Source organism: Streptomyces sp. AMJ-169, from assembly GCF_055597585.1.
Map to the genome: position 1 here is coordinate 574,080 of NZ_JBVLTJ010000001.1, position 57,478 is coordinate 631,557.

Sequence of the window (57,478 nt, forward strand, 5' to 3'; positions counted from 1 at the left end):
GTCCTCGCGCAGCCGGTCCTTCTGGTTCGGCCTGTCGCCGAGGACCTTGTCGAAGGACTCCAGGGCGATCGGGACGAGGTCGGGATGGGCGACCCAGGAGCCGTCGAAACCGTCGTTCGCCTCACGGTCCTTGTCCGCGCGGACCTTCTCGAAGGCGACCTTGTTGACCTCCGCGTCCCGGCGGGACGGGATGAACGCGGCCATGCCGCCGATCGCGTGCGCGCCGCGCTTGTGGCAGGTGCGCACGAGGAGTTCGGTGTAGGCGCGCATGAACGGGGCCGTCATGGTCACCGCGTTGCGGTCCGGCAGGACGAACTTGGCGCCGCCGTCACGGAAGTTCTTCACGATGGAGAACAGGTAGTCCCAGCGGCCCGCGTTCAGCCCCGAGGCGTGGTCGCGCAGTTCGTAGAGGATCTCCTCCATCTCGTACGCGGCCGTGATGGTCTCGATCAGGACGGTCGCGCGGATCGTGCCCTGGGGCACGCCCACGTAGTCCTGGGCGAACACGAACACGTCGTTCCACAGCCGCGCTTCGAGGTGCGACTCGGTCTTCGGGAGGTAGAAGTACGGCCCCTTGCCGAGGTCCAGCAGCCGCCGCGCGTTGTGGAAGAAGTACAGCCCGAAGTCGACGAAGGCGCCCGGGACCTGGCCGCCGTCCGCGTCGACCAGGTGCCGCTCGTCGAGGTGCCATCCGCGCGGGCGCATGACGACAGTGGCGAGCTGGGCGTCGTCCTTGAGGGCGTACGACTTGCCGGTGCGCTCGTCGGTGAAGTCGATGGTGCGCCTATAGGCGTCGATCAGGTTCAGCTGGCCCAGGACGACGTTCTCCCACGTCGGCGCGGAGGCGTCCTCGAAGTCCGCGAGCCAGATCCGCGCGCCGGAGTTGAGGGCGTTGACCGTCATCTTGCGGTCGGTGGGGCCGGTGATCTCCACCCGCCGGTCCTCCAGGGCGGCCGGGGAGGGGGCGACGCGCCAGGAGTCGTCCGCGCGGATCGCGGCGGTCTCCGGCAGGAAGTCCAGCGTGGAGGTGCGGGCGATCTCCGCGCGGCGCTCGGCGCGGCGGGCGAGCAGCTCGGCCCGGCGGGGCGTGAACCGCGCGTGCAGCTCGGCCACGAAGGCCAGCGCCGCGTCGGTCAGGACTTCCTCCTGCCGGGGCAGCGGTCCGGCGTCGACGATGGTCAGCGGGGGCGGCGCCGATGCGGACATGAGCGGTCACTTCCTTCGCGGAGGGGGCGCGGGGTGTGGGTTGCGTCGGGTGCGGGTGCGGGTGCGGGTGCGGGTGCGGGTGGGGCTTGGGCTGGGCTAAAAATGGATACTAGTTTCCTCATCGTGGAACTTCAATGGGCCGCCGGTGCCGGAAGCGGCAGGCCGGCGGCCGGGTTCCCTCACCCTGCCCCCTGAAGCCCCTCCAGGCGCCCCAGATCGGCCTCCGTGTCGATGTCGTAGGCCTCGGCCACATCCCCGCACTCCACGAGCCGTACGGCCCCCTCGTGGGCCTTCAGGTACCCCCGTGCCCCCCGGTCCCCGTCCGCCGCCTCCGCGACCCCCGCCCAGTGCGCCGCCCCGAACAGCACCGGATGCCCGCGCACCCCGTCGTAACAGGCCGCCGCCAGCGTCCCCGCGCCCTCGTACGCGGCGAGCACCCGGAGGGTCGCCTCGGCGCCGATGCCCGGCTGGTCCACCAGGGACACCAGCACGGCCCGCGCCCCCGTCCCGGCCAGCGACGCCAGCCCGGCTCGCAGTGACGACCCCATGCCCTCGGCCCACCCGGGGTTGTCCACCAGCACGCACCCGTCCAGCCGCGCGCGCTCGCGCACGGTGTCGGCGGCGGCGCCCAGGACGACGTGCACGCGCGCGAGGCCGGCCGTACGCAGCACCTGGACGGCGTGTTCGACGAGGGGGCGGCCCTGGTGGAGGAGCAGCGCCTTGGGACGGCCGCCCAGGCGGCGCCCGCCGCCCGCCGCGAGGACCAGGCCGGTGATCGGAACTTCCTTGTGTGTCATGGGTCCTGTGATACCTGACGCCCTGTGGGTGGCCGGTCGCACGGTGCTGATGTCAAAGGGCTGATTTTCTGTCTTTTATGTGGCGCCGCACCGTAAGGGTGGCGTTTACTGACCCGCGTCCTTCGGCGTCCGACCACGGCCGCAGGACACGCGCGACTCGCGCGCGCGGGTGCGCGAGGGGGGAGAGAACTGTGCTGCGAAGTGCGGGGCAAAGGCCGGTGACCGGCGGGGACGACGACCCCAGAGTGATCGGCTTACGGTCGGCCGTCGCCCGGCTGCGGCGTGAACTGGCCGCCCATCCGGCCGAGTTCACCGACCGCGCGATCGCCGAGGAGGAACTGGCCGCGCTCGCCGCCATGGTGGAGCACGGCACTCCCGAGATCCCCCGGCTGCGCAGCTCCTTATTGGCCGTCGCCGGCGCGATCGGCTCGGTGAGCGCCCTCGCGCGCGGGCTCGCGGACGTCCGCGCGGCGGTCGAGCTGTTCGGGGTGGCGCCGAAGCCGTAGGAGGCATCCGCGCGGGATGCCGCTCGGCGCCCCTGGTGGCGCGTCAGGCGTGGTTCTGGTTCGCCAGCGCCTGCGACAGCTCCCGCGCGACCTCCTGGAGCACCGGGACGATGTGCTGCGTCGCGGCCTCCGTGACGCGGCCCGCCGGACCGGAGATCGAGATCGCGGCGGCCGTCGGCGAGTCGGGGACCGGGACGGCCAGACAGCGCACGCCGATCTCCTGCTCGTTGTCGTCGACGGCGTACCCGAGGCCGCGTACGTCCGCCAGAGCGGCCAGGAAGGCGTCGGGCGAGGTGATGGTCCGGTCCGTCGCCGCGGGCATCCCAGTGCGACCCAGAAGGGCGCGTACGTCGTTTTCGGGGAAGCCCGCCAGGAGCGCCTTGCCGACGCCCGTGGAGTGCGGCAGGACGCGCCGGCCGACCTCGGTGAACATGCGCATGGAGTGCTTGGACGGCACCTGGGCGACGTAGACGATCTCGTCGCCGTCCAGGAGCGCCATGTTGGCCGTCTCCCCGGTCTCCTCGACCAGCCGCGCCAGGTGCGGGCGCGCCCAGGTGCCGAGCAGCCGGGACGCGGACTCGCCCAGGCGGATCAGGCGGGGGCCCAGCGCATAGCGGCGGTTGGGCTGCTGGCGGACGTAGCCGCAGACCACGAGGGTGCGCATCAGGCGGTGGATGGTCGGCAGGGGCAGCCCGCTGCTCGCCGACAGCTCGCTCAGCCCGACCTCGCCGCCCGCGTCGGCCATCCGTTCCAGCAGGTCGAAGGCGCGCTCAAGGGACTGGACGCCGCCGGCTGACCGGGCGGAGTCGGAGGTGCTGGCGCTGGACGTCGGCACGGCGCGTTCCTTTCGGACGACGTGAAGGGCAGAAGACTACCCGTCGGTCGGTTGACTCCCGGCTGGCGCATGACTACGTTCTGGCTGACGAAAGTGTACTTCCGCATTCCGGAAACGGCGAGGGTGGCAGGGGGGCTCTTGACGGTCCGAGGGGCCTGAGTGAAGACTCGTTCAACAGAACGTTGAATTCCATGACAGGCGTGTAAATCCTCGTTTCCGGCACGTGAAGCGGGGCCGCGCCGGCAGAGAGGGGCCCGGGTGTCCGACGTCGAACTGGTGCTGCGCTCCACGCGCGTGATCACCCCCGAGGGCACGCGCCCCGCCACCGTGACGGTCACCGCCGGCACGATCACCGCCGTCCTGCCCCACGACGCGCCGGTCCCCGCAGGCGCCCGCCTGGAGGACGTCGGCGACCATGTCGTCCTCCCGGGGCTCGTCGACACCCACGTGCACGTCAACGACCCGGGGCGCACCCACTGGGAAGGCTTCTGGACCGCCACGCGCGCGGCGGCGGCCGGCGGCGTCACCACCCTCGTCGACATGCCCCTGAACTCCCTGCCGCCGACCACGACCGTCGACCACCTGCGCGTCAAGCGGGAGGTCGCCGCCGACAAGGCGCACGTCGACGTCGGCTTCTGGGGCGGCGCCCTCCCGGACAACACCGCCGACCTGCGCCCCCTGCACGACGCCGGGGTCTTCGGCTTCAAGGCGTTCCTGTCGCCCTCAGGGGTCGACGAGTTCCCCCACCTCGGCCAGGACGAACTCGCCCGCGCGCTGGAGGAGATCGCCGCCTTCGACGGCCTGCTGATCGTCCACGCGGAGGACCCCCGCCACCTGGAGGCCGCCCCCCAGCAGGGCGGCCCCAAGTACGCCGACTTCCTCGCCTCCCGCCCGCGCGGAGCCGAGGACACGGCCATCGCGCACCTCATCGAGCACGCCAAGCGCCTGCACGCGCGCGTGCACGTCCTGCACCTGTCCTCCAGCGACGCTCTGCCCCTCATCGCGAAGGCCAAGGCCGACGGCGTGCGCATCACCGCCGAGACCTGCCCGCACTACCTCACCCTCACCGCCGAGGAAGTCCCCGACGGCGCCAGCGAGTTCAAGTGCTGCCCGCCCATCCGCGAGGCCGCCAACCAGGACCTGCTGTGGCAGGCCCTCGCCGACGGCACGATCGACTGCGTGGTCACCGACCACTCGCCGTCCACCGCCGACCTGAAGACCCCCGACTTCGCCACCGCCTGGGGCGGCATATCCGGCCTCCAGCTCAGCCTCGCCGCCGTCTGGACCGAAGCCCGCGCGCGCGGGTATGCGCTGGAGGACGTCGTGCGCTGGATGTCCGCGCGGACGGCGGCCCTCGTGGGCCTCGACGGCCGCAAAGGCGCGATCGCCCCCGGCCACGACGCCGACTTCGCGGTCCTCGCACCCGACGAGACCTTCACCGTCGACCCGCAGACCCTCCAGCACCGCAACCGCGTCACCGCGTACGCGGGCAAGACCCTGTACGGCGTCGTGCAGTCGACCTGGCTGCGCGGGACACGCATCCACGCGCGCGGGGAGTTCGGCGAGCCGGAAGGCCGTCTGCTGACCCGCACCCCCTGAGCAACCCGCACCCGAAAGGCACCCCCGTGACGGCGATCCCCCGTTTCACCGGCGACGCGCAGCCCTACCAGGGCGGTGACCCGTACGCGGACCACCGCACCGCCGACTTCCCGTTCACCCACCTCGCCGACCTCGCCGACCGGCAGCTCGGCGCCGGGGTGATCGCCGCCAACGACGAGTTCTTCGCCCACCGCGAGAACCTCCTGCTGCCCGGCCGCGCGGTCTTCGACCCCGAGCACTTCGGCCACAAGGGCAAGGTCATGGACGGCTGGGAGACCCGCCGCAGGCGCGGCGCGAGCGCCGAGCACCCCTGGCCGTCGGCCGACGACCATGACTGGGCGCTGATCCGCCTCGGCGCCCCGGGCGTCGTACGCGGCATCGTCGTCGACACCGCGCACTTCCGGGGCAACTACCCGAAGGCCGTCTCCGTAGAGGCCGCCTCCGTCCCGGGCACGCCCTCCCCGAAGGAGCTGCTCGGGGACGACGTCAAGTGGACGACGCTCGTCCCGCGCACGGAGGTCGGCGGGCACGCCGCGAACGGCTTCGAGGTCGCCGTGGAGCAGCGCTTCACCCACCTGCGCCTCAACCAGCACCCCGACGGCGGCATCGCGCGCCTGCGCGTGTACGGCGAGGTCGTGCCCGACCCGGCCTGGCTCGCCGCCCTCGGCACCTTCGACGTCGTCGCCCTGGAGCACGGTGGCCACGCCGAGGACGCCTCCAACCTGTTCTACTCCCCGGCCTCCAACACCATCCGCCCCGGCCGCTCCCGCCAGATGGACGACGGCTGGGAGACCCGCCGCCGCCGCGACCAGGGCAACGACTGGATCCGCTACCGCCTCGCCGCACAGGCCGAGATCCGCGCGGTGGCCATCGACACGGCCTACCTCAAGGGCAACAGCGCGGGCTGGGCGTCGGTGTCCGTGAAGGACGGCGAGGACGGCGAATGGCGCGAGGCCCTGCCCCGCACCCGCCTCCAGCCCGACACCGACCACCGCTTCGTCCTGCCCGCCCCCGTCGTCGCCACCCACGCGCGCGTGGACATCTTCCCCGACGGCGGCATCTCCCGGCTGCGGCTGTTCGGCTCGCTGACGGAAGCGGGGACGGCGGCACTCGTGGCGCGGCATCAGGAGCTGGGCGGCTGACCTTCGCCGGTGGCCGGAACTCGGCGGCCGGTTCGCGCGTTCCCCCGATGTGACCCTTCAGCAAGAGATCGTCGGCAACGCCATGCAGATGGCGGTCGTCAACCTGCGTCCCGGCCAGACCGTGTACTGCGAGGCCGGCAAGTTCCTGTTCAAGACGGCGAACGTGACCATGGAGACCCGGCTGGGCGGCCCCTCGGGCGGCGGGCAGCAGCAGGGCGGCGGGGGCTCCGGCGGCGGCGCGGGCGGCGGCATGGGCGGGATGCTGCGCCAGGCCATGGGGACGGCCATGCAGGTCGGCCAGCGCGTCCTCGCGGGCGAGTCGCTGGCGTTCCAGTACTTCACCGCCCAGGGCGGCGAGGGCACCGTCGGCTTCGCGGGCGTGCTGCCCGGCGAGATGCGGGCGCTGGAACTGACCGGCACGCGCGCGTGGTTCGCCGAGAAGGACGCCTTCGTGGCCGCCGAGTCCGGCGTCGAGTTCGGCATCGCCTTCCAGGGCGGCCGTACGGGCATGAGCGGCGGCGAGGGCTTCATCCTGGAGAAGTTCACCGGGCACGGCACGGTGATCATCGCGGGCGCGGGCAACTTCATCGACCTCAACCCGGCGGACTTCGGCGGCCGTATCGAGGTCGACACGGGCTGCGTCGTCGCCTTCGAGGAGGGCATCCGCTACGGCGTCCAGCGCGTGGGCGGCCTCAACCGCCAGGGGATGATGAACGCCGTCTTCGGCGGCGAGGGGCTCTCCCTGGCCACCCTGGAGGGCGACGGACAGGTCATCCTCCAGTCGCTCACCATCGAGAGCCTCGCCAACGCCCTGAAGAAGGCCCAGGGCGGCGACAAACAAGGGCCGACGGGCGGCCTGTTCTCCACCCACGCGGGCTGAACTCCGCACGGGACGACACCCACCGCGCGGGGACGCGCCGGCGGGCCTGAGCCCTCCGCGCGGGATCTTTCGTGCGGGGCTCGTACGGAGTTTCGGCCGTCAGGTGGCGCCAGGTTAACTTCCCGCAAACAGAACGGACTTGACGGGAAATTCTTCCCGCCTGTCGTTGACATGCCCGCGTCTACGCGCGTCATCATGAGGGCATGAGATTCCCCCCACGCATCACCCGCATCGGCGCCGCTGCCGCCGTCCTGTCCGCCCTCCTGGTCGGCGGCGCCGTCACCGCCACGCCGGCGTCCGCCGCGGTCGGCAGCATCTGCTACAGCCGGCTGCCCTCGCAGGCGCACGACACCCTGGACCTGATCGACCGGGGCGGCCCGTTCCCGTACTCGCAGGACGGCGTCGTCTTCCAGAACCGCGAAGGCGTCCTGCCCAGCCAGTCCTCGGGCTACTACCACGAGTACACGGTGATCACGCCCGGCTCCTCCACCCGCGGCGCCCGCCGCATCGTCACCGGGCAGCGCAACCAGGAGGACTACTACACCTCCGACCACTACGCCACGTTCAACCTGGTCAACTACAGCTGCTGAGAACGCTCTCGGCGGTCTGAGACCGATCAGGGATCCGGGGCCCCACACCCGGCCCGAGGAACGGCGCGACGGCGCCGGAGACCCGACCACGCGCTCAGTCGGGCCTCCGGCTCCGCGCGACGGCGAACAGGGCGCACGCGAGCGCCAGGAGCGCGACGCTCGCGTACACCTCGTGACCGTCGAGGAAACCGACCCGCTGCAAGAGCCCCACGTCCCAGTGGGCGAACTCGTGCAACAGGCCCAGCACGCCCTGCACCAGGGCGAGAAACCCCGCCACCTCCAGCACTTGCTTCATCTCCCGGGCACCTCCACCGAGTGGTCCATGCCCGAAACCCTCGCCCCGCGGCCCTGCCCAGCGCATCGGCCGCGGGGCTTCGCCTTCCCTACGGAAGACGCGTCCCCGCGCGCGCGGGCGGGCCGAAAGTCGATGCCGCCGTGACTTCGGTAGCCGATCGCCGCAGCCGTCCTCCGCACCCCGTCCGGGCTGCGTAGATTTGTCGACCGTGAAGACCGTGACGCATGACCGGGGGACACGGGCGTTCGAAGGCCGGAGATGGCTGTTGCCGTCGTCGGTCGTGGCCGACCTCGACCCGCACCAGCATCCCGACCGGACCGGACGACGGCCCCGGCGCACCGTCCGCGACTGGGCCGTGGACTTCTCCGCGTTCCTGCTGGCCGTGTTCGTGGGCCTGCTCGCCGCCCAGAGCCTGCGCCAGGAGACCGCCCTGCCGCACTCCCTCGTCGTCCTCGACCAGGTCCTCGGCGCCCTCTCCTGCGCCGCGGTCTGGCTGCGCCGCCGCTGGCCCCTCGGGTTCGCCGTCGCCATGCTGCCCATGAGCCTCCTCTCCAGCAGCGCGGGCGGCGCGGCGCTCGTCTCCCTGTTCACCCTCGTCGTCCACCGGCCCTTCAGACACGTCGCCTGGGTCACCGGCATCTCCCTCGGCCTGGTGCCGCTGTTCTACTGGCTGCGCCCCGACCCCGACCTGCCCTTCCTGGGCGCCGTCGTCCTGGTCACCACCTTCACCGCCGGGGTCGTCGGCTGGGGCATGTTCGTCCGCTCCAAGCGCCAGCTCATGCTCAGCCTGCGCGACCGCGCGCGGCGCGCCGAGACCGAGGCGCAGCTGCGCGGCGAACAGGCCCAGCGGCTCGCCCGCGAAGCCATCGCGCGCGAGATGCACGACGTCCTCGCCCACCGCCTCACCCTCCTCAGCGTCCACGCGGGCGCCCTGGAGTTCCGCCCCGACGCCCCGCCCGAGGAGATCGCCCGCGCGGCCGGCGTCATCCGCGAGAGCGCCCACGAGGCCCTCCAGGACCTCCGCGAGATCATCGGCGTCCTGCGCGCCGCCGAACCCGACGACCGGGGCCGCCCCCAGCCCACCCTCGGCGCCCTAGACGCGCTCGCCGCCGAGTCCCGCGAGGCTGGCATGAAGGTCACCCTCGACCAGCACGTCACCGACCCCACCGCCGTCCCCGCCTCCGTCGGCCGCACCGCCTACCGCATCGCCCAGGAAGCCCTCACCAACGCCCGCAAACACGCTCCTGGCGCCGAGGTCACCGTCACCGTCACCGGCGCCCCGGGCGACGGCCTCACCATCACCGTCCGTAACCCCGCCCCCGACGGCCCCGTCCCGCCCGTCCCCGGCTCCGGCCAGGGCCTCATCGGCCTCACCGAACGCGCCGCCCTCGCCGGGGGGACTCTCGTCCATGAGGTCACCGAGGACGGGGGGTTCGAGGTGCGGGGGTGGCTGCCTTGGCGGGGGGTGGGGGAGGGGCGTCGGGACGGTACCGGTTCGTCGTGATGGGGGCGTTGGGACGGTACTGGTTCGTCGTGACGGGGACGTCGGAACGGTACTGGTGCGTCGGCGCGACGGGACGGTAGCGTCGCGACGTCGGCAGGGTCAGCGGGACGAAACCGTACCGTCGCAACGCCTCCGCACCGACGAACCCGTATCGTCCCGACCCACCCCCGCCCCCACCCCGACCCCGACCCATGATTTCGTGACCCCATGACTACGACGATCAGACTGCTCCTCGTCGACGACGACCCCTTGGTGCGGGCCGGGCTGTCGCTGATGCTGGGCGGGGCCGACGACATCAGGATCGTCGGCGAGGCGGCCGACGGCGCGGAGGTCGAGGAGATCGTCGGCCGGACGCGGCCGGACGTCGTGCTGATGGACATCCGGATGCCGGCGATGGACGGCCTGACCGCGACGGAGCGGCTGCGCGCGCGTGAGGACGCCCCGCAGGTCGTGGTCCTCACCACCTTCCACGCCGACGAACAGGTGCTGCGGGCCCTGCGCGCGGGGGCGGCCGGATTCGTGCTCAAGGACACGCCGCCCGCCGAGATCCTGGCGGCGGTGCGGAAGGTCGCGGCCGGTGAACCGGTGCTGTCGCCGACGGTCACCCGGCAGCTGATGGCGCACGCGGTCGGGACGGCGGCCGACACCCGGCGCGCACGCGCGCGGGAACGTCTCGCCGCCCTGGGGGAACGCGAGCGCGAGGTGGCGGTCGCCGTCGGCCAGGGGCTCAGCAACGCCGAGATCGCGGCGGACCTCTTCATGAGCGTGGCCACGGTCAAGGCCCACGTCTCCCGGGTGCTCGCCAAGCTGGGCCTGAACAACCGGGTGCAGATCGCGCTGCTCGCGTACGACGCCGGCCTGCTGGACGAAGAAACCTGAGCGGCCGGGCACTTCGAGCGGGCGCCGTCCGTTGAAGGAGGTGACGAGAGGGGGCTCGGCATGGGGGACGTGATCGGCATGGGGGAGCGCGGCGGGCAGGGACCGGGAGTGGTCGACCTGCGGCGGGCGGGCGAGGAGTTCCGGCGCGACCCGTACGCGGTGTTCGCGCGGCTGCGCGAGCGCGGGCCGGTGCACCGGGTGTGGTTCGACGCGGAGAACGGCCTCGTGGAGGCATGGCTGGTCGTCGGGTACGACGAGGCGCGGGCGGCGCTCGCCGACCCCCGGCTGGCCAAGGACCCCTCGAGGGCCGGCGTCGCGGACCTGTACGACGACCCGATCGGGGCGCACATGCTGGACAGCGACCCGCCCCGGCACACCCGGCTGCGCGCTCTCGTCACCCGCGCGTTCACCCCGGGCCGGGTCCAGCGGCTCGCCCCCAGGGTGCGCGGCATCGCCGACGAACTGCTCGACGAGATGATCCCGCGCGGGCGCGCCGACCTCGTCGAGGCGTTCTCCTACCCCCTGCCGATCACCGTGATCTGCGAACTCCTGGGCGTCCCCGAACTGGACCGCGCGGCCTTCCGCGCGATGTCGAACGAGGTGGTAGCGCCCAGCGTCCCGGGCAACGCGTACAACGCCTACCTCCGGATCGGCGACTACCTGACCGAGCTGATCGAGGACAAACGCTGCGCGCGCCCGACCGGCGACCTCCTGAGCGACCTGATCCGTACGACGTCCCAGGACGGCGACCGCCTCTCGCCCGGCGAACTGCGCGGGATGGCCTTCCTGTTGCTGGTCGCGGGCCATGAGACGACGGTCAACCTCATCACCAACACGGTGCACGGCCTCCTCGCCGACCCCGCCGGGCTCGCCGCCCTGCGCGCCGACCCCGGGCTCCTGGACGGCGTCGTCGAGGAGACGCTGCGCTGGGAGGGTCCGGTGAAGAACGCCACCTTCCGGTACGCCGCCGAGCCCTTGGAGATCGCCGGGACCGCCATAAAGCAGGGCGAGTCGGTGATGGTCAGCCTGGCCGCCGCCGACCGCGCCCCCGCGCGGTTCGCCGACCCGGACCGCTTCGACGCCCGCCGCGACCCGCGCGGCCACCTCGCCTTCGGCCACGGCATCCACCACTGCCTCGGCGCACCCCTGGCCCGCCTGGAGGCCCGCGTCGCCCTGCGCGCCCTCCTCGACCGCGCCCCCGACCTCACCCTCGACGGCCCACCCGGGGAATGGCTCCCCGGGATGCTGATACGCGGCGTGCGCAGCCTCCCGGTGCGCTGGTAGACCGTCCCGAGGAGGAGCCCCAGAGCGCGCGCTCCAAGGGACCCAGGCTCTCCAAAGCACCCAGGCTCTCTGGCACCCGGGCTCCCTAGGACCCGGGCTTACAGATAGGCCCCGGCGATCTCCCCCAGGTACACCGGCCGCCGTTCGCGGCGGGAGATGTCGCAGGCCTCGGCGACCCGCAGCGCCTGAAGCGCCTCGCGGCCGTCGCAGGGGTTGGCGCGCTCGCCCCGGACGACCTCGACGAAGGCCAGCAGTTCGGCCTCGTAGGCGGGCGCGAAGCGCTCCAGGAAGCCCGTCCAGGGCTTGTCGGCGGCCGGCGGACCGGTCGGCTCGGTGGAGGCGATGGGCGTGCGGTCGTCCAGGCCGACGACGATCTGGTCCAGCTCCCCGGCGAGCTCCATGCGGACGTCGTACCCGGCGCCGTTCACGCGGGTCGCGGTCGCCGTCGCCAGGGTGCCGCCCTCCAGGGTGAGGACGGCGGCGGCCGTGTCGACGTCGCCGGCCGCGCGGAACATCGCCGGGCCCGTGTCCGACCCGGCGGCGTACACGTCGACGACCTCCCGGCCGGTCACCCAGCGCAGCGCGTCGAAGTCGTGCATCAGGGCGTCCCGGTAGATCCCGCCGGACACCGGCAGCCACGCGGCGGGCGGCGGGGACTGGTCGGAGGTCACCGCGCGGATGGTGTGCAGCCGCCCCAGACGGCCCGCGTGGACGGCGTCCCGGGCGCCCCGGTAGCCGGCGTCGAACCGCCGCTGGAAGCCCATCTGGAGGACCGTCCCGGCCGCCTCGACCTCGCCGATCGCCTGTAACGTCCCGGGCAGGTCCAGGGCGATCGGTTTCTCGCAGAACACCGGCAGCCCCGAGCGCGCCGCCCGGCCGATCAGCTCGGCGTGCGCGGACGTCGCCGTGGTGATGACCACGGCGTCCACGCCCCAGCGGAAGATCTCGTCCACCCCGGGGGCCGCCGTCTCGCCCAGGCGCAGCGCCAGATCCTGTGCCCGCGCGGGGTCCGCGTCCGTGAGGATCAGTGAACCGACCTCACGGTGCCGCCTCAGTGTGTTCGCATGAATGGTGCCGATGCGGCCCGTCCCGATGACCCCGATACGCATGAAGACAAACTGAGGTCGCAGGCCACACCCTGTCAATGAGCATGTCCGGACAATCTGACCGCACAACTTCCCGTCAACGTGCCTCACAGCTACGCTCGGCCCGTGCCGAAACCAGAAGTGGACCTGACCGTGCAACTGGAGCTCCGCGTGGACAGAAGTTCCCCGGTGCCGCTGTACTTCCAGTTGTCGCAGCAACTGGAGGCGGCCATCGAGCACGGTTCGCTCACCCCGGGCAGTCTCCTCGGCAACGAGATCGAGCTGGCCGCGCGCCTGGGGCTGTCGCGTCCGACGGTCCGCCAGGCCATCCAGTCGCTCGTCGACAAGGGCCTGCTGGTGCGCCGCAGGGGCGTCGGCACCCAGGTCGTCCACAGCCAGGTCAAGCGCCCCCTGGAGCTCAGCAGCCTCTACGACGACCTGGAGTCGGCCGGGCAGCGTCCCGCGACGACCGTCCTGGTCAACGACACGGTCCCGGCCACCGCCGAGGTCGCCGCCGCGCTCGGCGTCGCCGAGGGCAGCGAGGTGCAGCGCGTGGAGCGCCTCAGGCTGGCCCACGGCGAGCCGATGGCGTATCTGTGCAACCACCTGCCCAGCGGCCTCCTGGAGCTCGACACGGGCCAGCTGGAGGCCACCGGGCTCTACCGCCTGATGCGCGCGGCCGGCATCACCCTGCACAGCGCCCGCCAGTCCATCGGCGCCCGCGCGGCCACCGCCCCCGAGGCGGAACGTCTCGCCGAGCCCGAGGGCGCCCCCCTGCTGACCATGCAGCGCACCACCTTCGACGACACCGGCCGCGCCGTCGAGTTCGGCGACCACATCTACCGCCCCAGCCGCTACTCCTTCGAGTTCCAGCTCCTCGTACGACCCTGAGGACGCTGTGATCCCGCGCGCGTAGGCGTCCGCCCGTCGCCCGCTCTTCCCGCGCGCGCATGGCTCACTTTCTGCGTGTCGACCCCTCTGAGCTGCCCGAATGTCCGGACAATGCGACCGAGTCGCGGTCCCCGGTCGGGTGCCGCGTGACCCCTGTGTTCGATACTGGGGCGTTTGCGTCCGTTGAGCGATCGGCGGGCGTACGCGACAGAGCACGGCAAGACGGCAAGAAGGGCACGGCCTCGTGGCACGGTTTCGGACCTGGGCAGGGATCGCGGTGGCGGGGGTGCTGTGCGTGTCCCTCGCGGGATGCAGCAGCACCGGGGGCAAGCGCGCCGAGGACGCCCGCAAGGCCGCGGCGGCCGGGGGCAGGTCGGCGGTGGACACCCCCCGCTGGACGTTCGCGATGATCACCCACTCGGGTGACGGCGACACCTTCTGGGACATCGTCCAGAACGGCGCCAAGCAGGCCGCCGTCAAGGACAACATCAACTTCCTGTACTCGCACGACGACGAGGCCCAGCAGCAGGCCCAGCTGGTCGACGCGGCCGTCGACAAGAAGGTCGACGGGATCATCGTCACCCTGGCCAAGCCGGACGCCATGAAGGACGCCGTCGCCCGCGCGGAGAAGGCCGGCATCCCGGTGATCACCGTCAACTCCGGCTCCGCCGAGTCCAAGGCGTTCGGCGCGCTCACTCACATCGGCCAGGACGAGTCCGTCGCCGGTGAGGCCGTCGGCGAGGAGCTGAACAAGCGCGGCAGGAAGAAGGCGCTGTGCATCCTGCACGAGCAGGGCAACGTCGGCCATGAGCAGCGCTGCGCGGGCGTCGCCAAGACGTTCACCGGCAGCGTCCAGAACCTGTACGTCAACGGCACCAACATGCCCGACGTGCAGTCCGCGATCGAGGCCAAACTCCAGGCCGACCCGTCGGTCGACGCCGTCGTCACCCTGGGCGCCCCGTACGCCGACACCGCCGTCAAGGCCAAGCAGACCGCGGGCAGCAAGGCCGAGGTCGACACCTTCGACCTCAACGCCAAGGTCGCCGCCGGCCTCAAGGACGGCTCCCTGGGCTTCGCCGTCGACCAGCAGCCCTACCTCCAGGGCTACGAGGCCGTCGACCTGCTGTGGCTGTACAAGTACAACGACGACGTCCTGGGCGGCGGCCAGCCCGTTCTGACCGGCCCCCAGATCGTCACCAAGGACCAGGCGGCCCGGCTCCTCGACTACACCGAGCGGGGCACCCGATGAGCGCCGACGAGCGCCTTCTGGAGCGCTCCGCGCTGCGCAGGCTCCTGGGCCGGCCCGAACTCGGCTCGGTCGTCGGCGCCGTCGCGGTCTTCCTGTTCTTCGCGCTGACCGCGAGCAGCTTCCTGCGCCCGGAGAGCCTGTCGACCGTCCTGTACGCGTCGTCGACGATCGGCATCATGGCCGTCCCCGTCGCCCTGCTGATGATCGGCGGCGAGTTCGACCTGTCGGCCGGCGTCATGGTCACGTCGTCAGCATTGATCTCGTCCATGTTCAGCTACCAGATGACCGCGAACGTCTGGGTCGGCGTCGGGGTGTCCTTGCTGACGACCCTGGCGATCGGCGCTTTCAACGGCTTCGTGCTCACCCGTACAGGACTGCCGAGCTTCATCGTCACGCTCGGCACGTTTCTCATGTTGACCGGGTTGAATCTCGGCTTGACCAAGTTGATCGACGACACGGTCTCCACCAAGACGATCGCGGACATGCAGGGTTTCCCCAGCGCGCACGACCTGTTCGCCTCCACCCTCACGATCGGCGGCGTCGCCTTCAAGGTCACCATCCTGTGGTGGTTCGTCCTGGTCGCCCTCGCCTCCTGGATCCTGCTGCGCACCCGCGCGGGCAACTGGATCTTCGCCGTCGGCGGCAACGAGGACGCCGCGCGCGCGGTGGGCGTACCCGTCACGAGGACCAAGGTCGGCCTCTACATGGGCGTCGCCTTCGGCGCCTGGATCTCCGGCCAGCACCTGCTCTTCTCGTACGACGTCGTCCAGTCCGGCGAGGGCGTCGGCAACGAGCTGATCTACATCATCGCGGCCGTCATCGGCGGCTGTCTGATCACCGGCGGCTACGGCAGCGCCGTCGGCTCGGCGGTCGGCGCGCTCATCTTCGGCATGACCAGCAAGGGCATCGTCTTCGCCGAGTGGAACCCCGACTGGTTCAAGTTCTTCCTCGGGGCGATGCTGCTCCTCGCGACCCTGCTCAACACCTGGGTCCGCAAGCGCGCGGAGGCGAGCGCATGAGCGAGACGGACACCCGCACGGCCCTCGTGGAGCTGACCGACGTCAGCAAGCACTACGGCAACATCCGCGCGCTGGAGGGCGTCTCCCTGGCCGTCCACGCCGGGGAGATCACCTGCGTCCTCGGCGACAACGGCGCGGGCAAATCAACGTTGATCAAGATCATCGCCGGACTGCATCAACATGACGGCGGCACCGTCAACATTGACGGCGAATCAACCCGCCTCGCCTCCCCGCGCGACGCCCTGGACCGCGGCATCGCCACGGTCTACCAGGACCTCGCCGTCGTCGGCCTCATGCCGGTCTGGCGCAACTTCTTCCTCGGCTCCGAACCCCGCGTCGGCAAAGGCCCCTTCAAACGCCTCGACGTCGACCACATGCGCCGCACCACCCGCGCGGAACTCCTGCGCATGGGCATCGACCTGCGTGACGTCGATCAACCCATCGGCACACTGTCGGGCGGCGAGCGCCAGTGCGTCGCCATCGCCCGCGCGGTGCACTTCGGCGCCAAGGTCCTCGTCCTCGACGAACCGACGGCCGCCCTCGGCGTCAAACAGTCCGGCGTCGTCCTCAAGTACGTCGCCGCCGCCCGCGACGAAGGCCTGGGGGTGGTCCTCATCACACACAACCCCCACCACGCGTACCTGGTGGGCGACAGATTCGTCCTCCTGCGCCGGGGCGAACGCGTCGGCAACTACGAACGCCACGAGATCACCCTGGACGAACTGACCCGGCAGATGGCGGGCGGCAGCGACCTGGACGACCTGCGGCACGAACTCCAGAGGCGCTGAGGACGCCTAGAGTCGTACGCGCGCGGGGCCACCACCGGACCGCCACCCCGCGCGCGGGACCTCTCCCGCCCCGCTCGGCGCCCGGCGGACGCGTGCGGCAGAATCGAGCCCGATGAGCACCTACCGCGACTTCAGCGCCCCCATCGGCTCCCGCCGGGCCACCGTGCTGCGCACCGCAGGCACCCGAGAGCGTCGTTCCCACCTGACGGCGCCCCGGGTGCCGACGGTCGGCATCGACATCGGCGGCACCAAGGTGATGGCGGGCGTGGTCGACGCCGACGGCAACATCCTGGAGAAGGTCCGCACCGAGACCCCGGACAAGTCCAAGAGCCCCAAGGTCGTCGAGGACACCATCGTCGAACTGGTCCTGGACCTCTCCGACCGGCACGACGTGCACGCCGTCGGCATCGGCGCCGCCGGCTGGGTCGACGCCGACCGCAACCGCGTCCTGTTCGCCCCGCACCTGTCCTGGCGCAACGAACCCCTGCGCGACCGCCTCTCCGGCCGCCTCTCGGTGCCCGTCCTGGTCGACAACGACGCCAACACCGCCGCCTGGGCGGAGTGGCGCTTCGGCGCCGGACGCGGCGAGGACCACCTGGTCATGATCACCCTGGGCACCGGCATCGGCGGCGCGATCCTGGAGGACGGCCAGGTCAAGCGCGGCAAGTACGGCGTCGCCGGCGAGTTCGGGCACATGCAGGTCGTCCCCGGCGGCCACCGCTGCCCGTGCGGCAACCGCGGCTGCTGGGAGCAGTACAGCTCCGGCAACGCCCTGGTGCGCGAGGCCAGGGAGCTCGCCGCCGCCGACTCCCCGGTCGCGTACGGCATCCTGGAGCACGTCAAGGGGCAGATCGGCGACATCACCGGGCCGATGATCACCGAACTCGCGCGCGAGGGCGACGCGATGTGCATCGAGCTCCTCCAGGACATCGGCCAGTGGCTCGGCGTCGGCATCGCCAACCTGGCCGCCGCCCTCGACCCGTCGTGCTTCGTCATCGGCGGCGGCGTCTCGGCCGCCGACGACCTGCTCATCGCGCCCGCGCGGGACGCCTTCAAGCGCCAGCTCACCGGCCGCGGCTACCGCCCCGAGGCACGCATCGTGCGCGCGCAGCTCGGCCCCGAGGCCGGCATGGTCGGCGCCGCCGACCTCGCCCGCCTGGTCGCCCGCCGCTTCCGCCGCGCCAAGCGCCGCCGCGTGGAGCGCTACGAGCGCTACGAGCGGTCCGCCGAGGCCGCCCGCCGCATGCGGGACTCCGCATGACCGCCTCCCTGCCCCGCCAGGCCGCCCCGCCGGACGAGCCGCCCCGCCCGCCGGAGGACCGCCGCCACGTGGTCCGCCGCCGGGCGCTCACCCTGCTGATCATCGTCCTGCTCATCGGCGTCCCCGCCGGCTACCTGGTGATCTCCGCCGCGCAGAGCCGCGACAGCGGCAAGGACAAGGAAGCCAAGTACTCCGCGACCGGCCTCACCCTGGGCTGGCCCTCCCGCGTCCAGCGCCGCCTCTACCAGGTCCACATCCCGGACCCCTCGTACAAGGTCTCCTCCTACGAGACCAACAACTGGAGGACCAGCCGCCTCTACGTCCGCTTCCGCACCACCGCGGCCGGACTCGACACGTTCCTCAGGGACAGCGGCCTGACCCGCGCCGACCTGACCAAGGACCGCGTCACGATCAGCGCCCGCGACCAGAAGATCACCGGCTGGGACTTCACCGGCCCCTCCGCCGCGCACGGCGTCTGGTTCGGCCTCGTCAAGGAGCAGAAGAACCCCCAGCCGACCCTGGACGCCATGGTCAACACCGCGAACCCCGACGCACCCGTCGTGTACCTCGTCTCCCGCACCGCACCCTGAACGCCCGTACGACGCCCTCACAGCCCCGTACGACGCCCCGGGCACCCTCCCCGCCCGGACGGCCCGGACCGGCCCCGCAGCGGGCCACAGGCCCATTGTCAGACCCCGCCCGTAGAGTCGGAGACGACCGGAACGGACCGACAGGCGGGAGGTGAACGCAGCACATGACCACGGACCAGGTGCCCGCACGGCTCGCGGCCGTCTTCCTCCCCGCCTCCCCGCCCCGCCAGGGCCGCGTCGCCTTCTGGGACCCCACCGACGCCCCGCTCCCCGCCGCCGGCGACCCCACGGACCTGACCGTCGTACGACCCCACGGCGCGGCCTCCGTCCGCCGCCGGCCGACCCCGGCGATCACCCTGCCCGTCGACCGCGCGCTGCCCCTGCTCGTACAAGCCCGCCACGACCCCGCCGCCCACCCCGCGACCGCCTGCTGGGGCGCCGCCGCCCTGCACGCCCTGCGGCTCACCGCGCGCGGACGCCTGCTGCCCGGACTCACCCCGGCCGGCGAGGACGCCTGGCGCGCAGGCCCCCTCGACCCCGAAGACCTCACCCACCTCCGCGCCATCGCCGCCGCCCTGCCCTACGAAGGCCACGCCGTCCCGCTCCCCGGACCCGGACCACTGCGCCTGCCCGACCCCGAGACCCTGCTGCGGGCCTTCCTGGACGCCGTCGCCGACACCCTGCCCCGCACCCCGGCCGCACCCCACACCGTCGGCCGCCCCTTCGCCGCCCGCCCCCCGCAACGGCTGCCCGGCGCCCGCGACTGGGCCGCCGAGGTCGCCGCCGGACGCGACGCGGGCGTACGGATCTCCCTGCGCCTCGACCTGGCGGCGCACGACCTCTTCGACGACACCGAACAGGCCCACCGCGCGGGCGCCGCGATCGTCCAGGTGCACAGCCTCGCCGACCCCGCCCTCGTCACCGACGCGGCAGCCCTCTGGGCGGGCGCCGCCGACCCCGCCTTCGGACCCCGCGCGCGCGTGGACGCCGCCCTCGCCGTACGCCGCGCCGCCCGCGTCTGGCCCCCGCTGGCCCGCCTCGCCGACCAGGACGCGCCCGACGTCCTCGCCCTCACCGAGGAAGAGCTCGCCGACCTGCTGGGCCGGGCCGCGACCCGGCTCGCCGCCGCCGGGGTCGCCGTCCACTGGCCCCGCGACCTCGCCCAGGACCTCACCGCCACCGCCGTCGTCCGCCCCGCCCCCGGCTCCGCCACCGACGGCACCGGCTTCTTCGAGGGCGACGAACTCCTCACCTTCCGCTGGCAGCTGGCCCTCGGCGGCGACCCGCTCACCGAGGCCGAGATGGACGCCCTCGCCGAGGCCCACCGCCCCGTCGTACGCCTGCGCGACCAATGGGTCCTCGTCGACCCCGAACTGGTCCGCAAGGCCCGCAAGCGCGAACTCGGCCTGCTCGACCCGGTCGACGCGCTGTCCGCCGCCCTCACCGGCGCCGCCGAGGTCGACGGCGAGAGCGTCGAGGCCGTCCCCATGGGCGCCCTCGCGACCCTGCGCGACCGCCTCACGGCCGGACTGCGGCCCGCCGAACCCCCGCCAGGACTGCGCGCCACCCTGCGCGACTACCAGCTGCGCGGCCTCGCCTGGCTGGAGATGATGACCTCCCTGGGCCTCGGCGGCTGCCTCGCCGACGACATGGGCCTCGGCAAGACCGTCACCCTCATCGCCCTGCACCTGCGCCGCGCCCGCCCCGAACCCACCCTCGTGGTCTGCCCCGCCTCCCTCCTCGGCAACTGGCAGCGCGAGATCACCAAGTTCGCCCCCGGCGTCCCCGTCCGCCGCTTCCACGGCCCCGAACGCACCCTGGACGGCCTCACCGACGGCTTCGTCCTCACCACCTACGGCACCCTCCGCTCCGCCGTGCACACCCTCACCGAACGCCCCTGGGGCATGGTCGTCGCCGACGAGGCGCAGCACGTCAAGAACCCCTACTCCGCCACCGCCAAAGCCCTGCGCACCATCCCCGCGCCCGCGCGCGTGGCGCTCACCGGCACCCCCGTCGAGAACAACCTCTCCGAACTGTGGGCCCTCCTCGACTGGACCACCCCCGGACTCCTCGGCCCCCTCAAGGCCTTCCGCGCCCGCCACGCGCGCGCGGTGGAGAACGGCGAGGACCCCGAGGCCGCCGAACGCCTCGCCCGCCTCGTACGGCCCTTCCTGCTGCGCCGCAAGAAGTCCGACCCCGGGATCGTCCCCGAACTCCCGCCCAAGACCGAGACCGACCACCCCGTCCCGCTCACCCGCGAACAGGCAGCTCTGTACGAGGCCGTCGTACGTGAGTCGATGCTCGCCATCGAGACCTCCGACGGGATCGCGCGGCGCGGTCTCGTCCTCAAGCTGCTCGGGGCCCTCAAGCAGATCTGTGATCACCCCGCCCTCTACCTCAAGGAGGAGGCTGTCCTTAAGGGGGAGCCTGTTTCCTCGGTCCCCAAGGGGGAGGCCGCCGGCCCTGACCGTCTCACCGGCCGTTCCGGGAAACTCTCCCTCCTGGACGAGCTGTTGGACACCGTCCTAGCCGAGGACGGTTCCGCCCTCGTCTTCACCCAGTACGTCGGCATGGCCCGCCTGATCACCGCCCATCTCACCGCCCGCGCGGTCCCCGTCGACCTCCTGCACGGCGGCACACCCGTCCCCGAGCGCGAGCGCATGGTCGACCGCTTCCAGGCGGGTACGGTCCCCGTCCTCGTCCTCTCCCTCAAGGCGGCCGGCACCGGTCTGAACCTCACCCGCGCGGGGCACGTCATCCACGTCGACCGCTGGTGGAACCCGGCCGTCGAGGAGCAGGCCACCGACCGCGCCTACCGCATCGGCCAGACCCAGCCCGTCCAGGTCCACCGCCTCATCACCGAGGGCACCGTCGAGGACCGCATCAGCGACATGCTCGCCGGCAAGCGCGCCCTGGCCGACGCGATCCTCGGCGCCGGTGAGGCGTCCCTGACGGAACTCACCGACCGCGAGCTGTCGGACCTTGTGTCGCTGCGGAGGGAGGCGTGATGGGGGAGGAGACGTGCGGGGAGGGGTGCGTGGAGGGGCGTGCTGCGGAGGGCCGCGCGGAGGGGGGTTCCGCGCAGGCCGCGCGGGAGGCTCTGCGGGAGGCGTTGCGGGTGAAGGGCGGGAGGGCTGCGGGAGGGGGTCAGGCGTCCGGTGCGGGTGCGGGCACCGGTGCCGGTGTGGCGTGGGCGGAGGGCCGGGAGGCGGGTGCAGAGGGGGAGTGTGTGGGGGGTTGGGAGTCGGGTGCGGAGTGTGAGGCGGGTGCCGGGGACGGGGAGGCTCGGGAGACGGTCTGCGCGGACGAGGGTGGGGTGAGTCGGCCTGCGCGGCCCGGTGATGCCGCTCGTGCGGCTCTGCGGCAGGCGCTGGCCGCCCGGCGGGGGGTCGGGCAGGCGCAGTGGTCCGGGTCCGGGGAGCGGGACGGCGTGGCCTTCGTAGGGCAGGGCGGCGGCGATGGCGCGGAGGTGGGTGAGGTCTTCGGGGTCGAGGGGGCCTGCGCGCCAGGCGTCCTCGCCGGCCGGGGTGAGGTACGCGGGGTGGCCGGGGAGGCTTCTGGTGGGCGTCGGCGGGGCATGGGGGACCCGGCCCAGGGGGAGGGCCGTGCCGGGGGCGAGTCCGGAAGCGGCTCCGGAGGCGCGTCTGTGGGTGGTGACGGCGGCTCTGGGGGCGAGGGTGCTCGTACGGGCGGCGGGCCTGTCTCTGGATCGGGGCTCGGGTCCGGGCAGGGGGCTGTGTCCGAGTTGACGGCTGTCTCTGGGGCAGAGGCTGGATCAGGGTTGACGGCTGCCTCGGAGTCAACGGCTGATCCTGGGCCGACAGCCACCCTCGGGCCGACGGCTAATCCTGGGCTGACGGCCGCGTCTGGGCCGACGGCCATCCCTAGGGCGACGGCTGTGTCCGAGTTGACGGCTGTCCCTAGGGCGACGGTTGGATCAGGGGCGACGGCCGCCTCGGAGCTAACGGCTAACCCTGAGCCAACGGCTAACCCTGGGCCGACAGTCACCCCTGAGCCGACAGCCCCCCTTGGGACGACGGCTAACCCCGGGCTGACGGCCACCCTTGAGGCGACGGCCGCGTCCGGGCTGGCGGCCACCCCTGAGGTAACGCCTGTGTCCTGGCCGACGGTTGCCTCTGGTGAGACGGCTGTACCCGGGCCGACGGTCACCTCTGAGCCCAAGGGTGCGCCTGAGCTGACCGCTGCCTCTGAGGCAACAGCCACCTCCGGGGCCTCCGATGACGCCCCCCACCCCTCCCCCCGCCCCGCCGACCGCGCCCGCGAGGCCCTGCGTGCGGCCCGCGCCGAAGCGCGCAAGGAGGCCGAGGCGAAGGCGGCGCGCGGCACGCGGGGGAGGGCTCGCAGGGCACCGGCACCGGCACCGGCGGCGGTCGAGGGCGTGGCCGGGGAACGGGTACGGGACCTGAAGACATGGCTCGCCGGCGCTTTCCGGATGCCTCCGGAGGAGGAGCCCGAGGGAGTGCGCCTGGGGAACGAGGAGGGCGTTGCCGAAGAGGTGCGTTCCGGGCTGCCCGCCGACTGGCCGGAGGAGGCTCCGCGCGGGCCGGTCGTAGACAACTCCGGTACGGGGGAAGGTCGTTCGGACGCCGCCGACTCCGGTTCGCCGCGAGACACCCGGCCCAACCTGTCCACGCTGCCCGCCCGCGCGGGGAGCGTCGCGAATGCCCAAGAAGAGGGATCCGCCGACAACTCCGCCGCACCGCAAGAGATGTGGCCCACCCCGGCGACCCCGCCCACCAGGAAGGCACCCCGAGAGGACAGCGAGCCGTCCGCTGACAACTTCCCCGCGCGGGAGGGCCGTTCCCTCGGCCCCCTGGCGACTCCGCCTGCTCGAAACACCTTCCTCGGCGACACCCAGCAGCAGGTCGACAACCTCCCTGCGGGGGAAGGCCGTTCCCTTGAACGTCTGGCAACTCCGTCCGCCCGAACCGCTTTCCTTGGGGACGCTGAGCAGCCTGCTGACAACTTCCCCGCGCGGGAGGGCCGTTCCCTCGGCCCCCTGGCAACTCCACCCGCCCGAAACGCCTTCCTCAGTGACGCCGAGCAGCCCGCCGGCAACCTCCCCGCGCGGCAAGGCCGTTCCTCTGACGCCCAAGTGGCCCCCCTCGGCCAGAGCCCGCTCCCCGCAGCCGTCGAGCCGCCCACAAGCAACCCCCACCCGCAGGACGGCCGTCCCTCCAGCACTCCGGCGACCCAAAGCCCCCTCCCCGCACAAGACGCACCCCCAACCGGCGCCCCCAACCACCCCCCTGCCTACACCCCCCGCTCCATGGCCTCCCCCTCCCGGGACGGTGACCTCCGGCGTACCTTCCCCGCGTTCCCCGTCAAGGAAGCCCCGTTCGGGGGGACTTGGTGGGGGCGGGCCTGGGTGGAGGCTCTGGAGGGCGGGGCGCTGGACGGCAAGCGGCTGGCGCGTGGGCGCGGGTACGCGGAGGCCGGTCATGTCGACGCGATCACGGTGACCCCGGGGTCCGTGCTGGCGTACGTGCAGGGGAGCCGGCCGCGCCCGTACCGCGTGCAGGTGCGGCTGCGGACGTGGGGCGACGGGGACTGGGAGACGTTCCTCGCGGCGGCCGTCGAACGGCCGGGGCAGCTCGCCGCGCTGCTCGACAAGGAGATGCCGCGCACGCTGGCGGAGTGCGGGGTGCCGCTGCTGCCGGCCGCCGGTGAGCTGGAGCCGCAGTGCAGCTGCCCGGACCACGGCCGGCCCTGCAAGCACGCGGCGGCCCTCTGCTACCAGACCGCGCGCCTCCTCGACGCCGACCCCTTCGTGCTGCTCCTGCTGCGCGGCCGGGGCGAACGCGGCCTCCTGGACACGCTGGCCCGCCGCAGCGCCGCGCACGCGGCCCGCACCGCCCAGGACCGCGACCCGGCCGCGCTGCCGGGCGTACGGGCCGTCGACGTGCTCCGCGCGCAACGCCGCCTCCAGCCGCTGCCCCCGCCCGCACAGGCCCCGCGCCATCCCGAGCAGCCCCCGGCCTACCCGGCCGTCCCCGGCGGCCCGGACGCCTTCGCGCTGGACCAGCTCGCCACCGACGCCGCAGCCCGCGCGCACGCGTTGCTCGTCACCGGGGAGGACGAGATCGGCGCTCTCACGCTGTGGCAGGACGCCGTACGGCTCGCCGCCGCCCGCCCGGGCTCCGGCCTCACCGCCGCGACCCGCGCGCTGTACGCCTCCCTCGCCGCCGCGACCGGCAGCACCTCCGGCGACCTCGCGCGCGCGGTGGCCGCCTGGCGGCAGGGCGGACGTGAGGGCCTCGCCGCCCTGGAGGAGCCCTGGGACCCGCCGGCCGGCCGCTTCGACCGCGCCCGCCCGCTCCTCCTGGCCACCGGCCACCCCGCCTTCCGCCCCTGGCGCAACCACCTCACCCACCCCCAAGGCCACCTCCAGCTGCGCTACGGCCAGGACAACCTCTGGTACGCCTACGAGTCCGACCCGGGCGCCGACGACTGGTGGCCCCGGGGCACCCCGTCCTACGACCCGGTGGACGCCCTGGCCGCGACGACCCAGGCGTACGACCACTGATCCCGACGGGGGACGGAGAACCCGGGGTCGGACAACGTCCCTTAGGGGCAACCTCCCTTAGGGGCAACCTCTCTTAGGGGGGAGCGTCCCTTAAGGCAACCTCCCTTAGGGACGTTCCCCAGCTCCGGTAAGGGGCTCCCCCCATTCCCGGCGAGTACTACACCCCCCTACGCCGCCCCACCCACCCCCACCCCCCACATCGCCGTATGTCCGGTGAAGACCCTGTAGGGGTTCCCCGTACGTGTTGGGGTGATACGGCGGGGGAGCGCGAGGAGTTGGAGGGGGCCGTGGGCCGGGAGGCGCGTGGGGCGGTTAGCGTGGAGCGGTGAGTGAGACGAAGACCCCCACCCCCGTGACCGCCCTCCCCGCCGGGCCGATCCCGCAGGCCGCGCTCCCGGCCGGGCCCGCGAACGCGACCGCCACGTCGGCCGGCCCGATGACGCCGACCCCGACCATGCAGTACCGCTTCGACGGCCCCGAGGACGCTCCGGTGCTCATCCTGGGGCCCTCGCTCGGCACCACCTGGCACATGTGGGATCGGCAGATCCCCGAACTCACCAAGCAGTGGCGGGTGTTCCGCTTCGACCTGCCGGGGCACGGCGGCGCGCCCGCCTACCCGGCCGGGTCGGTCGCGGACCTGACCGGCCGGCTGCTGGCCACCCTGGACGCGCTCGGCGTCACCCGCTTCGGCTTCGCGGGCTGCGCGCTGGCCGGCGCGATCGGCATGGAACTGGCGCTGCGCCACCCGGAGCGGCTCGCGTCCCTCGCGCTGATCGCCTCCTCGCCGCGGTTCGGCACCGCCGACGAGTTCCGCCAGCGCGGCGTGATCGTCCGCACCAACGGCCTCGACCCGATCGCCCGCACCTCGCCCGACCGCTGGTTCACGGCCGGTTTCGCCGCCGCTCAGCCCGCGATCACCGACTGGGCGGTCCAGATGGTCAGGACGACCGATCCAGGCTGTTACATCGCCGCCTGCGAGGCTCTGGCGGCCTTCGACGTCCGGCCCGAGCTCGGCATGGTCGGCGTGCCCACGCTGGTCCTCGTCGGCTCCGACGACCAGGTCACCGGGCCCGCCGAGGCACGCACCCTGGTCGCGGGCATCCCGGACGCCCGCCTGGCCGTCGTACCCGGCGCCTCGCACCTGGTGCCGGTCGAGCAGCCCGCCGCCGTCACCGACCTCCTGGTGCGGCACTTCTCGACGGCCTGGCAGCCCGGTTACGACACCGGCCAGACCGCCGTCCCGGGTATCCCCGTGGTGCTCCCGCAGCAGGCCGCGCCGATCGCCGAGATCGCCACGGCCGCGCCCGTGGCCCCCGACCAGGTGATGGGCCGGCCCGACCCGTACGACGCGGGGCTGAAGGTCCGCCGCGAGGTGCTGGGGGACGCGCACGTCGACCGCGCGCTGTCCCAGGCCGACGAATTCTCCGGTGACTTCCAGGAGTTCATCACGCGCTACGCCTGGGGCGAGGTCTGGGACCGGCCCGGGCTCGACCGGCGCGCGCGCAGTTGCGTCACCCTCACCGCCCTGGTCGCGGGCGGCCACCTCGAAGAACTCGCCTTCCACACGCGCGCGGCCCTGCGCAACGGCCTCACCCCGGACGAGATCAAGGAGGTCCTCCTCCACGCCGCCGTCTACTGCGGGGTGCCCGCCGCCAACAGCGCCTTCCGCGTCGCCCAGCAGGTGATACGGGAGGAGACGACTCCCCAGGAGTGAGGGCCGGGGCCGGAGTCGGGGACCCTGCCCTTAGGGGTGGGGTTCGCCCTTAAGGGCAGGGATCAGGGCAGGGCTTGCCCCTAGCGGTGCCGGGGGCGGCATTTGCCCGGCTCTACGGAGCTGATCTGGTCGTTCATGCTGTACTGCGTGACGTTGCCTGTGAAGTTCCCGGCGATCTGTAGGCAGCGGCCCTTGAAGTCGACGTTGGTGTAGACCGCCCAGATCCGGCCCGTGTTGTTGCGCAGCGACGACGTGATGTTGTCGAAGTCCAGCGAGCCCAGCGCCAGCGAATCCTTCGGTCCGCGCACCCCGATCACGCGCCCGCCACCGTCGATGTTCTGGAACAGGCAGAAGTTGCGGCTCCCGCACCGGTCGTAGCCGGTCGCTCGGGGTGCCGCGGCGGCGGGCGGGGCCAGGGCGGTGAGGGCGAGCCCCGCCGCCATCGACAGACAGGCGGTCATGGTCCGCAGTTTCGACAGCTTCGACATGTCGTTCTCCCGTTGGATCGGTGCTGAGGCGCCGACCCTAGGCGTCCGCGTTCATTTGAATACGGAACATCGGGATCGTCCGGAAAAGAGCCAGTAAGGGCTTTCCCGTAGGGCCCCTAAGGGCTCCGGCCGCAACAGCGCCGCCACCCCGCCCCCACCCGCATCCCCCACAAGGGCTAGAGCCCGTACGGGTGCGCCCCCGATGCCGGACCGGAAACGTCCCCTCCGCCCCGGAGAGGCAGGATGGACCCATGACGAAGCTCACCAAGAAGTCGCACGCCTGCGTCCGCCTGGAGAAGGACGGCCGGACCCTCGTCCTGGACCCGGGTGTCTTCACCGAGCCGGACGCGGTGGACGGCGCCGACGCGATCCTGGTCACGCACGAGCACCCGGACCACTTCAGCGAGGCCCATCTGAGGACCGCCCTGGAGGCGAACCCCCAGGCGGAGATCTGGACGCTCCGCGCGGTCGCCGAACAGCTCACCGCGGCCTTCCCCGGGCGCGTGCACACCGTCGGCCTGGGCGACACGTTCACCGCCGCCGGGTTCGACGTCCAGGTCCACGGCGAACTGCACGCCGTCATCCACCCCGACCTCCCCCGCATCACCAACGTCGGCTACCTGATCGACGGCGGGCAGGTCTTCCACCCCGGGGACGCCCTCACCGTCCCCGACCACGCGGTGGACACCCTCCTGCTGCCGGTGATGGCCCCCTGGAGCAAGATCTCCGAAGTGATCGACTACGTCCGCGAGGTGAAGCCCGCGCGCGCGTACGACATCCACGACGCCCTCCTGACGGACCTCGCCCGGCCCGTCTACGACAACCAGATCGGCGCGCTGGGCGGTGCCCCGCACGAGCGGCTGGCGTCCGGGGAGAGCACCTCGCTGTGACTGTCAGTGGGGCCCGGTAGGTTGTGAGGCATGCGCATCGCGACCTGGAACGTGAACTCGATCACCGCCCGCCTGCCGAGGCTCCTGGCCTGGTTGGAGAGCAGCGGCACGGACGTGCTGTGTCTCCAGGAGGCCAAGCTGGCCGAGGACCAGTTCCCGTTCGAGGCCCTGCGCGAGGCCGGTTACGAGGCGGCGGTGAACGCCACGGGCCGGTGGAACGGCGTGGCGGTGCTCTCCCGCGTCGGCTTGGAGGACGTCGTCAAGGGCCTGCCCGGCGGGCCCGAGTACGACGGCGCCGAGGAGCCCCGCGCGGTGTCGGCGACCTGCGGTCCCGTGCGCGTGTGGTCGGTGTACGTGCCCAACGGCCGCGAGGTCGACCACGCGCACTACGCGTACAAGCTCCAGTGGTTCGAGGCCCTCAAGGCGGCCGTCGCGGGCGACGCCTCGGGTGCGCGCCCCTTCGCCGTCCTGGGCGACTACAACGTGGCCCCTACGGACGACGACGTCTACGACACGGCCGTCTTCGAGGGCCTCACGCACGTGACGCCCGCCGAGCGCGCCGCCCTCGCGGCCCTGCGCGAGACGGGCCTCACCGACGTCGTCCCCCGCCCCCTGAAGTACGACCACCCGTACACCTACTGGGACTACCGCCAGCTCGCCTTCCCCAAGAACCGGGGCATGCGCATCGACCTGGTCTACGGCAACGAGCCCTTCGCGCAGGCCGTCAAGGACGCCTACGTCGACCGCGAGGAGCGCAAGGGCAAGGGCGCCTCCGACCACGCCCCGGTCGTCGTCGACCTGGAGGTGTAGCCCCCAGCCCCCCCCAGCCCCCTCGGCCCCCGACCTCCTCCCCCTAGGTGACCGCCCCCTGCGCGCCTGTGGTGCGCACACCGGTGCGAATGTCACGCTGGGCGTATGAACATCCCGTTTCTGGGCAACAGGCGCAAGAACACGGAAGGGGCCGTGCGCGACGCCGACCCCGAGGGGGTGGCGGCGCTGCTCTCCGAGTGCGAACTGCTGCGCTCCCAGGCCCGGGAGGCGGGGGTCGGGCTCGACGACACCCCGGCCTCGCTGGAGGCGCTGGACCAGCTGCTGCCGCGCTGGCGCGACGACGAGGAGACGCTGCCCTGGCTCGGCAACGACGCCGGGCTCTACCTCGGCACGGTCATCGTCCGCACCCTCCCCGACGCCGTCTGGGCGCTGCACGGGGGCGGCGGGCCCGTCGTACGGCTCGCCTCCGGGCGGGAGTTCGACGTGGTGGCGGCGGGGCGGGAGTGGGCGGTCAGCGGTGTGCCGGAGCTGTCGCAGCTGTACGGGGAGGTCGCGGAGGGGTCCGAGGGGGTCAGGGGCGCTCGGGGGGCGACCCGTACGGGAGGTTAAATACGGCTTATGCCCGAAAAGTGCGTGTCGCGCCTTAACTCCCTCCCGGTGTGGATAGTTTGCGGCAACCACGACACAGCTGAGGAGCAGGGCTGCGTATGGCCGTCCATCCGTTGACCGGACCGCGAGACGTCGACACCCACGGCGGGCCGACCCGGCCCACGAGAGCCGGGCCCGCCGGGCACAGGTGGGGGGCGACCGAGCCATGATCGGTCTCGACTACGATGGATGGTTCGCCCCCAGGGCTCCTGGGCCTTAGGGGGCAGCAGTGCACCAGAGCCATACCCGGCCGGCCGCGTGGCCGGAGATCACTGCTCGCCCTGGCAGGGCCACCCGTGCGACCCGCGTACGACGGCCGTCCCTGCCGGCGAGGAGAAGGTCAGCCGCGCGCCGGGCGGGTTGTGCTCGATGCGGAGCGGGTCGAGCGGGTGTGCGGCGCATCGCCGACCGGCTTGCCGAGAGCGAGCGGGCCCTTGTCGTGCCAGACGCGGCAGGGGCGCCGCTCGTCTTGGCCGGTGCCAGGACAACTCACCTGAGAACTTCAGGACAACTCACTTGAGAGACACGGCGGTTCACTGCGCCCGAGGTGTTGTGCGGGGCGCGCTCGCGGGGTCCGGGTCGGCGAGCGGGGTACGCGCCGCGCGGGTCACGTCGGCGACGAGTTCGACCACATCAGGGCCGTACGCATGGGAGTTGACCACCTTCAGCAGCAGGGCGAAGGAGCCCTCGCCGTGTTTGCGGGCCAGGCGTTCGTGGTGGCGGGCGAGGTAGCGGGTGGCGGCCTGGTTGTCGATCGCGCGCTGGCCGCAGAAGAGGAACACCGGCCGGGTGCCGTGCCGTTCACCGGTCGTGAGCCGGGCCAGCAGGACGTACTCGGTGATGCCCGGGTCGAGGCGGTAGCGCTCGGCGCCGATCTGGAACGCCCCCCGGTCCGGGCCGGGTTCGGGGTCGACGTTCACCCGGAACCCCGGCAGCAGCGCCGACATATGGGCCAGCATCCGCCGATTTGACCCCGGCCCTCCGACGCAGAACTCGGTGCGCTCGCCGAACCCCTGCTGCACGGCGTCCTGCGTGACCACCTGGACGTTCGCCCCGCATTCCTTGATCAGCGCGGCCAGTTCGAGCAGCGCGAACACGTCGAAGCGGTGCACCGCGGGCTCGGCCGCCGCCGGGTCGCGGTTGACGACGAGCAGTGACTCGGAGTTCTCCGGCAGCCCGAAGAACGCCTGCTTGCGCCGCAGCCGGCGCCTCCACAGATACGTCCGCGCGAGCCACCCCAGGGCCGCGCTGATCCCGGCGGCCACCACGCCCAGGACGATGTTGCGCACGTCGTCGTTCATGGGCGCGCATGCTAGCGGCCGGACCGGGCGCGGGCGTACCCATGTTCGAGATGTGGCGGTCGTATGACGGTGCCCTGAATGCCCCTGTCGGCGCGGGGGCAATGTGGTTACAGTCGCGGACGGTCCTGATCTGGAGGTACTTGCGGATGCGGTTGCGTCGCCCTGTCGCGCGGAAACTGTCGGTGCTGGCGGTTTCCGCCACTGTGGTCTCGGTGGGGGCCGCGGCGCCACCCGCCGCACAGAGAACGGAAGTTCACAAATCCCCGGTCGCCGTGGGCTACGGCGGCGCCGTCTCCAGCGTCGACGCCGACGCCTCGGCCGCCGGCATCGAGGTGCTGAGGAAGGGCGGCAACGCGGTCGACGCGGCCGTCGCCACCGCCGCCGCGCTCGGCGTCACCGAGCCCTACTCGGCGGGCGTCGGCGGGGGCGGCTACTTCGTCTACTACGACGCCAAGTCCCGTACGGTGCACACGATCGACGGCCGCGAGACCGCGCCGCTCAGCGCCGACTCGGGGCTCTTCCTGGAGAACGGCAAGCCGCTCGCCTTCGCCGACGCCGTCAGCAGCGGCCTCAGCGTCGGCACCCCGGGCACCCCCGCCACCTGGGCCACCGCCCTGTCCAACTGGGGCTCGCAGCGCCTGAGTTCGGTGCTCAAGCCGGCCGAGCGGCTGGCCCGCGACGGGTTCACCGTCGACGACACCTTCCGCTCCCAGACGGCCGCCAACGAGACCCGCTTCCGCTACTTCCCGGCCACGGCCAAGCTGTTCCTGCCCGGCGGACAGCTCCCGGTGGTCGGCTCGACCTTCAAGAACCCCGATCTGGCCCGCACTTACCAGGAACTGGCCCGCAAGGGCGTCGGCGCGATCTATCAGGGCGACCTCGGCAAGGACATCGTCCGGACGGTCAACCACCCGCCCGTGGACCCGAGTTCGGGCTGGAACGCCCGTCCCGGAAAGCTCTCCGCCGCCGACCTCAAGGCCTACGGCGCCAAGCTCCAGGCGCCCACGAGGACGACGTACCGAGGGCTGAACGTCTACTCCATCGCGCCCTCCTCCTCCGGCGGCACCACCGTCGGCGAAGCCCTCAACATCCTTGAGAACACGGACCTTTCGAAGGCCGGCGAGGTGCAGTACCTGCACCGCTACATCGAGGCCAGCCGGATCGCGTTCGCCGACCGGGGCCGCTGGGTCGGCGACCCGGCCTTCGAGGACGTCCCCACCAAGCAGTTGCTTTCTCAGAAGTACGCGGACTCGCGGGCCTGCCTCATCAAGGACGACGCCGTCCTCACCAGCCCCGTCCCGCCCGGCGACCCGCGCCACCCGGCGGCCTGCGACGCCTCCGGCACGGCCGCGCCGACCACCTACGAGGGCGACAGCACCACGCACCTCACGGTCGCCGACAAGTGGGGCAACGTCGTGGCCTACACGCTCACCATCGAGCAGACCGGCGGCAGCGCCATCACCGTCCCCGGCCGCGGCTTCATCCTCAACAACGAGCTGACGGACTTCTCCTTCGCCCCGGCCAGCCCGGCCGTCCACGACCCGAACCTGCCCGGTCCCGGCAAGCGGCCCCGCTCGTCGATCTCGCCGACGATCGTGCTCGACAAGGCCAACAAGCCGGTGGTGGCGCTCGGTTCACCTGGCGGCGCGACCATCATCACCACCGTGCTCCAGGTCCTGACCGAGTTCCTCGACCGCGGGCTGCCGCTCGTCGACGCGATCGCCGCGCCACGCGCCAGCCAGCGCAACCAGGCCACCACCGAACTCGAACCGGGCCTGTACAACAGCGCGCTGAAGGGTCAACTCGAAGCGATCGGGCACAAGTTCACCCTGAACCCCGAGATCGGCGCCGCGACCGGCGTGCAGCGGCTGCCGGGCGGCAAGTGGCTCGCCGCCGCCGAGACCGTCCGCAGGGGCGGCGGTTCGGCGCAGGTGGTGAACCCGGCGCCTTAGTCCGACTCAGGCCGCTCGTACCGCACTTCGCTAGTCCAACTCAGGCCGCCCGCACCGCACTTCGCTCCGTCAGGACGCGCGGCCCCGCCGCGGTGATCGCCACCGTGTGTTCGGCGTGGGCCGCGCGGGAGCCGTCGTTCGTGCGCAGGGTCCAGCCGTCGGGGGCCTCGTGGTAGCCGTCCTCGCCGCTCGCGATCAGCATGGGCTCGATGGCGAGGACCATGCCGGGGCGCAGCAGCAGACCGCGGTGCGGGCGGCCCTCGTTGGGGACCGGCGGGTCCTCGTGCATCCGGCGGCCGATGCCGTGGCCGCCGAAGCCCTCGGGGATGCCGTAGCCGGCCTCGCGGCAGACCCGGCCGATCGCGTGCGCGATGTCGCCGACGCGGTTGCCTGCGGTCGCCGCCGCGATGCCGGCGGCCAGGGCACGTTCCGCCGTCCCGATCAGCCGGGTGTCGGCCGGGCGTGGGGTGCCGACGGTGAAGCTGAGCGCCGAGTCGCCCGCCCAGCCGCCCAGTTGGGCCCCGCAGTCGACGGAGAGCAGGTCGCCGTCGCGCAGCCGGTAGCCGGTCGGGATGCCGTGCACGATCGCGTCGTTCACGGACGCGCAGATCACCGCGGGGAACGGGGTCGGCGCGAAGGAGGGGCGGTAGCCGAGGAACGGTGAGCCCGCGCCCGCCGCGCGCAGCACCCCGCGCGCCACCTCGTCCAGCTCCAGCAGGGAGACGCCCACGTCGGCGGCGTCCCGCACGGCCGTCAGGGCGCGGGCGACCACCTGGCCCGCCGTGTACATCTTGTCGATCGACGCGTCCGTCTTCAGTTCCACCATGCCAATTACTATACCGGTATTAGAATGGGCGGCATGGTGCGCACCCCCTTGACCCCCGAAGAGCGCGAGCGCGGCGAGCGGCTCGGCAGACTGCTGCGCGAGGCCCGCGGCGGGCGGAGCATGACCGACGTCGCGGCGAGCGCCGGCGTCTCCGCCGAGACGCTCCGCAAGATCGAGACCGGCCGGGCGCCGACCCCGGCGTTCTTCACCGTCGCCGCGCTGGCCGGCGCGCTCGGCCTGTCCATGGACGAGCTGGCCGCGCGGTGCGCGCTCGCGGGGGTCGCCCTGTAGGAAGCTGTGCGGCCCCTGTGCGCTTCCCTCGCGTACGGCCCGCCCCGCGCTCTTCGCGTCCCCTTCGCAAACTCTTCGTAGCCGGTCCGTAACACGGCTGGTGTTTGCTGAGCCGCCGGAGTGTTGCGGCCGGCGGGAGTTGGGCGATGACTGTGGATCAGCTCCCGGAGCGGGTGCGGGAGTTCGTGGCCTACCTGGACGCCCTCATGGGGCGCTTGGACCAGGGCGCCGGCTGGTGCGGCGTGTTCTGGCAGCGCGACCCCGACGGGCTGCGCGCCTGCCTCGACGGCAGCGAACTGCCGCCCTGGGACGTGCTGGAGGCGCTGCTGCACGACGTGGCGACCGCATACGGCCCGGCCGCCGCCCGGCGCGAGGCCGAGCGGGCCCGCCCGCTGCACACCGCCGCCCTGCGCGCCCACGACGCCCGCCCCGGTGGCCGCGACGCCCTCGCCGACCGGCTCGACGTCATGCTCCGCGAACAGCGCTACGCGGCCGACCGGCAGGCCGAGTTGGGCCGCGCGCTCACCGCCGCGAGCGGCGCCGAGGAGGCCGAGGCGCTCCGCCTCGACCTCGCCTGGGCCCGCGACGACCACGAGCGCGCCACCGCCCGGTGCGCCGAACTCCGGCGCCGCATCGACGAGTTGGAGCGGTCCGCGCCGGAGCCCGCGAGCGGGCCGGCGCCGCCCGAGCCCGAGCCGGAACCCCAACTCCCCAAGCAGCGCAAGAAACGCCGGGGCGGTGCCCGGTTCGCCGGAGCCGCCGAGGAGGAGGACGCCGCCGCCGTCGCCGTACCCGAGACGGCTCCGCTGCCCGAGGCGCCGGCCGGGGGGCGGGGGGCGCGGTTCGGCGGGGCCGGGGGGCGCAAGGCGGCGGCGCGGGAGGCCGCGGCCGTGCCCGAGCGGGCGGCGGACGCGGGGGCTGTGCCGGAGACGGCCGAGGCGGTGCGGCGGCTGGTCGCGCTGCGCGCCGGGGGGCGCAGCGGGGAGGCGCACGCGCTCCTCGTCGAGCTGGCCGGCTGGCCCGCCGCGCGCATCCCGCTGCTCGCCGACGGGCTGCGGCGGGCCGGGCTCGGCGCCGACTGGACGACCCTGCTCTGGGAGACCGCCTCGCTCCCCGCCGACCGGCTCGTCGCCGCCGCCGACGCCCTGACCGGCGCGGGCCGCGCCGCCGACGGCGAGCAGATCCTGCGCCAGGGCGTCGCCCGGCCCGCAGGGGAGATCGGGGAGGCCGTACGGGACCTGGTCGGGGCCGGGCGGCGGCGCGAGGCACAGGCGCTGCTCGACGCGTACGTCCGGGTACGCACCCCCGAGGAGGCCGCCCGCAGCGCCGCCCCGGACCCGCAGACCCTCGTCCCCCTGCTGCTGCGCGCCGCGCAGGGCGTCTCCGACGAACGCCACTGGGACCTCGTCCACGCGCTGCGGGTGGCGGGGTTCGGGGGCTGAGGGAGGGGGCTGAGGGAGGGGCTACGCCATATGCCCCCCTTCGCCCCACCGGAGTGTGAAACGCGATCGACTCGGCGGGTTAACGGCGCCGGTCTTGGCAAGGGCGTCCCGGAGGCTTACGTTCGTGCCTCTACGGCCCGCTTTCTACGGGCGTAGAAGGCTCTGACGTCCCGTCGAAGGAGCAGCTCATGGCCAATGTCGTACGTGCCGCACTGGTCCAGGCCACCTGGACCGGTGACACCGCGTCCATGGTGGCGAAACACGAGGAGCACGCCAGGGAGGCGGCCAGACGGGGCGCCAAGATCATCGGTTTCCAGGAGGTCTTCAACGCGCCGTACTTCTGCCAGGTCCAGGAGCCCGAGCACTACCGCTGGGCCGAGCCGGTGCCGGACGGGCCGACGGTGAACCGGATGCGGGAGCTGGCGCGCGAGACCGGCATGGTGATCGTCGTCCCCGTCTTCGAGGTCGAGCAGAGCGGTTTCTACTACAACACCGCCGCCGTCATCGACGCCGACGGCAGCTACCTCGGCAAATATCGGAAACATCACATCCCGCAGGTCAAGGGGTTCTGGGAGAAGTACTACTTCAAGCCCGGCAACCTCGGCTGGCCCGTCTTCGACACAGCCGTCGGAAAGGTCGGCGTATACATCTGCTACGACCGCCACTTCCCCGAAGGCTGGCGCCAACTCGGGCTGAACGGCGCCCAGTTGGTCTACAACCCGTCGGCCACCTCACGCGGCCTCTCCGCCCACCTCTGGCAGCTGGAACAGCCCGCGGCGGCCGTCGCGAACGAGTACTTCGTGGCCGCCATCAACCGGGTCGGCCGCGAGGAGTACGGGGACGACGACTTCTACGGCACGTCTTACTTCGTCGATCCACGGGGACAGTTCGTGGGAGAGACCGCCGGCGACAAGGACGAGGAACTCGTCGTGCGCGACCTCGACTTCGACCTGATCGAGGACGTACGGCAGCAGTGGGCCTTCTACCGCGACCGCCGTCCCGACGCCTACGAAGGACTGGTGAAGCCGTGAGCGACCTGTACGCCCGCCACCGGGCCGTCCTGCCGGACTGGCTCGCGCTGTACTACGAGGAGCCGCTCGAGCTCACCCACGGGGAGGGCCGGCACGTCTGGGGCGCCGACGGCACCCGCTACCTCGACTTCTTCGGCGGCATCCTCACCACCATGACCGCGCACGCCCTGCCCGAGGTCACCAAGGCGGTCGCCGAACAGGCCGGCCGACTCATCCACTCCTCCACCCTGTACCTCAACCGCCCGATGGTCGAACTCGCCGAGCGCATCGCCCAGTTGAGCGGCATCCCGGACGCCCGCGTCTTCTTCACCAGCTCCGGCACCGAGGCCAACGACACCGCCCTGCTGCTCGCCACCGCCTACCGCCGCAGCAACACGGTCCTCGCGATGCGCAACAGCTACCACGGCCGCTCCTTCAGCACCGTCGGCATCACCGGCAACCGGGGCTGGTCCCCGACCTCCCTCTCCCCGCTCCAGACCCTGTACGTCCACGGCGGCGTCCGCACCCGGGGCCCCTACGCCCACCTCGACGACGACGCCTTCACCGCCGCCTGCGTCGACGACCTCAAAGACCTCCTCGGCCACACCCGCCCGCCCGCCGCGCTGATCGCCGAGCCGATCCAGGGCGTCGGCGGCTTCACCTCCCCGCCCGACGGCCTGTACGCCGCCTTCCGCGAGGTCCTGCGCGAGCGCGGCGTCCTGTGGATCGCCGACGAGGTGCAGACCGGCTGGGGCCGCACCGGCGACCACTTCTGGGGCTGGCAGGCACACGCCCGCAGCGGCCCGCCCGACCTCGTCACCTTCGCCAAGGGCATCGGCAACGGCATGTCCATCGGCGGCGTCATCGCCCGCGCCGAGATCATGAACTGCCTGGACTCCAACAGCATCTCGACGTTCGGCGGCACCCAGGTCACCATGGCCGCCGGGCTCGCCAACCTCACCTACCTGCTGGAACACGACCTCCAGGGCAACGCCCGGCGCGTCGGCGGACTGCTCACCGAACGGCTGCGGGCCGTCGGCGAACAGGACCCCGGAGTGCGGGAGGTGCGCGGGCGGGGCCTGATGATCGGGATCGAGCTGGTCAGGCCCGGCACCGACGAGGCCGACCCCGACCGGGCGGCGGCCGTCCTGGAGGCGGCGCGCGCGGGCGGGCTGCTGATCGGCAAGGGCGGCGGACACGCCACCAGCGCGCTGCGGATCGCACCGCCGCTGTCGCTGACCGTCGCGGAGGCCGAGGAAGGCGCCGCGATCTTGGAGAGCGCGCTCAGGAGTACGCGGTCACCGGAAACGGACGGCTCAGGAGCACGCGGTCACGCACGCTTCGGAGCACGCGGTAACGAACGCTAGGTAAGAGGTACGTCACATGACCACCACCTTGGAGCCCCTGGGCGGAATCGAGCCCCTGGAACCCGCTCTGTCGGTCCGTCAGGTCCTGTGCCTGGAACGGGTGTTGGCGGGCGAGCCCGAGGTGGTGGCCGGCGCCGGCGCGCTCGACCGGCCGGTGCGCTGGGTGCACGTCGCCGAGGCACCGGACGTCGGCGTCATGCTCACCGGCGGCGAAATGGTCCTCACCACCGGGGTGTTGCTCGCCGGCGACGACGACGCACAGGCCGAGTACATCCACTCCCTGTACCGCGCGGAGGCGGCGGCCGTCGTCCTCGGCCTCGGCCGCGCCTTCCCCGCCCCGCCGGACGCGATGCGCCGCGCCGCCGAACGCTGCGGACTGCCCCTCGTCGTCCTCCACCGCCCCTTCCCCTTCGCCGAGTTGACCGAAGAGGTGCAATCCCGCCTGGTCCGGCGCAAGTTCGCCGCCGTCAGCCTCTCGGAGTCGGTGCGCACCGCCCTCACCGCGCTCATCACCTCCGGCGCCCCCCTCGGCCGGCTCCTCGACAAGATCGCCCAGTACAGCGGCTGCCCGGTCGTCGTCACCAACCTCGCCCACCGCGTCCTCGCCACCGCGGGCGAGCGCTCCGCCGTCGACGACGTGCTGCGCGACTGGGAGCGCATCGCCCGGCAGGCCGGTGGCAGAGAGGGCGACGGCTGGGTCCGCGCCGAACTCGGCGGCCGGGGCGAACGCTGGGGCCAGATCGTGCTGTGCGGCTACCGGGGCAGCACCGCGGGCGGACGGCTCCTCGCCGACCGGGCCGCCGAGGCCCTCGTCCTGCACCGCATGCTCGGCACCGGCGCCACCTGGGAGGAGCAGTCCGCGCAGAGCCTGCTCACCGACCTCGTCTCCGGCGTCGTACCCGCCCGCCAGCTGCTGCCCCGGGCGCGGGCCGCCGGGCTGCCCGTCAACCGGCGGACCTTCGTGCCGCTCGCCGTGCGCGGCCGCGGGCCCGGTGAACTGGAGCGCACGCTACGGCTGTTGGGGCTGCCCGGGCTGGTCGCCGAACTCGCCGACGGGGTCACCGCCGTCCTCCTCAGCCTCGCCCGCGACCAGGACGCCGACGCCCTCGCCGAACACTTCGCCGCCCGCCTCGAAGCGGCGGTCGTCGCCTGCGCCGGACCCCGCACCGACTGGGACGACGTCCCCGCCGGACTGCGCGAGGCACGGCACGTCGCCGACGCCGTCGCCGACTCCGCCGGCGCCCTCGACCTCCCGGCCGTCGTCCGGCTGCGCGACGTCCATCTGCGGGGTCTCGTACGGCTGTTGCGCGACGACCCGCACGTACAGGCCTTCGCCGAACGGGAATTGGACGGGCTGCTCGGCGCCGGGGACGACGACCTGCTCGCCGTGCTGCGCACCTACCTCGCCACCGGGCGCAACAAGTCCCGCACCGCCCAGCTCCACCACGTCTCCCGGCCCGCCCTCTACCGCCGCCTCGAAGCGATACAGGCCCGCCTCGGCGTCGACCTCGACGACTTCGAACAGGCCGCCTCCGTGCACATCGCGCTCCTCGCGCACGACACACAGCAGCACTGACGCCACAAGGCGCGCGCAACAGCTCCGAAACACGGCACTACCTGGGAAAACGGCGGTGAAACATGGGCCGACGGACGCGTGACAGCGTGGCACGCGGCGCGCCCGCAGGCGTGACACGCTGCATCTCAAACCCGGCCGCGCGGCTTCCTAAGCTCCTGGGGCGGGCGTCAGAAGTTCCGTCTGCCCCGCGCCCGCCCTCCGGGCGGACGACGGCACTTCTGACGCCCGCCCCAGCACACCGAGCGACCGGAGGTCCCGATGAGCAGAGTGATCCGTGCCGCGATCTTCCAGACCGCCTGGACAGGCGACAAGGAGTCGATGATCCAGGTGCACGAGCAGGCGGTACGCGACGCCGCCGCCCAGGGCGCCCAAGTCCTGTGCTTCCAGGAGCTGTTCTACGGGCCGTACTTCTGCCAGGTCCAGGACCCGGCGTTCTACGAGTACGCCGAGAGCATCCCCGACGGACCGATCGTCAAGCGCTTCCAGGCACTTGCCAAGGAACACGGCATCGTCCTCGTCCTGCCGATGTACGAGGAGGAACAGCCCGGCGTCCTCTACAACACCGCCGCCGTCATCGACGCCGACGGCTCCTACCTGGGCAAGTACCGCAAGCACCACATCCCCCAAGTCAAGGGATTCTGGGAGAAGTTCTACTTCCGCCCCGGCAACGCGGGCTGGCCGATCTTCGACACCAAGGCCGGCAAGATCGGCGTCTACATCTGCTACGACCGCCACTTCCCCGAAGGCTGGCGGGCGTTGGGCCTCGCGGGCGCCGAGATCGTCTTCAACCCCTCGGCCACCTCCCGCGGACTCTCCTCCTACCTCTGGCAGTTGGAGCAGCCCGCGGCAGCCGCCGCCAACGAGTACTTCGTCGGCGCGATCAACCGCGTCGGCGTGGAGGAGCTCGGCGACAACGACTTCTACGGCACGTCGTACTTCGTCGACCCCGAGGCCCAGTTCGTCGGCGAGGTCGCCAGCGACAAGGAGAGCGAACTCGTCGTACGCGACCTCGACCTCGCCAAGCTGCGCGAGGTGCGCGACCGCTGGCAGTTCTACCGCGACCGGCGCACCGACGCGTACGGGCCGCTGACGGCTCCCTGAGGCGGGGCCCGCGCGGGTCCGGCGCCGAGGAGTCCGGGCCCGTGCGGGTGAATCCCGGCACCGGGTGAACTCCGGTAACCCCCTTCATTGTTGACAGGAGTCAGGGAGCAATGAGCAGTCGTACCGTCATCCGCGGCGGACTCGTCGTCACCGCGTCCGACGAGATCCACGCCGACGTCCTGATCGAGGACGGCCGCATCGCCGCCCTCGCCGCCTCCGGCACCGCCACCGCCGAGAGCTTCAGCGCGGACCGCGTCCTCGACGCCACCGGGAAGTACGTCATCCCCGGCGGCGTCGACGGCCACACGCACATGGAGATGCCGTTCGGCGGCACCACCGCTGCCGACACCTTCGAGACCGGCACCCGGGCCGCCGCCTGGGGCGGTACGACCACCATCGTCGACTTCGCCATCCAGAACGTCGGTGGCACCCTGCGCGAAGGGCTCGACGCCTGGCACGCCAAGGCCGAGGGCAAGTGCGCCATCGACTACGCCTTCCACATGATCGTCTCCGACGTCAACGACGGGACGCTCAAGGAGATGGACCTCCTCGTCGAGGAAGGCGTCACCTCCTTCAAGCAGTTCATGGCCTACCCCGGCGTCTTCTACAGCGACGACGGCCAGATCCTGCGCGCCATGCAGCGCTCCGCCGACAACGGCGGACTCATCATGATGCACGCCGAGAACGGCATCGCCATCGACGTACTCGTCGAACAGGCCCTCGCCCGCGGCGAACGCGACCCCCGCTACCACGGCGAGGTCCGCAAGGCCCTCCTGGAGGCCGAGGCCACCCACCGCGCGATCCGGCTCGCACAGGTCGCGGGCGCGCCCCTGTACGTCGTGCACGTCTCGGCCATGGAGGCAGTGGCCGAGCTGGCACGCGCCCGCGACGAAGGGCTCAACGTCTTCGGCGAGACCTGCCCGCAGTACCTGTTCCTGTCCACGGACAACCTCGCCGAACCGGACTTCGAGGGCGCAAAGTACGTGTGCAGCACGCCACTTCGGCCGCGAGAGCACCAGGCGAAGCTGTGGCAGGGGCTGCGCACCAACGACCTCCAGGTCGTCTCCACCGACCACTGCCCCTTCTGCTTCACGGGTCAAAAGGAGCTGGGGCGCGGGGACTTCTCCAAGATCCCCAACGGGCTTCCCGGCGTCGAGAACCGAATGGACCTCCTCCACCAGGGAGTTGTCGAGGGCCGCATCTCCCGCCGCCGCTGGATCGAGATCGCCTGCGCCACCCCGGCCCGCATGTTCGGCCTCTACCCGAAGAAGGGCACCATCGCCCCCGGCGCCGACGCCGACGTCGTCATCTACGACCCGCACGCCGAACAGACCATCTCCGCCGGCACCCACCACATGAACGTCGACTACTCGGCCTACGAAGGAAAGCGGATCACCGGACGCGTCGAGACGGTGCTCTCGCGCGGCGAACTCGTCATCACCGAGCGGGAGTACACCGGAAACGCCGGACACGGCGTCTACACCCCGCGCTCCACCTGTCAGTACCTCATCTAGGAGTGGCGCCCATGGACTTCGGACTTGTCCTCCAGACCGACCCGCCCGCCTCCAAGGTCATCGACCTGATGAAGCGGGCCGAAGCGAACGGCTTCACCTACGGCTGGACCTTCGACTCCGCCGTACTGTGGCAGGAACCGTTCGTGATCTACAGTCAGATCCTGTCCCAGACCAGCAAGTTGACGGTCGGCCCGATGGTCACCAACCCCGGCACCCGCACCTGGGAGGTCACCGCCTCCACCTTCGCCACCCTCAACGACATGTTCGGCAACCGCACCGTCTGCGGCATCGGCCGCGGCGACTCCGCGATGCGCGTCGCGGGCCGCACCCCCAACACCCTCGCCCGGATCAGCGAGGCCATGAAGGTCATCCGCGCCCTCGGCTCGGGCCACGAGGCCGACCTCGGCGGCGGCGCCGTCGTCAAGTTCCCCTGGATCAAGGACGACGCCCAACTCCCCGTCTGGATGGCCGCGTACGGGCCCAAGGCGCTGAAGATGACCGGCGAGGAAGCCGACGGATTCATCCTCCAGCTCGCCGACCTCTACCTCACCGAATACATGGTGAAAGCCGTCAAGGACGCCGCCGTCGCCGCCGGCCGCGACCCCGACGACGTCAAGATCTGCGTCGCCGCCCCCGCCTACGTCACCGCCGACGACTCACCCGAAGCCCTCGCCCACGCCCGCGAACAGTGCCGCTGGTTCGGCGGCATGGTCGGCAACCACGTCGCCGACCTCGTCGCCAAGTACGGCGAACACTCCGCCCAAGTCCCCGAAGAACTCACCGAATACATCAAGTCCCGCCAGAGCTACGACTATTCGCACCACGGCCGCAGCGGCAACCCCGACACCCAGTTCGTCCCCGACGAGATCGTCGACCGCTTCTGCCTCATCGGCCCCGTCGAACGGCATATCGAAAAGCTCAACGCCCTCCGGGCGCTGGGCGTCGACCAGTTCGCCGTCTACGACATGCACGACGCCCGGGAAACCGTCATCGACGCCTACGGCACCCAGGTCATCCCCGCCGTCAACGGCTAGCGGAACCTGGCCAGTTGGTCCATTGGTCGCCCCCTCCCGAGCCCGGTCCGGGAGGGGGTCAGGGCGCACCCCACGCGCGTCCCCCCGCACGCGCCGCCCGCACGGCCCTTCCCCGCCCCGCCTCCCCGAACGGCCTCGCCCATGACCGACACCGCCTCCACGGCCCCCGCCGGACCCCCGCCCCACCAAGTCACCCTCCCCGACGGCCGGGTCGAACTCGACCCCGCCGCACCCCCGCCCAGCGGCCCCTACGCCAACGAGGACCTGCTCCCCGTCCCCATCGCCAAACGCACCTGGACCACCTACAACTTCTCCGCCCTCTGGGTCGGCATGGCCCACAACACCGCCTCCTGGACGCTCGCCTCAGGACTCATCGCCGTCGGCATGGACTGGAAGCAGGCGGTGTTCACCATCGCCCTCGCCAACGTCATCGTCCTCGTACCCATGCTCCTCACCGGCCACGCCGGACCCAAGTACGGCATCCCCTTCCCCGTCTTCGCCCGCGCCTCCTTCGGCGTCCGCGGCGCCAACCTCCCCGCCGTCGTACGGGCGTTGGTCGCCTGCGGCTGGTTCGGCATCCAGACCTGGATCGGCGGCGAGGCCATCTTCTTCCTCGCCGGGAAACTCATCGGCAGCGGCTGGGCCGACGCAGGGAAGATCGGCGGCTACGCCTGGACCATGTGGCTGTCGTTCGCCATCTTCTGGGCCATCCAAGTCGCCATCATCTACCGGGGGATGGAGACCATCCGCCGGTTCGAGAACTGGGCCGCGCCCTTCGTCATCGTTGGCGCCGTCGTTATGCTCATCTGGATGAGCAACAAGGCAGGCGGATTCGGCCCGTTGCTCGACCAGCCCTCCAAACTCGGCTGGGGCGGCGACTTCTGGAAACTCTTCTGGCCCTCCCTCATGGGCATGATCGGCTTCTGGTCCACCCTCTCCCTGAACATCCCCGACTTCACCCGCTACGGCAGATCCCAGAAGGCCCAGACCCGCGGCCAGGCCTTCGGACTGCCCACCACCATGACCCTCTTCGCCCTGCTGTCCGTCCTCGTCACCTCCGGCTCGCAGGCCGTCTACGGCGAGACCATCTGGGACCCGGTCCAGCTCGCCGCCAAGACCGACAACGTCGTAGGACTCCTCTTCGCCCTCGTCACCGTCCTCGTCGCGACCCTCTCCGTCAACATCGCCGCCAACCTCGTCTCCCCGGCGTTCGACTTCTCCAACATCGCCCCCCGCAAGATCAGCTTCCGCGCCGGCGCCCTCGCGACCTGCGTCCTCGGCGTCCTGATCTTCCCCTGGAAGCTCTACTCCGACCCCCAGGGCTACATCTTCACCTGGCTCGGCCTCGTCGGCGGCCTCCTCGGCACCGTCGCCGGCATCCTCATCGCCGACTACTGGATCCTGCGCCGCGGCCGCCTCGACCTCACCGACCTCTACCGCCGCGAAGGCCGCTACTGGTACGACCGCGGCTGGAACTGGCGCGCCGTCGTCGCCTTCCTCGCGGGCGGCGTCCTCGCCGTCGGCGGCGCCAGCTTCAAACCGATCATCGACGGCCGCCCCATCCCCGCCCTGCAATCCCTCGCCGACTACGGCTGGGCGGTCGGACTCGGCACCTCGATGCTGCTCTACCTCGCCCTGATGACCCTCGCGAAGCCGAAGGAAGCACCCCAGGAGGCCTGACGACGGGAGCGGGGCCGGCGGTTCATCCCCGCCGGCCCCGCTGTCCTGCGTACGACGGCCTCAGCCCGCCGCGGAGTCCGAACTCGGGCTCGCCGCAGCGGAGTTGTCGGATCCACCGCCTTGCAGCGCGGCCATCGCCTCTTTCGCCGCCTTGATCGCGCCCTTGTTGATCGTGTCCGTGTCCGGCGCCTTCTTCGTCTCGAAGTCGCTGCCGTTGTACGTGATCACGACCAGCGCGTTCCCGGCCCGCGCGAACACCACGCCCTCACGTGTCTGCTGCTTGTCCTCCGTGGTCAGATTGACGACCGAATACCCCTCGTCCCCCAGCCCCGGCACCGCCCCGCCCCCACTCTTGTCCGCCACCCGCGCCTTGTACGACGTCCGCGCCGCCTCGTCGGAGTCCATGATCTCGAACGACACGTCGAGCCAGCGGTAGTCGTACCCCTTCAGCGCGTTCCACGAGCAGGTACGGCGGATCTTCGTGTCCGTCGACGGAATCTCCTTGCCGGCCGCCTTCGCCCCCGGCACCAGCGAGCCCAGCGTCCCCGCGGACACACTCCCGCACGGCGCCGGCGCCGCCGAATACTCCTTCGCCGCAGCCGCCGCACTCGGCGACGTGCCGTCCGCCGACTCGGATCTGGTCTGCTGGGTGTCCTTCGCCGCGGAATCCTCCGGAGTGGCAGGGGAGGAGGTCAGCATCCAGCCCGCACAGGCGAGCACGGCCACCGGGGAGATACGGGCGGTGAGAGCGAGCGGCAGGGGAAGAGAACGCACAGGCGCACTTCTTTTGGGGGGAAGGGTGCGGAGAGGAGTCCGCACTGCGGACAACGGGACGCCAGTTTCACACGACTCCCTGTGGGGCGGAAGTGTGAACTCGCTGAGTGGCTGTGTGGTGACGGGGGATGGGGTTTGGCGGGGGTGGGGCGGGTGGGGTGACTGCGCAGTCATGTCAGCGCAGTCATGACTACGTAGACATGGCAGCGTAGTCATGTCAGCGCAGTCATGTCAGCGCAGTCATGTTTACGCAGTCATGTCTGCGCAGTCACACCGCCCCCCACCCCCCGCCTACTGCGTCGGCAGTACCACCGACGCCGTCCGAAGGGCTGACGACGATGTCGGTGCCGGGGTCTAGGGTGCGGGCATGGACGGGCGACGAGTCTTGCGCAGGGAACTCGCCGACGCTGCCTTCGCGGTCGCGCGGGCAGGGTGTCCGGGGTTTGTGGCGGTCGGGGTCGCGGTGTTCCTGGCCGGGTGGGCGACGGGCCGTCCCGGTACGGCGCTGCTGCTGGCGGGCTGGTTCCTGGGGGCGCTGGCAGCAGGGATCGCCGTCCGTGAGCGGCGGGAGTGTGTGCGGCAGGCGGAGCGGCGGGTGCTGGCGGAGGAACGGGCGCGCGAGGAGGCGTCGTTGCGCCGGGCGGGTGAGGAACGGCTGCGGGTCGCGCGGGAGTTGCACGAGTCACTGACCCACAGCGTCTCCGTCGTCCGGCTCCAGGCGGGTGTCGCGGCGCATCTCGCCCGCAAGCGGGGCGAGGAGGTGCCGCCCGCCCTGTTGGCCATCGAGGAGGCCGGCGGTGACGCCCTGCGCGCGTTGCGCGCCACGCTGGGGGAGCTGCGGGCCGACGAGCCCGCGAGCCCGCCCACGCTGCTCCTCGAACGCGCCCGCGCGGCCGGGCTCGCCGCCAGCCTGACCGTCACCGGCGAGGAACGCCCCCTCGCCCCGGCCGTCGAGCGCGCCGTCCGCCGCATCGTCCAGGAGGCCCTCGCCAACGCCGCCCGGCACGCGGCGGGCGCCAGGGTGGACGTACGGCTGGACTACGGCGCCGACGCACTGGCGATCCGTGTGGACGACGACGGTCTCGCCGACCCCGCGCGCCCGCCCCGGCCGGGCGGCGGGCTCACCGGGATGCGTGAGCGGGCGGCGGCCCTGTGCGGCACTTTGCACGCGGCCCCGCGCGCGGGAGGCGGCTTCTCGGTGTGGGCCGAACTTCCCTTGGAGGAGGGGGCGTTCGCCCGCGCGGAGTCGGCTCGACCTGTGTGCCCCTGGCCCGCCGCACCCCGGTCATATGATGATCGGCGGACCATGAGGCGCGCGAACTAGCGAGGTGCGAGATGCAGTTCACCACCCGTCCGACGCTCCAAGGCACCTTCGGCATGGTGTCCTCCACGCACTGGCTGGCCTCCCAATCGGCGATGGCCGTCCTGGAGGACGGCGGCAACGCCTACGACGCGGCCGTGGCGGGCGCCTTCGTGCTGCACGTCGTCGAACCGCACCTCAACGGGCCCGCGGGCGAGGTCCCCGTCCTGCTGGCCCCGGCCGGCGGCGAGGTGCGGGTCCTGTGCGGCCAGGGTGTGGCCCCGGCGGGCGCCACGGTCGCGCACTACAAGGAGCTCGGCCTGAGCCTCGTCCCCGGAACGGGCCCCCTCGCGGCGGCCGTCCCGGGCGCGTTCGACGCCTGGATGCTCCTCCTCAAGGACTACGGCACCAAGTCCCTGGCGGACGTCCTGAAGTACGCCATCGGGTACGCCGAGGACGGGCACGCGCCTGTGGAGAACGTCGGTAACGCCGTCGAGTCCGTGCGGGAGCTCTTCGAGACGGAGTGGACGTCCTCGGCGGACGTCTACCTCCCCGGCGGCCACCCGCCCCGCCCCGGCGAGCTGCTGCGCAACCCCGCCCTGGCCGCGACCTGGCGCCGCCTCCTGGACGAGGTCGCGTCGACAGTCGGCCGGGAGGCCCAGATCGACGCCGCGCGCGAGGTGTGGCGCTCCGGCTTCATCGCCGAGGCCCTCGTACGGCAGTCCGCCCGCCCCACCATGGACACCAGCGGCGAGCGCCACACCGGCACCCTCACGGCCGCCGACCTGGCCTCCTGGTCGGCGACCTACGAGGCCCCGGTGTCGTACGACTGGAACGGCTGGACCGTCTGCAAGGCGGGCCCCTGGAGCCAGGGTCCCGCCTTCCTCCAGCAGCTCGCCCTGCTGCCGCCGGAGCTGCCCGAGTACGGGTCCGCCGAGTACGTCCATCTGCTGGTCGAGGGCTGCAAGCTCGCCATGGCCGACCGTGAGGCCTGGTACGGCGACGCGGCCGACGTGCCCCTGGGGGAGCTGCTGTCGGACGCGTACAACGCCGAGCGACGCGCCCTGGTGGGCGACAAGGCGTCGTACGACCTCAGGCCGGGCGCCCCTGGCGGGCGGGAGCCGCGGATCAGTGAGCACGCGCGCGTGGTCGTCGACGAGGACCCTTCGTTCAACCCTCTGGGTGTGGGGGAGCCGACGGTCGGCTCGGACGGGTTCACCCGGGGTGACACCTGCCATCTGGACGTCGTCGACCGCTGGGGCAACATGATCGCGGCCACCCCCAGTGGCGGCTGGCTCCAGTCGAACCCGGTCGTGCCCGAGCTGGGCTTCCCCCTGGGCACCCGGCTCCAGATGGCCTGGCTGGAGGAGGGCCTGCCGAACTCGCTGACGCCCGGGCGCCGCCCCCGTACGACCCTCACCCCGTCGATCGCCCTCAAGGACGGCGTCCCTGTGCTGGCCTTCGGCACCCCGGGAGGCGACCAGCAGGACCAGTGGCAGGTGCACTTCTTCCTCGCCGTCGCCCTGCGCGCGCACGCGCGGGGCGGACTCGACCTCCAGGGCGCCGTCGACGCGCCCAACTGGCACAACGACTCCTTCCCCAGCTCGTTCTACCCGCGCGGGACGCGGCCCGGCAGTGTCACCGTCGAGTCCCGGATGCCCGCCGAGGCCGTCGAGGAGCTGCGCCGGCGCGGCCATGACGTCACCCTCGGCGGCCCCTGGTCGGAGGGGCGGCTGTGCGCGGTCGCGCGCGACCCGAGGACCGGGGTGCTGTCGGCGGCGGCCAACCCGCGCGGGATGCAGGGCTACGCCGTCGGACGCTGATCCAGGTCACGGCGGCCCCGGCTCTTCATCCGCATTCCACCCGTGATGCACCGGCCGGGCGTGGATTGTCAGTGGGGCGTGCTCTCATGGACACATGATCGAAGACATGGAAACCATCGAGGAGTTTCTCGCCGGGCACGCGTCCGACGTCGAGGAAGCGGTCCGCAAGGCCGCCGCGACCGAGATCATGCCCCGCTTCCGCAGCCTCGGGGCCGACGACGTGGACCAGAAGGCGGGGCCGCACGACCTGGTGACGGACGCCGACCGCCTCGCCGAGCGCTACCTCACCGAGACCCTGGGCGCGCTGCTGCCCGGCTCGGTCGTCGTCGGCGAGGAAGCGGTCCACGCCGACCCGGCGGTGTACGACGCGATACAGGGCGACGCCTTCGTGTGGATCGTCGACCCGGTCGACGGCACCCGCCAGTTCGTCCACGGCGACGACGGCTTCTGCACGCTGGTGGCGCTCGCCCGGCGCGGCACCCTCCTCGCGTCCTGGACCTACGCCCCCGCCCGCGACCAGCTCGCCACGGCCGTACGCGGGCGCGGGGCCCACCTGAACGGCGTGCCGCTGCGCGCGGGCAGCCCGGCGCCCGGCAGCGACCTCAGGGTGGCCTGCTCCCACCCCGACTACACGACCGACGAGCAGAAGGCCGCCCTGCGCGCCCTGTGGACCGACGGCGTCGCCCCGCGCGCGTGTGGTTCCGCGGGCCTGGAGTACCTCGCCCTCGCGCGCGGGGAGTCCGACGCCACCGCCTTCTCCTGGGAGGCCGCCTGGGACCACGCGGCGGGCATCCTCCTCGTCGAGGAGGCGGGCGGCGCCCACCTGACCCTCACCGGCGAGCCCTTCCGTATCACCGGGGGCAACGCACTGCCGTTCACGGCCGCGCGGGACGCGGAGACGGCCCGGCGGGTGATCGGGTACCTGACAGGGGAAGGCGCGTAGCACCTCCCGACGCCCGGCCCCCGGTCCCGAGCCCCCGCCTCACCCCGCCCCCACGGCACTGTCACACCCCCGTCATATCCTGGCCTCAGGTGGCCGTCCGGCTGACGATAGGGGTCCGAAGTGGCGTCGATGTTCGATGCGGTGGTGGTGGGGGCAGGGCCCAACGGGCTGACCGCCGCTGTGGAGTTGGCGCGCCGGGGGTTCTCCGTCGGGCTGTTCGAGGCTAAGAGCGCGGTGGGGGGCGGCGCGCGCACGGAGGAGCTGACGCTGCCGGGGTTCCTGCACGACCCGTGCTCGGCCGCCCACCCCCTCGGCGTCAACTCGCCCGCCTTCCGCGCCCTCCCGCTGGACCGCTACGGCCTGGAGTGGCTGCACTCCGAGCTCCCCATGGCGCACCCCTTCCCGGACGGCTCGGCGGCCGTCCTCGCGCGCTCGGTGGCCGAGACGGCCGCCTCCTTCGGCCCGCGCGACGCGGGCGCCTACCGCCGCCTCGTGGAGCCGTTCCTGCCCCGCTGGGACGCCCTGGTGCGCGACTTCATGTCCCTGCCGCTGACCGCGCTGCCCCGCGACCCGGTCACCCTGGCCCGCTTCGGCCTGGCCGGACTGCCCCCGTCGGCCTGGCTGACCCGCCGCTTCCGCGACGAACCCGCGAAGACCCTCTTCGCCGGCCTCGTGGCCCACGTCATGGCCCCGCTGACCGGCTTCGCCACCGGTGCGATCGGCCTGGTCTTCGCGCTCGCCGCGCACGCGCGCGGGTGGCCCGTCGCACGCGGCGGCTCCCAGGCGATCTCCGACGCCCTCGCCGCCTACCTCAAGGACCTCGGCGGCGAGATCCACACCGACTACGAGGTCAAGCGGCTCGACGACCTCCCGCCCGCGCGCGCGTACGTCTTCGACACCTCCCCGACCGCCCTCGCGCGGATCGCCGGATTCGGCGGCTACTACGACAACTACCGTTACGGCCCCGGGGTGTTCAAGGTCGACTACGCGCTCGACGGCCCGGTCCCCTGGACCGCGCCCGAGGCCCGCACGGCGACGACCGTGCAGATCGGCGCCGACAGCAAGGAGATCGGCACCGCCCTGCGCGCGGTCTCCCGCGAGAACCGCGCCCCCGACAAGCCCTTCATGATCACCGTCCAGCCCAGCATCGTCGACCCCTCCCGCGCGCCCGAGGGCAAGCAGGTCTTCTGGGCGTACGGCCACGTCCCCAGCGGCTGGACCGGCGACCTCACGGACGTCCTCGAACGCCAACTGGAGCGCTTCGCCCCGGGGTTCCGCGACCGCGTCCTCGCCCGCGCGACCTTCGGCCCGCCCCAGCTCGCCGTCCGCAACGCCAACTACGTCGGCGGCGACATCGGCACCGGCGCGGTCTCCGGCCTCCAGGTCCTGCTGCGCCCCAAGCTGACGCTCTCCCCGTACACCACACCGCACCCGGCGGTCTTCATCTGCTCCTCGGCCACCCCGCCCGGCCCGGGCGTCCACGGCATGTCGGGGCACAACGCGGCGAAGGCCGTCTGGCGCCGCCTCAGACAACAGGGCTGACCCGTGCGGGAGTTGGCACACCCCACGCACCGGATCTTCTGAAGCGGCACGGACTCTTCTGGAAACGGATAAACGGTGAGTAAAGTGCCCGCATGGATGATCGGAGAGCGGCACCGCACGCCAACCCCCGGTCGGAGGCCCGGTTCTCGGACGTCGTACGGCTGGTCAGGGCCCCCGCGGCCCTGAGCGTCCCGGGCGACGTGCTCGCCGGAGCGGCTGCCGCCGGAACCCCCTGGACCCCGCGCGCGCTGGGCGCGACCGCGTCGTCGGTGTGCCTGTACTGGGCCGGGATGGCGCTCAACGACTACGCCGACGCGGCGGTCGACGCCGTCGAGCGCCCCGCCCGTCCGGTCCCCTCGGGCCGCGTGCCGCGCCGTACCGCGCTCGCCGTCGCGACCGGCCTGACCGCCGCCGGGATCGGCCTCAGCGCCCTCACAGCGGGCCGCCGCGGCCTCCTGGGCACGCTCCCGCTGGCGGCCTGCGTCTGGGCCTACGACCTGGGCCTGAAGGCCACCCCGGCAGGACCCGCCGCCATGGCGGGCGCCCGCGCGCTGGACGTCCTCACCGGCGCTCTCGCCACCACCCCGGGCACCCCGGCCGCCACCGCCCTGCGCCGCGCCGCCGCCCCGGCCGCGCTGATCGGCGTCCACACGTACACGCTCACCGCACTGAGCCGCCACGAGATCGCGGGCGCCCCCGCGCGGCTGCCCGCCTCGACCTTCGCCGTCTCCACGGCCACCGCCCTGGCGACGGCCGCGCGGCCGGTGGTACAGGCGGCGCGGGCGGTGCAGGGGAGCGCGGAGGGCGGGGGCGTACGCGGGGCGGCCGGAACCGGCGTACGAGGCGCGGCCCGCCTCTTCGCGAAGACCCCCGCAGAGAGGCGTACGACCGTCCGCGCCGCCGCGCTCGTCGCCGGGGCCGCCGCCCTCACCTACCTCGGCTCGTACGGCAGCGCCCAGCTCAAGGCCGTGCGCGCGCCCTCCGGGGAGAACGTACGGGGCGCCGTAGGGGCCGGCATTCTCGCGCTGATGCCGCTCCAGGCGGCGCTCACCGCGCGCGCGGGGGCGCCCGGCGCGGCGGTCGCCCTAGGTGTCGCGCACCCGCTCGCCAAGCGGCTCGCCCGGCGCATCTCACCCACCTGACCTCAACTCCCCTCTCTTTGGAGCGTATTCGCCTCAACACGCCCCCGCGTCGCGCCCCGTGCGCCGGCGGAAATCGGCGGGCAATACCGAACAAAAATGGAAACGGACGCACGAACAGCGCAAACGGCGGACACGGTTACAGCGACCGGGCGACGAGCCGACGACCTCGATCAGAAGGCCTGACCATGCGCATCTTCGACCCGCACATCCATATGACGTCCCGCACCACCGACGACTACGAGGCCATGTACGACGCCGGCGTACGCGCCCTCGTCGAACCCGCCTTCTGGCTGGGCCAGCCCCGCACCTCGCCGGAGAGCTTCCACGACTACTTCGACTCCCTGCTCGGCTGGGAGCCTTACCGCGCGGCCCAGTTCGGCATCCGCCACCACTGCACGATCGCCCTCAACCCGAAAGAGGCCAACGACCCGCGCTGCGTACCGGTGTTGGACGACCTGGACCGCTATCTGGCCAAGGACGGCGTCGTCGCGGTCGGGGAGATCGGGTACGACTCGATGACCCCGGCGGAGGACGAGGCGCTGGCCCGTCAGCTCCAACTCGCCCTGGAACACGGCCTTCCGGCGCTGGTGCACACCCCGCACCGGGACAAGGCGGCCGGCACTAGGCGCACTCTCGACGTCGTCCGTGAGTCGGGCATCGACCCCGCGCTGGTCGTGCTGGACCACCTGAACGAACTCACGGTCGCGATGGCTCTCGACAGCGGCTGCTGGGCCGGGTTCTCGATCTATCCGAGGACCAAGATGAGCGAGGACCGCATGGTCGCGATCCTCCGCGACTACGGGACCGACCGGGTGCTGGTCAACTCGGCGGCGGACTGGGGGCGTTCGGATCCGCTGAAGACGCGGCGCACGGCGGACGCGATGCTGGCCGCCGGGTTCGGGGCGGACGCCGTGGACAAGGTGATGTGGCGCAACCCGGTCGCGTTCTACGGCCAGAGCGGGCGCCTCGACCTTGAGGACATCAAGCCCGACGACACGGCCCTGTTCGAGGGCAACTCCGTCAAGCGCGGAGGGGAGTGAACGCCCCGTGCGGCTACGGCACTTCGACGGTACGACCGTCCACCTCGGCTATTGCAGCAACGTCCATCAGGCGGAGGACCTTGCCGGGGTCGTCGCCCAACTCGCCCGGTACGCCGAGCCGGTGCGCGAACGGCTCGGTGTGGACCGGCTCGGCATCGGGTTGTGGCTCGCCCGGGACGTCGTAACCGAACTCGTCGGCGACGAGGCGCAGTTGGCCAGGCTGCGGGAGGAACTGCGGCTGCGCGGGCTGGAGACGGTCACCCTCAACGCCTTCCCGTACGCCGGGTTCCACCGCGAGGTCGTCAAGAAGCAGGTGTACCTGCCCGATTGGGCCGACGAGGCACGGCTGGCCCACACCCTCGACTGCGCCCGCGTGCTCGCCGCGCTGCTGCCCGAGGACGCCGTACGGGGCAGCGTCTCCACGCTCCCGCTGGCCTGGCGCACCCCCTGGCCGGCCGAGCGGGCCGGCGCCGCCCGCCGCGCGCTGGATCAACTGGCCGCCGGGCTCGCCGGGATCGAGGCCGGTACGGGACGCCGGGTGCGGGTCGGGTTCGAGCCCGAGCCGGGGTGTGTCATCGAGACCACCGCGCAGGCCGCCGAGCAACTCGGCGGTCTCGACCCCGAGTTCCTCGGCGTCTGTCTCGACGCCTGCCATCTGGCCGTGCAGTTCGAGGAACCGGCCGCCGCCCTCGCCCGCCTCGCCGCCGCCGGTCTGCCCGTCGTCAAACTCCAGGCGTCCAGCGCGATCGAGGCCGTCCGCCCGGCCGATCCGGACGCCCGCGCGGCCCTGGAACGGCTCGCCGAACCGCGTTTCCTGCACCAGACCCGTACCGTCCGCGCGGGCGAGGTCATCGGCGCCGACGACCTGCCCGACGCCCTCTCCGGCGCCCTGCCCGCCGACGGGCCCTGGCGGGTGCACTTCCACGCGCCCCTGCACGCCGCACCCGAACCGCCGTTGCGCACCACCTCCGGCCAACTCGCCGACGTGCTGGCTGAGTTGTTCGCGGGCCCGGACGCGCTGTGCGACCACGTCGAGGTCGAGACGTACACCTGGTCCGTCCTGCCCGCTCCGCCCGCCGACCTCCCCGGCGGGATCGCCGCCGAACTCGACTGGGCGCACGGGCAGTTGACCGGACTCGGACTGAAAGACACCGACCTTGTGGAGGAACGTCCGTGAAGAAGCGCCTCGTCGTCCTCGACATCGTCGGCCTCACCCCCGCGCTGCTGCGCCACATGCCGTCCGTCGCCGCCCTCGGCGAACGCGGCTCCCGCGCGCGCCTCGACACCGTGCTGCCCGCGGTGACCTGCACGGTGCAGTCGACCCTGCTGACCGGCGAACTCCCTTCCGTGCACGGCGCGGTGGCCAACGGCTGGTACTTCCGTGACGTCGGCGACGTCCTGCTGTGGCGCCAGCACAACGCGCTGGTCGGCGGCGAGAAGATCTGGGAGACCGCCCGCAGGACGGACCCCGACTACACCGTGGCCAACGTCTGCTGGTGGTACGCCATGGGCGCCGACGTCGACTGGACGGTCACCCCGCGCCCGGTCTACTACTCCGACGGCCGCAAAGAACCGGACTGCTACACCTGGCCGCCCTCCCTGCACGACGAACTCACCACCAGGCTGGGCCCGTTCCCCCTCTTCACATACTGGGGCCCCAACGCCGGCCTCCCCTCCACCCGGTGGATCCTCGGCGCGGCCCGCCAGATCTTCGACGAGAAACAGCCCGACCTCACCCTCGTCTACGTCCCCCACCTCGACTACGAACCCCAGCGCACCGGCCCCGACTCGCCCCAGACGGCCGCCGAGGCGCGCCAACTCGACGCCGCATTGGGCCCGTTGATCGACCACTTCCTCAAAGCGGGCGCCACGGTCGTCGCGCTCAGCGAGTACGGGGTCGCCCCCGTCTCCCGCCCGGTCGACATCAACCGCGCCCTGCGCCGCGCCGGACTCCTGGAGGTCCACACCCAGGACGGCATGGAATACCTCGACCCCTGGACCTCCCGCGCCTTCGCCGTCGCCGACCACCAGATCGCCCACATCTACGTCCGCGACCCGGCGGACGTCCCGAAGGTGGCCGAGCTGATCGGCCAACTGGAAGGTGTGGACGCCGTGTTGGACGAGGAGGGAAAGAAGGAACACGGCCTCGATCACGAACGTTCAGGGGAACTGATCGCCGTAGCGGGGCCCGACGCCTGGTTCACGTACTACTACTGGCTCGACGACGACCACGCCCCCGACTTCGCCCGCCAGGTCGAGATCCACCGCAAACCCGGCTACGACCCCGCCGAGTTGCTGTACGACGACACCGTCCCGGCCGTGAAGCTGCGCGCCATCGGCTCGGTCCTGCGCAAGAAACTCGGCTTCCGCTACCGCATCCGGACCGTCCCGCTGGACCCCGGCGGAGTGCGGGGCAGCCATGGCCGGCTCCCCGACCGGCCCGAGTACGCGCCCGTACTCCTGTGCTCCGAAAGGGAGTTGGACCGGGAGTCGTACGCGGTGACCGAGGTCAAGTCGCTGCTGCTGAGCCTGGCGGGACGGACCGCCCCCGACTCACCCGAGCCGGAAGCGGCGCCCGTATAGGAAATCCGGGCAACTCCGGTACCGGAGTTGGTAGAAACAGGGTCATGACGACACTGACCTTCGTGCGCGGCGACATCACCGAACAGTCGGCCGACGCCATCGTCAACGCGGCCAACTCCTCGCTGCTCGGCGGCGGTGGCGTCGACGGCGCCATCCACCGCCGGGGCGGCCCGGCCATCCTGGAGGACTGCCGCAGACTCCGCGCCTCCCACTATGGGAAGGGCCTGGCGACCGGCCAGGCCGTCGCCACCACCGCCGGTCTCCTGAAGGCCCGTTGGGTGATCCACACCGTAGGCCCGGTGTACAGCACGACCGAGGACCGCTCCGCCCAACTCGCCTCCTGCTACCGCGAGTCCCTGCGCATCGCGGCCTAACTCGGCGCCCGCACGGTCGCGTTCACCGCGCGGGCGTGAGGAGGTTCAACCGCTCACGCCCGCACCTCAGTTGGGCGCAGCCGTCATCGCTCGCACCCGTGGAGCTTCGCCCCTTGTGAGCCGTCCTCACCCCTCAATACGGTGAGCCGTCCAGAACGACGTCAGATCCACGCTCGTCGCCGCCTGTGCCGCCGCCTTGAACTCGGCGGTCGTGGACACCCCGTACCAGTGCGAACTCGCGTAACTCTTCAGCAAGTCGGCCATCGCCGTGTCGCCGATGGTCCGGCGCAGTTCGTGCAGCGCGCACTTGCCGTAGCCGTAGACGACCGTGCTGTAGCGCGAGGAGTGGGCGTCCCAGTACGCCATCGAGTTGGTGATCTTCTCGGCCGACGAGGCCCAGGAGACGCTGCTCCAGCAGCCCGCGCCGGTCTTGCCGAGGGCGAGGTCGGTGGAGTAGTCGGTGAACGACTCGTCCAGCCAAGGGGAGTTGTACTCGTCGTCGCCGACGATGCCGTACCACCACTGGTGCCCGATCTCGTGCGTGAGCGCGGTCGTGCTGATGACGTCGAGGACGAAACCGGGGTACTCCATGCCGCCGAACCAGAAGTTGTCGTCGATGACGGCGTCCAACTCGCCGTAGGGGTAGGCCCCGTAGCGTGCCGCGTGGGCGTCGACGGCGGTCTTGGCGGTGCTCAGCATCGACTGGGCGTTCGCCGAGCTGACGCCGGAGACGGAGTAGACGTTGACCGGTACGCCGCCCGGCGAGGTCCCGGAGATCTTCGTGAACGGACCCGAAGCCCAGGCGAAATCACGGACGTTGGAGGCGGTCGCCGTGGTGACCGTACGGCCGCTCGTGCCCGGGGCGTCGGCCGAGGTGCCGGTGGCCGGGACCAGCAGGGTGCTGGGGTGGTCGAGGGTCACCCGGAAGTCGGAGGCGACGGAGTAGAACGACTCCCCGTTGTTCGTGTACGGGTCCAGATGCCAGCCGGAGCCGTCGTGCACCGCCAGTACGGGCAGCGCGTTGCCGACGAAGCTGTACGCGCCGTCGTACCCGAAACGGTCCACGCCGCTGGGTACGCTGATCCCCAAGTCGAAGCCCACCGTGGCTTTCTGACCCTGCGTCAGAGGAGTGGTGAGCGTGATCGGCAGGGCCGTGCAGGAGACCGCGAGGGTGCCCGCCGTGCCGCCGGTGACGTTCGTGACCGTGATCGGCGGGGCGGAGCAGGTGCCGTGCGCGTTGTCCCACAGCCGCAGGTACACCTGGGTCAGCGGGTCGGCGGAGGTGTTGGTGAAGGTCACGCTCTCGTGGCCGGTCCAGACCCGGCCGTTCGCGTCGCTGCTGAGGCTCACCGTGTAGGACGGGGCGGCCGGCGTGCGGGTGGAGTCGGCGGCGTGCGCCTCGGCG

At 72.3% G+C, this 57,478-nt stretch carries 46 protein-coding genes and 3 pseudogenes (1 of these 49 running past the window's edge); 39 read left to right on the forward strand and 10 right to left on the reverse strand.

The genetic code is table 11. The features are described from left to right. On the reverse strand, window positions 1–1,206 hold the 5' portion of the coding sequence (gene aceB, locus ACYUD3_RS02460) for a malate synthase A (protein WP_470962697.1). It extends 420 nt beyond the left edge of the window; 1,206 of the gene's 1,626 nt are visible here — the first part of the coding sequence; its start codon is at window positions 1,204–1,206; its stop codon lies off the left edge, out of view. Window positions 1,207–1,385: 179 nt separating this feature from the next. Beyond that, window positions 1,386–2,003 carry a nucleotidyltransferase family protein gene (locus ACYUD3_RS02465; RefSeq protein WP_470962700.1) on the reverse strand — a complete coding sequence of 206 codons (618 nt, stop codon included), beginning with the start codon at window positions 2,001–2,003 and terminating at the stop codon, window positions 1,386–1,388. Between the two features lie 191 nt (window positions 2,004–2,194). Between ACYUD3_RS02465 and ACYUD3_RS02470 the strand changes: the two genes are divergently transcribed. Next, complete coding sequence (locus tag ACYUD3_RS02470) at window positions 2,195–2,509, forward strand: DUF5955 family protein (protein ID WP_470962703.1); 315 nt, start codon at window positions 2,195–2,197, stop codon at window positions 2,507–2,509. Window positions 2,510–2,552: 43 nt separating this feature from the next. Here ACYUD3_RS02470 and ACYUD3_RS02475 read toward each other — a convergent pair whose 3' ends face one another. Then, a complete protein-coding gene (locus ACYUD3_RS02475) occupies window positions 2,553–3,344 on the reverse strand; it encodes an IclR family transcriptional regulator (RefSeq protein ID WP_470962706.1) in 792 nt (263 codons plus the stop codon). Between the two features lie 258 nt (window positions 3,345–3,602). Between ACYUD3_RS02475 and allB the strand changes: the two genes are divergently transcribed. The 4 genes from allB to ACYUD3_RS02495 all read left to right on the forward strand — a co-directional run bounded on the left by allB (window position 3,603) and on the right by ACYUD3_RS02495 (window position 7,555). Further along, complete coding sequence (gene allB, locus ACYUD3_RS02480) at window positions 3,603–4,943, forward strand: allantoinase AllB (RefSeq protein WP_470962709.1); 1,341 nt, start codon at window positions 3,603–3,605, stop codon at window positions 4,941–4,943. 26 nt (window positions 4,944–4,969) lie between these two features. After that, window positions 4,970–6,085, forward strand: a complete 1,116-nt coding sequence (gene alc / locus ACYUD3_RS02485) for an allantoicase (RefSeq protein ID WP_470962712.1) — start codon at window positions 4,970–4,972, stop codon at window positions 6,083–6,085. A gap of 49 nt (window positions 6,086–6,134) precedes the next feature. Beyond that, window positions 6,135–6,965, forward strand: coding sequence for an AIM24 family protein (locus ACYUD3_RS02490; protein ID WP_470962715.1), 831 nt, complete (start codon window positions 6,135–6,137; stop codon window positions 6,963–6,965). A gap of 203 nt (window positions 6,966–7,168) precedes the next feature. Next, window positions 7,169–7,555, forward strand: a complete 387-nt coding sequence (locus ACYUD3_RS02495; protein WP_470962718.1) for a guanyl-specific ribonuclease — start codon at window positions 7,169–7,171, stop codon at window positions 7,553–7,555. Window positions 7,556–7,649: 94 nt separating this feature from the next. Here ACYUD3_RS02495 and ACYUD3_RS02500 read toward each other — a convergent pair whose 3' ends face one another. After that, window positions 7,650–7,850, reverse strand: coding sequence for a hypothetical protein (locus ACYUD3_RS02500; RefSeq protein WP_470962721.1), 201 nt, complete (start codon window positions 7,848–7,850; stop codon window positions 7,650–7,652). Window positions 7,851–8,058: 208 nt separating this feature from the next. Between ACYUD3_RS02500 and ACYUD3_RS02505 the strand changes: the two genes are divergently transcribed. From ACYUD3_RS02505 to ACYUD3_RS02515, 3 genes are all read left to right on the forward strand, one after another. Beyond that, window positions 8,059–9,354, forward strand: coding sequence for a sensor histidine kinase (locus ACYUD3_RS02505; RefSeq protein WP_470962724.1), 1,296 nt, complete (start codon window positions 8,059–8,061; stop codon window positions 9,352–9,354). 207 nt (window positions 9,355–9,561) lie between these two features. Next, window positions 9,562–10,233, forward strand: coding sequence for a response regulator (locus tag ACYUD3_RS02510; protein ID WP_470962727.1), 672 nt, complete (start codon window positions 9,562–9,564; stop codon window positions 10,231–10,233). A 60-nt stretch (window positions 10,234–10,293) separates the two neighbouring features. Beyond that, complete coding sequence (locus ACYUD3_RS02515; RefSeq protein WP_470962730.1) at window positions 10,294–11,517, forward strand: cytochrome P450 family protein; 1,224 nt, start codon at window positions 10,294–10,296, stop codon at window positions 11,515–11,517. Between the two features lie 98 nt (window positions 11,518–11,615). Here the strand turns inward: ACYUD3_RS02515 and ACYUD3_RS02520 are convergent, their stop codons facing one another. Beyond that, a complete protein-coding gene (locus ACYUD3_RS02520) occupies window positions 11,616–12,626 on the reverse strand; it encodes a Gfo/Idh/MocA family protein (RefSeq protein WP_470962734.1) in 1,011 nt (336 codons plus the stop codon). A gap of 129 nt (window positions 12,627–12,755) precedes the next feature. Between ACYUD3_RS02520 and ACYUD3_RS02525 the strand changes: the two genes are divergently transcribed. The 9 genes from ACYUD3_RS02525 (at window position 12,756) to pcaDC (ending at window position 26,661) form a co-directional block, all read left to right on the forward strand. After that, window positions 12,756–13,493, forward strand: coding sequence for a GntR family transcriptional regulator (locus tag ACYUD3_RS02525; RefSeq protein ID WP_470963905.1), 738 nt, complete (start codon window positions 12,756–12,758; stop codon window positions 13,491–13,493). 244 nt (window positions 13,494–13,737) lie between these two features. After that, window positions 13,738–14,742: a sugar ABC transporter substrate-binding protein gene (locus ACYUD3_RS02530; RefSeq protein WP_470962737.1), complete on the forward strand. Its 1,005-nt coding sequence runs from the start codon at window positions 13,738–13,740 to the stop codon at window positions 14,740–14,742. Beyond that, complete coding sequence (locus ACYUD3_RS02535; protein WP_470962740.1) at window positions 14,739–15,761, forward strand: ABC transporter permease; 1,023 nt, start codon at window positions 14,739–14,741, stop codon at window positions 15,759–15,761. The genes ACYUD3_RS02530 and ACYUD3_RS02535 overlap by 4 nt, the downstream gene beginning before the upstream one ends. After that, window positions 15,758–16,549 (forward strand): ATP-binding cassette domain-containing protein, encoded by a 792-nt coding sequence (locus ACYUD3_RS02540; RefSeq protein WP_470962743.1) that lies wholly within the window; start codon window positions 15,758–15,760, stop codon window positions 16,547–16,549. Before ACYUD3_RS02535 ends, ACYUD3_RS02540 begins: the two co-directional genes overlap by 4 nt. 112 nt (window positions 16,550–16,661) lie before the next feature. Beyond that, on the forward strand, window positions 16,662–17,810 hold the full coding sequence (locus tag ACYUD3_RS02545) for an ROK family glucokinase (protein ID WP_470962747.1): 1,149 nt from the start codon (window positions 16,662–16,664) through the stop codon (window positions 17,808–17,810). Next, window positions 17,807–18,400, forward strand: a complete 594-nt coding sequence (locus ACYUD3_RS02550; protein WP_470962749.1) for a sugar kinase — start codon at window positions 17,807–17,809, stop codon at window positions 18,398–18,400. Before ACYUD3_RS02545 ends, ACYUD3_RS02550 begins: the two co-directional genes overlap by 4 nt. Before the next feature lie 164 nt (window positions 18,401–18,564). Next, window positions 18,565–21,408, forward strand: coding sequence for a DEAD/DEAH box helicase (locus tag ACYUD3_RS02555; RefSeq protein WP_470962752.1), 2,844 nt, complete (start codon window positions 18,565–18,567; stop codon window positions 21,406–21,408). Between the two features lie 1,721 nt (window positions 21,409–23,129). Then, window positions 23,130–24,947, forward strand: coding sequence for an SWIM zinc finger family protein (locus tag ACYUD3_RS02560; protein ID WP_470963908.1), 1,818 nt, complete (start codon window positions 23,130–23,132; stop codon window positions 24,945–24,947). Window positions 24,948–25,383: 436 nt separating this feature from the next. After that, complete coding sequence (gene pcaDC, locus ACYUD3_RS02565) at window positions 25,384–26,661, forward strand: bifunctional 3-oxoadipate enol-lactonase/4-carboxymuconolactone decarboxylase PcaDC (protein ID WP_470963911.1); 1,278 nt, start codon at window positions 25,384–25,386, stop codon at window positions 26,659–26,661. 80 nt (window positions 26,662–26,741) lie between these two features. Here the strand turns inward: pcaDC and ACYUD3_RS02570 are convergent, their stop codons facing one another. Continuing rightward, a complete protein-coding gene (locus tag ACYUD3_RS02570; protein WP_470962755.1) occupies window positions 26,742–27,149 on the reverse strand; it encodes a peptidase inhibitor family I36 protein in 408 nt (135 codons plus the stop codon). A gap of 251 nt (window positions 27,150–27,400) precedes the next feature. Between ACYUD3_RS02570 and ACYUD3_RS02575 the strand changes: the two genes are divergently transcribed. The 3 genes from ACYUD3_RS02575 (at window position 27,401) to ACYUD3_RS02585 (ending at window position 29,419) form a co-directional block, all read left to right on the forward strand. Continuing rightward, window positions 27,401–28,039 (forward strand): MBL fold metallo-hydrolase, encoded by a 639-nt coding sequence (locus ACYUD3_RS02575; protein WP_470962758.1) that lies wholly within the window; start codon window positions 27,401–27,403, stop codon window positions 28,037–28,039. 30 nt (window positions 28,040–28,069) lie between these two features. Beyond that, on the forward strand, window positions 28,070–28,849 hold the full coding sequence (locus ACYUD3_RS02580) for an exodeoxyribonuclease III (RefSeq protein WP_470962761.1): 780 nt from the start codon (window positions 28,070–28,072) through the stop codon (window positions 28,847–28,849). A gap of 105 nt (window positions 28,850–28,954) precedes the next feature. Beyond that, complete coding sequence (locus tag ACYUD3_RS02585) at window positions 28,955–29,419, forward strand: DUF6278 family protein (RefSeq protein ID WP_470962764.1); 465 nt, start codon at window positions 28,955–28,957, stop codon at window positions 29,417–29,419. Between the two features lie 572 nt (window positions 29,420–29,991). Here ACYUD3_RS02585 and ACYUD3_RS02590 read toward each other — a convergent pair. After that, window positions 29,992–30,759, reverse strand: coding sequence for a hypothetical protein (locus ACYUD3_RS02590; RefSeq protein ID WP_470962766.1), 768 nt, complete (start codon window positions 30,757–30,759; stop codon window positions 29,992–29,994). Between the two features lie 146 nt (window positions 30,760–30,905). On the opposite strand from ACYUD3_RS02590, the gene ggt reads away from it, so the two are divergent. After that, on the forward strand, window positions 30,906–32,711 hold the full coding sequence (gene ggt / locus ACYUD3_RS02595) for a gamma-glutamyltransferase (RefSeq protein ID WP_470962768.1): 1,806 nt from the start codon (window positions 30,906–30,908) through the stop codon (window positions 32,709–32,711). 40 nt (window positions 32,712–32,751) lie between these two features. On the opposite strand, the gene map is transcribed toward ggt, so the two are convergent. Beyond that, window positions 32,752–33,537: a type I methionyl aminopeptidase gene (map, locus tag ACYUD3_RS02600; RefSeq protein ID WP_470962771.1), complete on the reverse strand. Its 786-nt coding sequence runs from the start codon at window positions 33,535–33,537 to the stop codon at window positions 32,752–32,754. A gap of 33 nt (window positions 33,538–33,570) precedes the next feature. Here map and ACYUD3_RS02605 point away from each other — a divergent pair, with 33 nt between their 5' ends. From ACYUD3_RS02605 to ACYUD3_RS02645, 9 genes and pseudogenes are all read left to right on the forward strand, one after another. Then, window positions 33,571–33,828, forward strand: coding sequence for a helix-turn-helix domain-containing protein (locus tag ACYUD3_RS02605; RefSeq protein ID WP_470962774.1), 258 nt, complete (start codon window positions 33,571–33,573; stop codon window positions 33,826–33,828). 146 nt (window positions 33,829–33,974) lie between these two features. Continuing rightward, complete coding sequence (locus ACYUD3_RS02610; RefSeq protein ID WP_470962777.1) at window positions 33,975–35,270, forward strand: hypothetical protein; 1,296 nt, start codon at window positions 33,975–33,977, stop codon at window positions 35,268–35,270. A 188-nt stretch (window positions 35,271–35,458) separates the two neighbouring features. Next, window positions 35,459–36,301 (forward strand): nitrilase-related carbon-nitrogen hydrolase, encoded by an 843-nt coding sequence (locus ACYUD3_RS02615; RefSeq protein ID WP_470962779.1) that lies wholly within the window; start codon window positions 35,459–35,461, stop codon window positions 36,299–36,301. Further along, window positions 36,298–37,572 (forward strand): annotated as a pseudogene (locus tag ACYUD3_RS02620) (aspartate aminotransferase family protein); the annotation flags it as partial. The gene ACYUD3_RS02615 and the pseudogene ACYUD3_RS02620, both read left to right, overlap by 4 nt. 91 nt (window positions 37,573–37,663) lie before the next feature. Next, complete coding sequence (locus ACYUD3_RS02625; RefSeq protein ID WP_470962782.1) at window positions 37,664–39,223, forward strand: PucR family transcriptional regulator; 1,560 nt, start codon at window positions 37,664–37,666, stop codon at window positions 39,221–39,223. Window positions 39,224–39,481: 258 nt separating this feature from the next. Then, on the forward strand, window positions 39,482–40,324 hold the full coding sequence (locus ACYUD3_RS02630) for a nitrilase-related carbon-nitrogen hydrolase (RefSeq protein ID WP_470962785.1): 843 nt from the start codon (window positions 39,482–39,484) through the stop codon (window positions 40,322–40,324). A 110-nt stretch (window positions 40,325–40,434) separates the two neighbouring features. After that, window positions 40,435–41,838: a dihydropyrimidinase gene (gene hydA, locus ACYUD3_RS02635; RefSeq protein ID WP_470962788.1), complete on the forward strand. Its 1,404-nt coding sequence runs from the start codon at window positions 40,435–40,437 to the stop codon at window positions 41,836–41,838. Window positions 41,839–41,849: 11 nt separating this feature from the next. Continuing rightward, on the forward strand, window positions 41,850–42,872 hold the full coding sequence (locus ACYUD3_RS02640) for a TIGR03842 family LLM class F420-dependent oxidoreductase (protein WP_470962792.1): 1,023 nt from the start codon (window positions 41,850–41,852) through the stop codon (window positions 42,870–42,872). 141 nt (window positions 42,873–43,013) lie between these two features. Next, window positions 43,014–44,552, forward strand: a complete 1,539-nt coding sequence (locus ACYUD3_RS02645; protein ID WP_470962795.1) for an NCS1 family nucleobase:cation symporter-1 — start codon at window positions 43,014–43,016, stop codon at window positions 44,550–44,552. A gap of 60 nt (window positions 44,553–44,612) precedes the next feature. Here the strand turns inward: ACYUD3_RS02645 and ACYUD3_RS02650 are convergent, their stop codons facing one another. Further along, a complete protein-coding gene (locus ACYUD3_RS02650; protein ID WP_470962799.1) occupies window positions 44,613–45,326 on the reverse strand; it encodes a hypothetical protein in 714 nt (237 codons plus the stop codon). Between the two features lie 367 nt (window positions 45,327–45,693). Here ACYUD3_RS02650 and ACYUD3_RS02655 point away from each other — a divergent pair, with 367 nt between their 5' ends. The 9 genes and pseudogenes from ACYUD3_RS02655 to ACYUD3_RS02695 form a co-directional block, all read left to right on the forward strand. Then, on the forward strand, window positions 45,694–46,650 hold the full coding sequence (locus ACYUD3_RS02655) for a sensor histidine kinase (protein WP_470962802.1): 957 nt from the start codon (window positions 45,694–45,696) through the stop codon (window positions 46,648–46,650). Window positions 46,651–46,661: 11 nt separating this feature from the next. Next, window positions 46,662–48,449, forward strand: coding sequence for a gamma-glutamyltransferase family protein (locus tag ACYUD3_RS02660; RefSeq protein WP_470962805.1), 1,788 nt, complete (start codon window positions 46,662–46,664; stop codon window positions 48,447–48,449). A gap of 94 nt (window positions 48,450–48,543) precedes the next feature. After that, window positions 48,544–49,392 (forward strand): inositol monophosphatase family protein, encoded by an 849-nt coding sequence (locus tag ACYUD3_RS02665; RefSeq protein WP_470962808.1) that lies wholly within the window; start codon window positions 48,544–48,546, stop codon window positions 49,390–49,392. 129 nt (window positions 49,393–49,521) lie between these two features. Beyond that, window positions 49,522–50,934 carry a phytoene desaturase family protein gene (locus ACYUD3_RS02670; RefSeq protein WP_470963914.1) on the forward strand — a complete coding sequence of 471 codons (1,413 nt, stop codon included), beginning with the start codon at window positions 49,522–49,524 and terminating at the stop codon, window positions 50,932–50,934. A gap of 92 nt (window positions 50,935–51,026) precedes the next feature. After that, on the forward strand, window positions 51,027–52,076 hold the full coding sequence (locus ACYUD3_RS02675) for an SCO3242 family prenyltransferase (RefSeq protein ID WP_470962811.1): 1,050 nt from the start codon (window positions 51,027–51,029) through the stop codon (window positions 52,074–52,076). A gap of 185 nt (window positions 52,077–52,261) precedes the next feature. Next, complete coding sequence (locus ACYUD3_RS02680) at window positions 52,262–53,116, forward strand: TatD family hydrolase (RefSeq protein WP_470962813.1); 855 nt, start codon at window positions 52,262–52,264, stop codon at window positions 53,114–53,116. Window positions 53,117–53,123: 7 nt separating this feature from the next. After that, window positions 53,124–54,293 (forward strand): metabolite traffic protein EboE, encoded by a 1,170-nt coding sequence (eboE, locus tag ACYUD3_RS02685; RefSeq protein ID WP_470962816.1) that lies wholly within the window; start codon window positions 53,124–53,126, stop codon window positions 54,291–54,293. Beyond that, window positions 54,290–55,699, forward strand: a complete 1,410-nt coding sequence (locus ACYUD3_RS02690) for an alkaline phosphatase family protein (protein ID WP_470962819.1) — start codon at window positions 54,290–54,292, stop codon at window positions 55,697–55,699. Before eboE ends, ACYUD3_RS02690 begins: the two co-directional genes overlap by 4 nt. A 44-nt stretch (window positions 55,700–55,743) precedes the next feature. After that, a pseudogene (locus ACYUD3_RS02695) lies at window positions 55,744–56,070 on the forward strand (macro domain-containing protein); the annotation flags it as partial. 129 nt (window positions 56,071–56,199) lie between these two features. Here ACYUD3_RS02695 and ACYUD3_RS02700 read toward each other — a convergent pair. Then, a pseudogene (locus tag ACYUD3_RS02700) lies at window positions 56,200–57,462 on the reverse strand (M1 family metallopeptidase); the annotation flags it as partial. Window positions 57,463–57,478: the final 16 nt, after the last annotated feature.

Excerpts from the sequence above, each read along its gene's own strand:
- ACYUD3_RS02465 (WP_470962700.1), bottom strand. The coding sequence starts at position 2,003 with ATGACACACAAGGAAGTTCCGATCACCGGCCTGGTCCTCGCGGCGGGC.
- ACYUD3_RS02495 (WP_470962718.1), top strand. The coding sequence starts at position 7,169 with ATGAGATTCCCCCCACGCATCACCCGCATCGGCGCCGCTGCCGCCGTC.
- ACYUD3_RS02500 (WP_470962721.1), bottom strand. The coding sequence starts at position 7,850 with ATGAAGCAAGTGCTGGAGGTGGCGGGGTTTCTCGCCCTGGTGCAGGGC.
- ACYUD3_RS02510 (WP_470962727.1), top strand. The coding sequence starts at position 9,562 with ATGACTACGACGATCAGACTGCTCCTCGTCGACGACGACCCCTTGGTG.
- ACYUD3_RS02515 (WP_470962730.1), top strand. The coding sequence starts at position 10,294 with ATGGGGGACGTGATCGGCATGGGGGAGCGCGGCGGGCAGGGACCGGGA.
- ACYUD3_RS02520 (WP_470962734.1), bottom strand. The coding sequence starts at position 12,626 with ATGCGTATCGGGGTCATCGGGACGGGCCGCATCGGCACCATTCATGCG.
- ACYUD3_RS02535 (WP_470962740.1), top strand. The coding sequence starts at position 14,739 with ATGAGCGCCGACGAGCGCCTTCTGGAGCGCTCCGCGCTGCGCAGGCTC.
- ACYUD3_RS02540 (WP_470962743.1), top strand. The coding sequence starts at position 15,758 with ATGAGCGAGACGGACACCCGCACGGCCCTCGTGGAGCTGACCGACGTC.
- ACYUD3_RS02545 (WP_470962747.1), top strand. The coding sequence starts at position 16,662 with ATGAGCACCTACCGCGACTTCAGCGCCCCCATCGGCTCCCGCCGGGCC.
- ACYUD3_RS02550 (WP_470962749.1), top strand. The coding sequence starts at position 17,807 with ATGACCGCCTCCCTGCCCCGCCAGGCCGCCCCGCCGGACGAGCCGCCC.
- ACYUD3_RS02555 (WP_470962752.1), top strand. The coding sequence starts at position 18,565 with ATGACCACGGACCAGGTGCCCGCACGGCTCGCGGCCGTCTTCCTCCCC.
- ACYUD3_RS02560 (WP_470963908.1), top strand. The coding sequence starts at position 23,130 with ATGTGGCCCACCCCGGCGACCCCGCCCACCAGGAAGGCACCCCGAGAG.
- pcaDC (WP_470963911.1), top strand. The coding sequence starts at position 25,384 with ATGACGCCGACCCCGACCATGCAGTACCGCTTCGACGGCCCCGAGGAC.
- ACYUD3_RS02570 (WP_470962755.1), bottom strand. The coding sequence starts at position 27,149 with ATGTCGAAGCTGTCGAAACTGCGGACCATGACCGCCTGTCTGTCGATG.
- ACYUD3_RS02575 (WP_470962758.1), top strand. The coding sequence starts at position 27,401 with ATGACGAAGCTCACCAAGAAGTCGCACGCCTGCGTCCGCCTGGAGAAG.
- ACYUD3_RS02580 (WP_470962761.1), top strand. The coding sequence starts at position 28,070 with ATGCGCATCGCGACCTGGAACGTGAACTCGATCACCGCCCGCCTGCCG.
- ACYUD3_RS02585 (WP_470962764.1), top strand. The coding sequence starts at position 28,955 with ATGAACATCCCGTTTCTGGGCAACAGGCGCAAGAACACGGAAGGGGCC.
- ACYUD3_RS02590 (WP_470962766.1), bottom strand. The coding sequence starts at position 30,759 with ATGAACGACGACGTGCGCAACATCGTCCTGGGCGTGGTGGCCGCCGGG.
- ggt (WP_470962768.1), top strand. The coding sequence starts at position 30,906 with ATGCGGTTGCGTCGCCCTGTCGCGCGGAAACTGTCGGTGCTGGCGGTT.
- map (WP_470962771.1), bottom strand. The coding sequence starts at position 33,537 with ATGGTGGAACTGAAGACGGACGCGTCGATCGACAAGATGTACACGGCG.
- ACYUD3_RS02605 (WP_470962774.1), top strand. The coding sequence starts at position 33,571 with ATGGTGCGCACCCCCTTGACCCCCGAAGAGCGCGAGCGCGGCGAGCGG.
- ACYUD3_RS02610 (WP_470962777.1), top strand. The coding sequence starts at position 33,975 with ATGACTGTGGATCAGCTCCCGGAGCGGGTGCGGGAGTTCGTGGCCTAC.
- ACYUD3_RS02615 (WP_470962779.1), top strand. The coding sequence starts at position 35,459 with ATGGCCAATGTCGTACGTGCCGCACTGGTCCAGGCCACCTGGACCGGT.
- ACYUD3_RS02625 (WP_470962782.1), top strand. The coding sequence starts at position 37,664 with ATGACCACCACCTTGGAGCCCCTGGGCGGAATCGAGCCCCTGGAACCC.
- ACYUD3_RS02630 (WP_470962785.1), top strand. The coding sequence starts at position 39,482 with ATGAGCAGAGTGATCCGTGCCGCGATCTTCCAGACCGCCTGGACAGGC.
- hydA (WP_470962788.1), top strand. The coding sequence starts at position 40,435 with ATGAGCAGTCGTACCGTCATCCGCGGCGGACTCGTCGTCACCGCGTCC.
- ACYUD3_RS02640 (WP_470962792.1), top strand. The coding sequence starts at position 41,850 with ATGGACTTCGGACTTGTCCTCCAGACCGACCCGCCCGCCTCCAAGGTC.
- ACYUD3_RS02645 (WP_470962795.1), top strand. The coding sequence starts at position 43,014 with ATGACCGACACCGCCTCCACGGCCCCCGCCGGACCCCCGCCCCACCAA.
- ACYUD3_RS02655 (WP_470962802.1), top strand. The coding sequence starts at position 45,694 with ATGGACGGGCGACGAGTCTTGCGCAGGGAACTCGCCGACGCTGCCTTC.
- ACYUD3_RS02660 (WP_470962805.1), top strand. The coding sequence starts at position 46,662 with ATGCAGTTCACCACCCGTCCGACGCTCCAAGGCACCTTCGGCATGGTG.
- ACYUD3_RS02665 (WP_470962808.1), top strand. The coding sequence starts at position 48,544 with ATGATCGAAGACATGGAAACCATCGAGGAGTTTCTCGCCGGGCACGCG.
- ACYUD3_RS02670 (WP_470963914.1), top strand. The coding sequence starts at position 49,522 with ATGTTCGATGCGGTGGTGGTGGGGGCAGGGCCCAACGGGCTGACCGCC.
- ACYUD3_RS02675 (WP_470962811.1), top strand. The coding sequence starts at position 51,027 with ATGGATGATCGGAGAGCGGCACCGCACGCCAACCCCCGGTCGGAGGCC.
- ACYUD3_RS02680 (WP_470962813.1), top strand. The coding sequence starts at position 52,262 with ATGCGCATCTTCGACCCGCACATCCATATGACGTCCCGCACCACCGAC.